This window comes from Vibrio sp. 1CM8B, assembly GCF_023161685.1.
GTDB classification, from domain to species: domain Bacteria; phylum Pseudomonadota; class Gammaproteobacteria; order Enterobacterales; family Vibrionaceae; genus Vibrio; species Vibrio coralliirubri.
In genome coordinates this window covers 115,344-173,014 of sequence record NZ_JALNTU010000008.1, presented here as the reverse complement: position 1 = coordinate 173,014, position 57,671 = coordinate 115,344, and the positions used below count along the sequence as shown (strand labels likewise).

The following is a 57,671-nucleotide window of genomic DNA, read 5'->3' as shown; positions in this document are numbered from 1 at the left end:
ATCCCAACTAACGCTGTTTACGGTGTAGTTAACATGCTGCGCAGCATGATGCGTCAATTTGCTTCTGATCGTATTGCGGTAATTTTTGATGCGAAAGGAAAGACGTTCCGTGATGACATGTACCCAGAGTACAAGGCAAATCGTCCACCTATGCCTGATGATCTTCGTTGCCAGATTGAGCCTTTGCACAATGTGATTCGTGCAATGGGTTTGCCACTTATCTCTATTCCCGGCGTTGAAGCGGATGACGTGATCGGTACGCTTGCTTCTCAAGCTTCTGCTATGGGTATGCCTGTGCTTATTAGTACTGGCGATAAAGATATGGCGCAGCTTGTCGATGACAACGTTACTCTGATCAATACCATGACCAACGTGGTAATGGATCGTGAAGGCGTGATTGAGAAATTTGGCATTCCGCCAGAGCTTATTATCGACTACCTTGCGCTGATGGGCGATAAAGTCGATAACATCCCAGGTGTTCCGGGTGTCGGTGACAAGACAGCGACTGCTCTGCTGCAAGGCATTGGTAGCATCGAAAAGCTGTATCAAAACCTGGATGATATTGCCGCTCTTGGCTTCCGTGGTTCAAAAACCATGGCTAAGAAGCTGATTGATAATAAAGACAACGCTGAGATGTCTTACGAGCTTGCAACGATCAAACTGGACGTCGAGTTAGAAGAGACACCTGAGTCGCTTGTAAAAGCACAACCAAACACGGACGAGCTGATTAAGCTATACGGTCAACTGGTCTTCAAGTCTTGGTTGAACGAGCTACTTGAAGGTGGCAGTGGTGTGGTTGAGGCGGATGAAAAGTCGGGCGCAGTGCGTAGCAATACGGCATCAACCACTTCTACCGTAGAAATGAACACTTCAGCAGTGACGATTGATCGTAGCAAGTACGAAACTATTCTTGATGAAGAGAGTTTCAACGCTTGGCTAGAGAAATTGAAAGCGGCTGAAGTGTTTGCTTTCGATACCGAGACAGACAGCCTAGATTACATGGTGGCGAACCTCGTTGGCCTGTCATTCGCGACTGAAGAAGGCGTTGCCGCTTACGTACCGGTTGCCCATGATTACCTAGATGCACCTCAGCAGCTGGATCGTGATTGGGTACTTGAACAGCTTAAGCCGATTCTTGAAGATGATGCACAAGCGAAAGTAGGTCAGAATCTGAAGTACGATATGAGTGTGCTAGCGCGCTACGGTATCGAGATGAAAGGCATCAAACACGACACCATGTTGGCGTCTTACGTTTTCAATAGCGTAGGTGGCAAGCATGATATGGACAGCCTAGCGCTGCGTTTCCTTCAGCACAGCTGCATCTCATTTGAGCAAATCGCAGGTAAAGGTAAGAAACAGCTTACTTTCAACCAGATTGAGCTGGGTGAAGCGTCTCCATACGCAGCAGAAGATGCTGACGTGACACTACGTCTTCATAACCGTTTGATGGAAAACATTGAACAAGATGAAAAGCTAAAAGCCATCTATGAAGAAATCGAAGTACCACTGATCCCTGTAATGTCTCGCATTGAACGTACCGGCGTATTCATCGATGACATGCTGCTGGGCGCTCAATCGCAAGAGATTGCGGTTCGTCTGGATGAGCTAGAACAGAAAGCCTACGAGATTGCAGAGCAAGAGTTCAACATGAACTCGCCAAAACAGCTGCAAGCGATCCTGTTTGAGAAAATGGGTCTGCCTGTTATCAAGAAAACGCCATCAGGTGCACCTTCAACCAACGAAGAAGTGCTGCAAGAGTTGGCTCTTGATTACCCGCTACCTAAGCTGATCATTGAGTATCGTGGCCTTGCGAAACTAAAGTCGACCTACACAGATAAACTACCGAAGATGATCAACGCTGAAACGGGTCGTGTTCATACGTCTTATCACCAAGCGGTGACAGCAACGGGTCGTTTGTCTTCAACAGATCCAAACCTACAGAACATCCCAATTCGTAATGAAGAAGGCCGTCGTATCCGCCAAGCATTTGTTGCACAACATGGCTGGAAGATTCTAGCGGTCGATTACTCTCAAATTGAATTGCGTATCATGGCGCACCTTTCGGGTGATAAAGCGCTTCTGGAAGCATTCCAACAAGGCAAAGATATCCACGCGGCAACGGCGGCTGAGATCATTGGTGTTGATATTGAGAGTGTGACCACTGAACAACGTCGTCGTGCTAAAGCCGTTAACTTCGGTCTTATCTACGGTATGAGTGCCTTTGGCTTGGCTAAGCAACTGGGTATTCCTCGTGGTGAAGCACAACACTACATGGATACTTACTTCGAGCGTTACCCTGGCGTAATGCAGTATATGGAAGACACGCGCAGTGCAGCTTCAGAGCAAGGCTTCGTTGAAACCATTTACGGTCGTCGTCTGCACCTTCCTGAGATTCAATCTCGTAATGGCATGCGTCGTAAGGCTGCTGAACGCGCGGCGATCAACGCGCCAATGCAAGGCACAGCGGCTGACATCATTAAGAAAGCGATGTTGTTGGTGGATGAGTGGATTCAAGCGGAAGGCGATGGTCGTGTGAAACTGCTTATGCAGGTACACGATGAATTGGTGTTTGAAGTGGAAGAGTCATCTTTAGCCGAAATTGAAAGTAAAGTACAAGAATTGATGGAATCCGCTGCAGAACTAGAAGTGCCGCTTGTCGCGGAAGCTGGCCACGGTGACAACTGGGATCAAGCCCACTAATCAGTTTTTGACCTTAATAAGCAAATTAGTATGAGCCAGTGCACAAACACTGGCTTTTTTTTGTCTCAAATAAAGTTAAGTCGCAATAAGAATTTAGGTGTTTTAATAAAACATTCATGAAAAAAAACTACAAAAGTTGTTTTCATTTCTGAGCAATTGTTGTACATTAAATCTCGTAGGGTACAGAGGTAAGATGTTCTATCTTTCAGACCTTTTGTTTCACGTTATTGGATTAGGCTGATTCAGCCGCCCCAGTCAGTATTTGACTGGGGCGTTTTTTCTTGTGCGAAAGAAAAATATTTCCAACCTACCATTCCCCCGTAAAACCTCTCATTTTTAGCGCCTTTTATTACACTTTCTCAAGCACAGTGATAAACCCCTGATTTGCCTTAGATCTGGAATTCGATCAGCGTTTGGTAATTTAAATCCGTCTCCAAGTCGATTGTTTTATCACTTGAAATAACTTTTATTTTACAAGTTATCGATAAAGGATTGATGGCTCACGCCTTATTTATCAGTGTATTGAGTCGGTGAATGCTCAATGTAATCCATGATTTTCTGTTGTTTCTCGGTGCTGTATTTCAGTGCTTCGGCGGTGATCTGGATGGATTGCGCCATCGAAGAGATATTGTTGGTCGCTTTTACCAAGGTTTGCTGCATGGGTTTCAGGATAAGCAGATAGATAGCGGTCAAAGCGATAATAATCACACCGATAACGGCTGCCAGCGCAATGATGATCTTGGTCTGAATGTCATCCAACAGCACTTGGCTGGTTTGTTTAAAGGCGAGTCGAGATTGGTCTAAGGCTTGTGGCAGTTGATTGAGGGATGTCTTGGTGGAGCTCGCAAGCTTATTGATGCTTTCAACGGTTTGATTGAGGGCTTGTTGCTGGTCGTCGCTTAGATTGGGGTTGTTGACTATCGCCTGCAAAGATTGCGATATCACCTCAAGAGACTCACTCGCATCTTGGGCGTACTTTTCCATGCCATCTAGGTCTAAGGTCATATCGACATTGATCAGTGGGGCTTGTTCTTGTTCTGCTTCAGAGGCAAACCCTGTCAGTGAGACCAACATAAGTGCAATGATGGCCAATGGTGTTTTCCACATGAGTATTCCTTCTCATTGTTCTGATTATTTAGATGTGTCTTTTAGTATGGTTCACTTCTATTGGTTCTAGTGGGTAAATCCGATCTTTAACACTAAAAACTTAGGCTTAACTCACTCATTTTTGGGCAAAAAAATACCCCACCTATATAAGGAGGGGCATTGATAAGGCAAAATCACGTGTTGTCAGTGCTCTAACCTATAGCGATAAGTAGAGGAATTACTCTGAGTCGTTGTGCTCTTCGTCCGCTAACTCATCAATGATTTGATCAGCAAGCGCTGGAGCAAACCACTCATCCATCTTGGCACGCAGTTGGTCAACGCCGATGCCCTTCATTGAAGAGAAGACATCAACCGCAACATCACCACCGAAAGATTTTGCATCGTTACGGATTTTCAGTAGCTGTGCTTTACGCGCACCACTTTTCAGTTTGTCTGCTTTTGTTAACAAAACCTGTACTGGGATGCGGCTATCGATAGCCCAGTAGATCATTTGTTGGTCAAGGTCTTTCATTGGGTGACGGATATCCATCAATACCACTAAACCTTTCAGGCTTTCACGTCGTTGTAGGTATTCACCTAGCGACTTCTGCCATTTTTTCTTCATCTCAAGCGGTACTTGAGCAAAGCCATATCCAGGTAAATCGACGATATGACAACCGTCCGTTACCTTAAATAGGTTAATTAGCTGAGTTCGACCGGGTGTTTTACTGGTTTTCGCCAAGCTTTTTTGGTTAGTAACGCGATTTAACGCGCTAGATTTACCAGCATTGGAGCGTCCTGCAAACGCAATTTCGATCCCTTCGTCTTCTGGTAAATGACGAATATCAGGTGCACTGGTAATGAAATGCGTGTTTTGATAATGAATTTTTACGCTCACTGTTAACTCCATCTCGACTTTGTGTAGTCGATTGATTACTTTTTTGTGAATTTGTGTAAAATAACCGTGCTCGGCATAAGGTCGCCTATTGTACCATGAGTGGCAACATAGAGTGGTACTGGAAGCTTGATAATTATAATGGAATGTCATGAAGAAATTAGCGCTAATTTTGAGTCTTTTAGCCAGCTGCTCAGTATGGGCTCAAGGTAGTATTGAAGCTGGTAAAGCCAAATCACAAACATGTGTTGCCTGCCACGGTGCTGACGGCAACAGTCTGATCACTCAGTACCCTAAGCTGGCCGGTCAACATGAGAAGTATCTAGAGAAGCAGTTAAAAGAGCTTAAGCTAGGTATGACAAGTGGTGGTAAGCAAGGTCGTTACGAACCTGTAATGGGTGCAATGGCGATGCCTTTATCTGAAGAAGATATGGCTGACCTAGCGGCATACTACGCCTCTCTACCTATCTCTAGTAACTCTACTCCTGAAAATGTAGTAGATGAAGGTAAGGTTCTTTACACAGCGGGTAACGCAGAACGCGGCGTAACGGCGTGTGTTGCTTGTCACGGCCCTCGTGGTAATGGTACCGAACTTTCTGGTTTCCCTAAGATTTCAGGTCAGCACGCAGATTACATCAAGGCTCAACTTGAAAAATTCCGCGATGGTGACCGTAATAACGACATGAATGCGATGATGCGTGATGTAGCTAAAAAGTTAACAGACGCTGATATTGATACCTTATCGAAGTACGTTGGTGGTTTACACTAATTTGTCGGTTTCTTGCTCTTAGCCAGAGCAAAGGAATGTACGTTCGAGCGAGATTGAAGAGACGCCCCGATCAGTAATGGTCGGGGCGTTTTCTTTTGTATTGGTTTTATTAATGCTTTTTGTGTTTATGTCTGATTTATCTATGTGTGATCGATTTGTGTACAAAAGTGTGAAGTCGCACTCTTGTAGTCTTTTTGTAACACGGTAAAGTAACCGCCATCAGCTAGGAGCTGACTTAGATATGGATGATCATCTAGTCTAACGGTATAGACAGAAACGGATCAGGCTAGGACAGCCCAGCAACAAGGTGTTAGAAAAGGATAGCCAAAACTCATCAGGACGATGAACAACAAACAAATTTGGCATGGAAAGCACCAATAACAAATGGAGATTTGTGTACCAAGTTGAGTATGCAAATTTTGGCCGATATAGGCAGATTTAGAGAGCGATAGGTTTTCCTATCGCTTTTTTTATTGATTTGATGAAAAAACACCCAATACCTCTCCACTATAAACTCAGTTTCTGGTATGTTTCGCATCCCTGTTTAAGGATGTGCTATGTATACTTGTCCCTTATGCCATCACCAAGGCGTGAATCACTATTTTGAAGACAAACGCAGAGCCTATCTGCAATGTCAGCAATGTGAACTGGTATTTGTTAAACCTGAACAAAGGTTAGAAGCAAAAGAAGAAAAAGCACACTATGATCTCCATGAGAATGATCCTAGTGATGCAGGCTATCGCCGCTTTTTATCTCGCATCGCGGATCCACTAACAGACAAAATTTCATCTAACTCACAAGGGTTGGATTTTGGTTGTGGCCCAGGCCCTACGCTATCTATTATGTTAGAAGAAGCCGGACACACCATGGAGTTGTACGATATCTATTACCACCCAGAACCCTCTGTGTTGGAAAAAACGTATGACTTTATGACTGCCACGGAGGTGATAGAGCATCTTTATCACCCAGACAAAGTGTGGCAGCAATGGTTGAATTTAGTTAAACCCAAGGGCTGGATTGGTCTTATGACTAAACTAGTAATAGACGTAGACGCGTTTGCTGGTTGGCACTACAAGAATGACCCGACACATGTCGTCTTCTTTAGTCGTCAAACATTCCAGTTTTTGGCAGAGCGGGATAAGCTCGAACTAGAATTTTTTGGAAATGATGTAATTTTACTGAGGAAAGTGCAGTAATGGGTCGTAGTAAGAAATCAAGAAAACCGGGAGCACTTGGCGCTCCGGAGCCTATGGTTACTCGTAACCGTAGTGAATCTGATGTTGAAGGTCGTGAGCGTAAGCGTGTTAAAAAGCGTAAAGGCCTTAAGTCTGGCAGCCGTCACTCAGATGGTAGCGAAGCAAAACAGCGTAAAGCTGCACAAGCTCGCGACCCTCGTTTAGGCAGCAAGAAAAAAATCCCGCTGATCGTTGAACCAGCGAAGAAGCCGACTAAACAAGAGCGCAAGCTATCTAACGAACAAGAGTTAGAGATGCTTGAGAATGATGCTCAACTGAACACACTGCTAGATCGTATCGAAAATGGTGAAAACCTAGGTGCTGGTCTACAGAAGTTTGTTGATGAGAAACTTGATCGTATCGAACACCTAATGGGCCGCTTAGGTCTACTAGAGCCAGAAGACGATGAAGAAGAGATCTTCGAAGAAGCACCGGTTGCCTCTAAGAAGAAGGCGAGCTCTGACGAAGACTTGCTATCTCAATTCGAAGATTTCGATTTAGACAGCTTTAAAGGTTAATAGCCAATGAACGTAACCTTATTAGCAATTGCTGGTGGAATTATCATTCTCGGCTTGGGCTCTTACGCAGGTTACCTTCTACTTCAAGTGAAGAAGCAGACGGAGTTGCAAAAGCAGCATCAAGCACTAGCCATTGAAAAACGTAACGCGACGATTTACGAAAACGTAAATACTTTGTGCTTAGCGGGCATTCAAGGGCAATGTGACTTACCTGAGATCAGTATCCGAGTGTGTATCATTATGGATAATGTTCAGGGTGATGAGCGTGTCGATTTTGATTCTGAGTATCCTGCTCTTTCTGAGCTGTACCATATCGTAAAAGATATGGCTCGCGGAGAGGCAAGACAGGAACTGACGAAGAAAGAACGCATGCAGCAGAATCTCACGCGCCATAAGGCAGAGACTCGCTTGAATGATGCGGTCATTGAAGATCTGAAAAGGTTGCAAGAGAAGGTTAAACCTCTCAACAACCAAATCAACATTCAGATGATCTAGTCGCTAAGACTTTTAAAATAGAGGCTTGTTTAATACAGGGTGTTATTGAGACACCTTATCTTTATAGATAGTGTTAAATGAGCCTTCTTACCTTTTGCGTCTCGTTAATCCCGACGCTTTGTTAGTGATCAAGCTAGCAGTTCTGAGTTTTTGTCTAAAAAATTGATTTTGTCTTGGAACGACCTTACAGGTCGTGTGGCAAAATAACCCGTCTATATTTTAATGTATGTAAAATGATTTGAGAGACCTTAGGTTCTCGCGGATCTAAATTGGAAATACCGCTATGTCGAGCAAGCCAGTAACAACGAATCAGCAAATCGTTTGGGATCAAGAGATCTTAAACAAGTACAACTATTCGGGACCTCGTTACACCTCATACCCAACTGCGTTGGAGTTTCATGAAGCGTTTACCGTCGCTGATTACGACATGGCGTGTACTCAATATCCTGAGCGTCCACTCTCTCTTTACGTGCATATCCCGTTCTGCCACAAGCTTTGTTACTACTGTGGTTGTAATAAAGTCATTACTCGTCACTCGCATAAAGCGGATGAGTATCTTGATGTGATTGAACATGAAATCCGCCAACGCGCCTCTCTATTGAATGGCCGTGAAGTGACGCAATTGCACTTCGGTGGTGGTACGCCAACGTTCTTGACCAAGACACAAATCACTCGCTTGATGATGATTCTGCGTGATGAGTTTAACTTCACCGCTGACGCTGAAATCAGTATCGAAGTCGACCCGCGTGAGATTGAGCTAGACGTACTTGACCACCTGCGTAACGAAGGCTTCAACCGCCTGAGTATTGGTGTTCAAGACTTCAATAAAGAAGTACAGAAGCTGGTTAACCGTGAGCAAGATGAAGAGTTCATCATTGCGATGGTTCAGCGTGCGAAAGAGCTAGGCTTCCGTTCAACCAACCTTGATTTGATCTACGGCCTACCAAAGCAGACTCAAGCTTTGTTCGCTGAAACATTGAAGCAAGTGCTAGAGATGAAACCAGGTCGTTTATCGGTATTTAACTACGCACACATGCCTCAGCTGTTTGCTGCGCAGCGTAAGATTAAAGACGAAGACCTACCTGAAGCGAAAGAGAAAATGGCTATCTTGCAAGATACCATCGAGACGCTAACGGGGGCGGGTTACCAGTTCATCGGTATGGACCACTTTGCTCTCCCTGAAGACGAGCTAGCAGTAGCACAACGTGAAGGTATTCTGCATCGTAACTTCCAAGGCTACACCACCCAAGGTGAAGCGGACCTAATTGGTTTCGGTGTTTCTGCTATCTCTATGGTTGGTGACGCTTACGCACAAAACCAGAAAGAGCTGAAGAAGTACTACGCTCAGGTGAATGACCTGCGCCATGCACTTTGGAAAGGCGTGGCACTAGACAGTGACGACCTTCTACGTCGTGAAGTGATCAAGCAGCTTATCTGTAACTTTAAGCTTGATAAAACGATGATCGTATCTGAGTTCTCGGTTAACTTTAATCGCTACTTCAAAGAAGATTTAGAGCTTCTACAAACCTTCATCAACGATGATTTGGTTGAAGTCGATGATAAAGAAATCCGTGTTACTCTGCGTGGCCGCTTGCTGATCCGTAACATCTGTATGTGTTTTGATAAATACTTACGTGCAAAGGCTCGCCAGCAGCAATTCTCTCGCGTTATCTAATCGCTCGATAGAGAACAGAACAATAAAAAATGCCAGCATCATGCTGGCATTTTTGTATCTGACTCATTCGATTTCTGCCTGATTTAGGTGAGGCTCTCTTTGGTATTTTGCTTGACCTTGGCACTTTGATTAGTGTTACTGAGGTCGGTAGGCCATTGGTCAAACGGAACTGGGCGACTGTATAAGAAGCCTTGAGCAAGCGGGCACTGCAGCTGCTTGAGAAGTTCAGCCTGTTGCTGTGTTTCAACGCCCTCTGCCACCAAGCTTACTTTGAAGCCCTTAGTGATGTTAACGATGGCCGCGACGATGGAGCTATCTAGGTTCTCTTTATCAAGTTTGCTGACAAAGCTGCGGTCGATCTTAAGGCAGTCGAATGGCAGTTTGTGTAAGTAAGCCAATGACGAATAGCCGGTACCAAAGTCATCAATCGCAATTGATATCCCTAGTGCTTTTAGAGTCAGCATGTTATCGATGATGGTCGGGTCGTTGTCGACGATGCGTGATTCGGTGATCTCTAGTGTCAGGTTGCTTGCTGGCAGATTTGTGTCTCGCAACGTGCCTTTTACTTGTTCCACAAAGTCACTTTCGCTTAGCTGAACGACCGACAGGTTGACGTGAATAGAGAAGTCTTTGCTCCATTTTCCTGACTCAATCGCGATGGCTGTATCTCGACAGGACTTATGCAGAATTTGTTTTCCGATATCGTAAATGAGCCCGCTCTCTTCCGCGAGAGGAATGAACTCGAGTGGCGAGATCATTCCTTCATCGGTTATCCAGCGAGCTAAAGCTTCTGCTCCTATGGTCGAGCCAGATTCCAGATCAATAATAGGCTGGTAAAACGGTTCGAACTGCTGAAGCTCAATCGCTCGATTCATCCGCGCTAGCATCTTGGTTCGATGTCTTGATGCTTTGCCCATTTCAGGGCTATAAATACTGACACTGGTTTTGTCTTGTTTCGCATTGCTCAATGCAATGCTGCTGCTGCGTAGCAGGAGTGTAATGTCGTGAAGATTCGAGACATTCACTATCCCCATCGATACCTTAATCACCACGCTTTCCGATTCCATTGAAAATGGGGAAGCGAAGGTTTGAAGTAAGCGGTTAGTCAGCAGCTGAACATCATCGCTTTGCGTTACGTTTGGCGCGTAGATGGCAAACTCATCACCACCAGTGCGAGCCAATAGGTATTCGGATGGCAGTGTGCCTCTTAAACGAGCGGCCGCAATGATAAGTAGCTGGTCGCCATTGTAATGACCTAGGCTGTCATTGATGTCTCGGAAGCGATCAATACCAATCAAATACAGTGTGCCTTTTTCGTTGTCGGGGTGTTTCTTGGCAGCGCCAATAAAGCCTTCACGGCTGTATAGCTTGGTTAATGAGTCATAGGTAAGTTGAGACTGTAATGCATGAAACGAAGCCTTTAAGTTGTTGGTCATTTCATTGAATGACTCGACCAACATGCTGGTTTCATATATATGCCCTGTTTTTGGCATGCTCGCGTCCCAATCGCCCTTAGCAAGGCGCTTTGCCGCATCCGCTGTCGAGGTGATGGGTTGGGTTGCGCGATTAAAGGCAATTAATCCTGCAATGACCCCAATGCAGCTCAGTGCTAGCCCAAGCAACCAACTGTTTCTTTGATTTTCTGGTAATTCACCGAGCAGATTGCTTTCAGGAATCGACACTCCAATAAACCACGTGAGGCCGTGTTCATCTTCGTAAGGGGTGATTTGGTTGAAGTAGCGTTCGTTGTCTAGGCTAAAGCTAAAGCGCTGCTCGCCCAAATTCTCGATTAGGTGGAATTGCTCTACGTAGCTAGCACTCTCACGTATGACTGGGTTAGCACTCTCTGTTGCCAGTTTGCGTTGCCCTTTGTTGGTTTGTCCTGTGCCCCATGAAACGACACTGCCTCCGCCTGAGTGCGCGACCAAGCGTTGCTGCTTATCGATGATGTAAACAGAGGCATCCGTTCTATCTTTGAGCTTTCTGAGAAACGCATTGAAGGTATTGATTTTGATGTCGCTGACGACGACGGCTTTGAATTCATTATCATCATAGATAGGCGCTAGAGCAGATAAGGTGATTTCTTGACGTTCGTCAGCATTGGCATAAATTGGTGACCATAACGGTTTTTTCTGTGTCGCAATGGGTGTGTACCAAGGACGGATTCTAGGATCGTAACCTGAAATCACCGATCGAATGTCTTCACTAATCTTGCTGCCACGGTAAATGACCAGCTGATCATTGGTGCGTTCGTCTTGCACCATCAAGGTGTAGCCTTTGTTGGCTTCTTTGCGGAAACCGACGTAGTTACCATCTTCAGAACCAAAGCCGATCGCATCGAGTTGAGGCACAGCTGTGTAATGGTCTGAAAACGTATAAAAAATATAGTCTTGGACCTTACTAAGATTGCCTGCTTGATAAAGATGGTGGTAGCCGATGTTATGGCTGAGCGAGAGGTTGGCGTGAAATGGCTTTTCTAAAAAATTAGACAGGCTTTGATGAACATTGTCAGTCAGTGATGTCAGCTGGCGTGCACTAACATCACCCACCATCTCTTTGTAGCTTAGCTTTTGAGTGAAAACCATTACACCCATAGTGAACAGAAAAATCATCACGAATGGCAGAACCACTGCGGTTCTCAAAGTAATTTGTGTTTTCAAAGACATCTTTAGCTACAACTTTGGTGAATAGTGTACTGTAATTGTACCGACACTATTCAAACCAAGCGACCCTTTTTTGGTTAAAAAGTAGCTGCATCGAGAATTATATAAGGTCTAGTACAGTTCTTTGAGTTTACGAGTTAGGGTGTTTCTTCCCCATCCCAAAACCTTAGCTGCATCCTGTTTATGACCATTAGTATGGTGGAGTGCAGCCTCTAGCAGTATACGTTCAAACTCTGGCAGAGCATAAGTTAGCAGCTCTTTTTCTCCTGAATCAAGCGCACACTTTGCCCAATTAGCGAGCAGCTGTTGCCAGTTATCTCCAGTTCCTGAGGTGGTCACCACTTTTTCTTCTAGCAGCTCTGGTGGCAGGTCTGAAGGAAGAATTTCGCTGCCGCTCGCCATCACGGTGAGCCAACGACAAATGTTCTCCAGCTGACGCACGTTACCCGGCCAATTGAGCTGGTTGAGCTTCAAAATGGTCTCAGGGTGCAGTGTCTTCACTTCAACACCGAGCTCTTCGGCGGCGGATGCTAGGAAGTGATGAGTCAGCTTTTCAATGTCTTGTTTACGTTCACGAAGTGCCGGGATATGGATTCGGATAACGTTGAGTCGGTGGAAAAGGTCTTCACGGAAGTCGCCTTCATGTACCAAGCGCTCAAGATCTTGGTGGGTTGCAGCAACGATACGAACGTCAACCTTAACCGCAGAGTGCCCACCCACACGATAAAATTGGCCATCAGAAAGTACACGTAGTAAGCGAGTCTGAATATCGAGTGGCATGTCGCCGATTTCATCAAGAAACAGGGTGCCACCGTTGGCTTGTTCAAAGCGTCCTTGGCGAACGCTGTTAGCACCGGTAAAGGCACCTTTTTCGTGGCCAAACAGTTCAGACTCGATCAGATCTTTGGGGATTGCTGCCATGTTCAAGGCAATGAAGGGCTTCTTAGCTCTTGGGCTGTGACGATGCAGAGCGTGAGCGACCAATTCTTTACCAGTACCAGATTCACCATTAATAAGAACCGAAATGGATGAACGAGATAAACGGCCAATCGCTCGGAAAACTTCCTGCATTGCCGGTGCTTCACCGATGATTTCTGGTGCATTGGTGTCTTCGGCTACTTCGCTGGCTTGTTCTCGCTTTTGCTCTTGGCTGTGTGCGATGGCTCGCTCTACTAGAGTCAGTGTCTCATCAATATCAAACGGCTTAGGCAGATACTCAAAAGCCCCTTTTTGATAAGCATTCACCGCCGCATCAAGGTCTGAGTGCGCGGTCATAATGATCACGGGCAGGTCGGGAGAGCGCTGGTGAACTTGGTGTAACAGCTCAATCCCATCAATGCCGGGCATGCGAATATCAGACACCAAAACGTCTGGCGTTTCTCGTTCAAGCGCAAGTAACACGCTCTCAGCATCAGCAAATGTTTCGCACTTTATATCCGCAGATGAAAGTGTTTTCTCTACTACCCAGCGGATAGAGCTGTCGTCATCGACGACCCAAACGTATCCCTTACTCATAATTCAATTCCTTTGCAGCCAAATCTATTGTGATAATCATTGTTGTTTTTATGATGTCTTAATCTTTGTGTTACCGAGTTAAGCCTTTCATCTCGCTGTCCAATAGTGAGGTTCTTGTGACCTAAATCGGTAGATAAATCGTGAATGTGGTGTTGCCCGGCCAGCTTTCAACATCAATTTTCCCATTGTGTTGATCGATCAGGTTTTGAGAAATCGATAGCCCCAGCCCTGTTCCACCTTCTCGTCCGCTGACCATTGGGTAAAACAAGGTGTCTTTTAAATCATCGGGGATGCCCGGACCGTTATCGCTAATCTCAATACGAGCCGCGAGTTTGTGTCGCTGCCCGTGAATATTTGCTTGATGCACCGTTCTGGTGCGAATGGTGATTTTTCCAGAATCCTGAGTCTTTAGAATCTGCGCTGCGTTGCTCACGATATTGAGCATCGCTTGTTCAACCTGTGCCGAATCCATCAAGATGTCCGGCAGGCTAGGGTCGTAATCCCTTTCGATGGCGAGCGTTGAGCCCGATTCAAGTTCTACGAGCTGCCTGACTTTCTCAAGTATCTGGTGAAGGTTCTCTTCTGATTTAGTCCCCGGCTTCTGTGGGCCAAGCAGACGGTCGACTAATGCTCTTAAGCGGTCGGCTTGCTCAATAATGATCTGTGTATATTCATTAAGAGACTGATCAGGAAGCATTTTCCCAAGTAACTGCGCCGCACCTCTTAAGCCACCTAGTGGATTTTTGATCTCATGTGCTAACCCGCGTACCAACAGCTTAGCCGCTTGTTGTTGTGCATGTTGGTTGAGCTCTTGGCTAAGGCGTCTTTGCTGGTCTATCTTGCGCATCTCAACCAATAACAGCGTCTCTCGCTGCCAAGATATTGGGCTAACCGTGACTTCAAGCATCAGTGGGCGGTTATCAACAACGAAGGTAACGTCACTGTCGGTAATGCTCTGGCCACTTTGTAGCGGTTGGGTCAGAAGCGCCAAATCAAGTGAAGCGTGTTGGATAAGTTGGCTCAGTGGATGATCAACAATGCGTCGCGCGCTTTGTGAAAAGAGTTGTTCAGCCGCCGGATTGGCGTATCGCACATAGAGTTGCTCATCGAGCATCAATGTCGAAGTCACCATATTGTCGAGAATGGCGCTGGAAAGATGATGTGTATCTATGCTGTCGCTTTTGGCTGATCGATTCACTATTTCGTCCTTGAACTGGTGTTTTTCTCACTGCACCAAATTGGTGCGTAGCTAAGTTCAAGTATGGCGCATATCAACCAGAAGCTAAAGATAATTCATTAGAGTCGCTGAAAGCTGCTTCGATTAGGTGAAAAGTAGAGGTTATTTGGCCTCTTTTAACACATTGGCCTACTTGAGCGTCGCTCGATGTAAATACACGGTGACTGGACTAGTAGATGCAATAAGCTTGCCGCTTCTATGTGCTTGAATTGCAATGGTGTGAGTACCTCGATCGATACCTTTTAATTCCCAAATAGGTTGGGTCTGTGGGGCGCCATATCGACGGCCATCGAGTATCAATTGTAATTGCTCCCCGATACCAAGTTTTCGGTTGAGTTCTATCTGAATCGGGATTAAGCCGCGGTTGTTGCGAATGGTTTGATCATGAACTGGAGTCAGCATGGTGAGGGCTAATTGAGTGGGAACCTCGCGCTCTGTGGTTTCGGTTTCTGCCTGGGTTTTAGTTGGCGTTTTAGTTGTAGAGGAAGTAGCGGCGTCAACCGGAGTCGAGGCCTCAAATTTAGGGGCGGGTGCTGAAGCTTGCACATCTGGCAGGCGAAGAGCCTCGGCATCTTGAGCATTAGGGTTATCACTAAAGTGGAGCACGCCATCTTCATCTACCCAGGTATACACCGTTTGAGCAGAGCACGAGAGCGTGACTGTTAACCCGATCAGGAACAGTATGTTTTTCATATCTTTAGCCTCTTTTCACCGCTAGGTGATTTCACGTTTGGCGTTGGTTTTGTTATTGGTTTTTTTGAATTTAGCGCGACAGCCTCTGAGGGCTTTTGTCTAAGGTATGGTACGAGGAAGCAGGGGGAGGGAGAATATAAAAAAGGCCCGCCTGCGAGGCGAGCCTAATATTTAGTCAGCGATTCTTACAAGGTTGCAGTAAGAAATAGCTTATCTCTACAGGAGATTAAACTGAGTAGTACAGTTCAAACTCAAGTGGGTGTGTAGCCATGTTCACGCGTTGTACGTCGTCAGATTTCAGAGTGATGTAAGAATCGATGAAATCGTCAGAGAATACGCCGCCAGCTGTTAGGAACTCACGGTCTTCGCTAAGCGCTGCTAGAGCTTCTTGTAGAGATTCTGCAACTGTTGGGATTTCAGCTGCTTCTTCTGCAGGAAGGTCGTATAGATCTTTATCCATAGCTTCGCCTGGGTGAATCTTGTTCTTGATGCCGTCAAGGCCAGCCATAAGCATTGCTGAGTAGCATAGGTATGGGTTAGCTGCTGGGTCACCAAAACGTAGCTCGATACGACGTGCTTTAGGGCTTGGTACTACTGGGATACGGATAGAAGCAGAACGGTTACGTGCTGAGTAAGCAAGCATTACAGGTGCTTCGAAACCAGGTACAAGACGCTTGTACGAGTTAGTTGATGGGTTAGCAAACGCGTTGATTGCACGAGCGTGCTTGATTACACCACCGATGTAGTAAAGAGCCATTTCAGATAGGCCGCCGTACTTATCACCAGCAAACAGGTTAACGCCGTCTTTTGCTAGAGATTGGTGAACGTGCATACCAGAACCGTTATCACCAACTAGTGGCTTAGGCATGAATGTCGCTGTTTTACCAAATGCGTGAGCAACGTTGTGTACAACGTACTTGTAGATTTGAGTTTCATCAGCTTTCGCTGTTAGCGTGTTGAAGCGAGTTGCGATTTCGTTTTGACCCGCAGTTGCTACTTCGTGGTGGTGAGCTTCAACAACTAGGCCCATCTCTTCCATTACTAGACACATTGCTGAACGGATGTCTTGAGATGAATCTACTGGAGCTACTGGGAAGTAACCGCCTTTAACGCCAGGACGGTGACCTTTGTTACCGCCTTCGATGTCAGAACCTGTGTTCCAAGCTGCTTCTACGTCATCGATCTTGAAGAAAGAACCAGACATGTCGTTTGAGAACTTAACGTCATCAAATAGGAAGAATTCTGGCTCTGGACCAACTAGAACTGTGTCTGCGATACCTGTAGAACGTAGGTACTCTTCAGAACGTTTAGCGATAGAGCGTGGGTCACGGTCGTAGCCTTGCATTGTTGCAGGCTCAAGGATGTCACAACGGATATTTAGCGTTGCGTCTTCTGTGAATGGGTCCAGTACAGCAGATGCTGCGTCTGGCATCATTACCATGTCAGATTCGTTAATGCCTTTCCAACCAGCTACTGAAGAGCCGTCAAACATTTTGCCTTCTTCGAAGAAGTCTGCATCAACTTGGTGAGAAGGAATAGAGATATGCTGCTCTTTACCTTTTGTATCAGTAAAACGTAAGTCGATAAATTTAACTTCGTTCTCTTGGATCAGGGATAGTACATTTTCTACTGACATCTTGGATAACCTCCAGTGTTATTAATTCGGTATTAGCTCGATTCGGTTGAAACTAGCATTGATTAATGTCTATAAGTGCATTAATCGATGCTGATTTATCCATTGCCAAAAACGTGCCAAAAAAATTATTCCATTAATTTCAATGATTTACTTGTTTTGCGATTTTGCTTAATCTGGTTTTTGCACCAAAATGATCTCTAGTTGCACCTTGTTGGTGCAGTGGTTTGTCTGTGCACCAATATGAGACATAAGCGAGCACCATTCAGCAATGAATAGCCTAAGTTGTCAATCCACTTTTGTTATTTTGCGGGAGATTTGGCTCGCCACTCGCAGGTGATACTTTTTTAGAGTCCTACGAATTTGGCTGCTCAACACTGTACTGAATCAAAGTTAAGCGGATATGAATCGCTAATAAAGAAAAAAGCCTTGGTTCAGATCACATATTTCTGGGTTTTTGTCTAGAATCTGGTATATTATTGACCGTTTTTTAAATCAAGCTAGCGGTTATTATCCAAACTTTTGAGATAAGTGACGGCTACTTTTATGAGTGAATCGAGAATCCATGTCTACTCCACAGATTGATAAGTTAAGAAATATCGCGATCATCGCGCACGTTGACCACGGTAAAACGACTTTGGTTGATAAACTGCTACAACAGTCAGGCACTCTTGAGTCTCGTGGTGAAGCTGAAGAGCGTGTCATGGATTCGAATGACATCGAAAAAGAGCGTGGCATTACCATTCTTGCTAAGAACACAGCAATCAACTGGAATGATTACCGCATCAACATCGTAGATACTCCGGGACACGCGGACTTCGGTGGTGAAGTTGAGCGTATCATGTCTATGGTTGACTCTGTTCTGCTTATCGTTGACGCAGTTGACGGCCCAATGCCTCAAACTCGTTTCGTAACGCAAAAAGCATTCGCACACGGTCTTAAGCCAATCGTTGTAATCAACAAGATTGACCGCCCAGGCGCTCGTCCTGATTGGGTTATGGATCAAGTATTCGACCTTTTCGACAACCTAGGTGCTACTGATGAGCAACTAGACTTCACAGTTGTTTACGCTTCAGCTCTAAACGGTTGGGCAACAATGACTGAAGGCGAAACTGGCGAGAACATGGAACCATTGTTCCAAGCTGTTGTTGATACAGTAGACGCGCCTGCAGTTGACCTTGACGGTCCACTACAAATGCAAATTTCGCAACTTGATTACAGCTCTTACGTAGGTGTTATCGGTGTTGCTCGTGTTACTCGTGGTTCTGTTAAGCCAAACCAACAAGTAACTATCGTAAATGCAGAAGGCAAAAAACGTAACGGTAAAGTAGGTACAGTTCTTGGTTACCTAGGTCTTGACCGTCACGAAGTTGAGCAAGCTAACGCTGGCGACATCATTGCAATCACTGGTCTTGGTGAGCTGAAAATTTCAGACACTATCTGTGACGTAAACAATGTTGAAGCAATGACTCCGCTTTCTGTTGATGAACCAACAGTAACAATGACGTTCCAAGTAAACACTTCTCCGTTCGCGGGTAAAGAAGGTAAGTTCGTTACTTCACGTAACATCCTTGAGCGTCTAGAGAAAGAACTAGTACACAACGTTGCACTACGTGTTGAAGAAACTGATAACCCAGATCGTTTCCGTGTTTCAGGTCGTGGTGAACTTCACCTATCTATCCTGATCGAAAACATGCGTCGTGAAGGTTTCGAGCTAGCTGTATCTCGTCCAGAAGTTATCATCAAGAAAGACGAAGATGGCAACCTAACTGAACCGTTTGAAACTGTGACTATCGACGTGCTTGAAGAGCACCAAGGTGGCATCATGGAAAACATCGGTCTACGTAAAGGTGAACTAACTGATATGTCTCCAGATGGCAAAGGCCGTGTTCGCATGGACTTCATGATGCCTTCTCGTGGTCTTATCGGTTTCCAAACTGAGTTCCTAACGCTAACGTCTGGTTCTGGTCTTCTTTACCACTCATTTGATCACTACGGTCCTCACAAAGGCGGCGTAATCGGTCAACGTAACAACGGTGTTCTAATCTCGAACGCTACTGGTAAAGCTCTGACTTACGCACTATTCAACCTACAAGAACGTGGTCGTCTATTTGCTGAGCACGCGGATGAAGTATACGAAGGTCAAATCATCGGTATTCATAACCGTTCAAACGACCTAACAGTAAACTGTCTGAAAGGTAAGCAGCTAACGAACGTTCGTGCATCAGGTACTGATGAAGCACAGGTTCTTTCGCCACCTATCCGTCACACTCTAGAGCAAGCTCTTGAGTTCATCGACGAAGACGAACTAGTAGAAGTAACGCCAGTAAGCATTCGTATCCGTAAGAAGCTTCTTACTGAAAACGAACGTAAGCGTGCAGCACGTCCAGCTAAGGCTTAATTGCCAGCTGACTAGCTTCTAGCTAACAAGCCATAAAGAAAGCCCCGAGTAGCCTAGCTGCTCGGGGCTTTTGTTTTTTAGTTTGTTTAGATTCGAGTAAACGAGATGCGGGATACGAAGAGCGTATTTAGGCTGGAGATAGTCAGCCACTAAGAGGGTGACTATCTTTGGTCCCCGTTCTCTTTTATCCATTTCCTGTCATCGAATCGTCATTCCAGAATTGAGGAACGAAATGTCTGGAATCTTTCTCTTGCGGTATCCAAGGGGTTCCCATTCATGCACGTACCTCGCTGTAGGGAGTGACGGCAGTTTGTTTAGATGCGGGTAACCGAGATACGAAGAGTGTTTAAGTCTTCGTCATCCTCAAGAGGGAGGAACGACCGAGTTGGGGATCTAGCTTTTGATACCTAAGTAACGCTCAACGAATCGAACCCGTTCTTCGACTGGCATAAACGGCACTTCAACCACCTCATAACCTAGCTCTTCATAGACTCTGATTAGCGCGTGGTGAATCTCTAAGGCTCCTTCAAAGGGATAAGGACGCACTTCATCTTGCACATAGATAGAAGCTTCTGGGCGACAGAACAAGGCTTGTGAGTGATAGCCTTGGCTAGCTTCTCGGTAGATTTCGTCAATCTCAAGGTTCGCCTGAGTTAAATAACCGCAGATATCTGGAATGGCACGATCGAGAAACGCAATCGGGTGCTGCCTCGCTTGCTCTTTCTGCTCGCTCATTACACCTAAACATAGCTCAGCAAAGCCCGGAAGGTCTAACCAAGGTAAGATACCGTTCTCAAGTTGGCTCTGCTGTTCGATTAACTGACGAGAGGACTCTGCGAAGGTGGGATAACCCGCATCACCCAAGGCATTGATCAATGCGGTTTTTCCGGCGCCAGGGCCGCCAGTAATAATGATTGGGTTCATACGAGCTTATCTTATTTGCGTCTACGGGCGTTATTTCTGGTTCAGTTGATCAAGGAATTTATCCGATTCGGCGATCGCAGCATTCATCTGTTCTATCGCGTAGGCGATGTCTTTTTCTAAGCTCATAAACTCGCCCTGCAGTGAACCGACAGCGCTCGCATTGAGGTTGTGCTTCAAGTAAAGCGTGTTGTCGCGAAGGGTATTGAGCACAGGATCCATTTTCTTCTCGGCGCGCTTCATTGCTGACAGCATCGTTTGGTAAGACGATTTAGTTTCACGAAGCTTTTGCTCGCTCGAGCGGCGCAGTGAATCACTGGTGTAGAGATCTAACTCACCCTGCCACTCTTCAAACAGCGCATCCGACACATCTTCAATCGCAGCAATGCGGTCACTGACATTTTGCGCGGCTTTCTCGCTGTCTTGGTATTTATCGTTGATTTGGTTGTACATGTCTTCAAGGTCGCCACCACTGAAATTAGTCAGGCTACTCAAGGCTTCAAGTGCGCTGGTAAACTCTTCCTGAGCATCCTGCTGCGACTCTTTAGCGTCTTCCACTCTATCGACCATAATGTCGCGCTTGTGATAGCCCACTTGCTCCATGGCGGAGTAATAAGCTGATTGGCATCCAGTAAGAGTAAAAATAGAGAGGACTATAACTATTAAATAAGGCATCCTAGTTTCCTATAGTTAAGTAACGGAATATTAATTAGGACTATGAACGAGTTACCAGGGAGTTACAAGTTGAAGATAAAAAAGGTCGCCACACTCAGTATTCAGTTTTCTCGCTATCTTTTGGCGCGCATGACGCATGATAGAGTCAACGTGAATGCGGGGTACTTGGCGTACATTACCTTGCTCTCAATTGTGCCGATGTTGACGGTTTTGCTCTCTATCTTGTCGTCATTCTCAGTCTTTGCTGATGTTGGCGTGGTGATTCAAAATTTCGTCATTACCAACTTTGTTCCAGCATCAGGAGATGCGGTGCACGGTGCTTTGTTAGAGTTCGTTGCCAATACCGGCAAGATGACGGCGGTAGGTAGTGTGTTCTTATTCATTGCAGCGCTGATGCTGATCTCGAATATTGATAAGAACCTAAACTATATCTGGCGAGTAACGGAAAAGCGACGTGCGGTGCTGTCTTTTTCTATGTACTGGATGGTGCTCACGCTTGGACCTATCTTGGTCGGTGCGAGTATTGCTGCAACGTCTTACGTGACATCATTGAGCTTATTGCAAAATGAGGTGGTGTCTGGTGCCTTTAATACCGTGATTCGCAAACTTCCTTTGATTCTCTCTTTCTTTGCGTTCTTCGGTCTGTACCTGCTGGTTCCCAACAAAAAGATACACTTTTCTCATGCAGCAGTGGGCTCTCTGGTTGCGGCTCTGTTGTTCGAACTCAGTAAGAAAGGCTTTGCAGCCTACATTACGCAATTCCCTTCTTACCAGTTGATTTATGGCGCATTAGCGGCAATTCCTATTCTGTTTGTTTGGGTGTATTTGTGCTGGTTGATCGTGCTGGTGGGGGCTGAGGTGACTGCCGCATTGGGTGAGCAGGAACAGTGGAGTGACTCGAAAGAAATGGTACACTCGTCGGATAAAGACAAAATCACAGAGCAAGGAAACAACAGTGATAGCACTGATCCAGAGAGTAAGTGAAGCTGCCGTCCGTGTTGATGGCGAAGTAGTTGGTGAGATTGAGCAAGGCTTATTGGTTCTGTTAGGCGTAGAAAAAGGTGATGACGAAGCCAAAGCCAAACGTTTGATGGAACGAGTGACCACTTATCGTGTCTTTGGAGATGAAGACGATAAAATGAACCTCAACGTGAAGCAGGTAGAAGGTAAGGTATTAGTGGTGTCTCAATTCACTCTGCCGGCCGATACCAAGAAAGGAACACGAGCAGGGTTCTCTCGTGGTGCTCACCCAGAAGATGCTGAGCGTCTTTACAACTATTTCTCTGACCAGTGTGAATCAGTGTTGCCAACGGAACGTGGCCGATTCGCAGCCGACATGAAAGTGTCTTTGGTTAATGATGGCCCAGTGACATTCTGGCTGCAGGTTTAGGCTTAAAGGAATAAGCATGTTTAAACTCATAACACCAACCACCGAAAATCAGCTAAACAAGTATTACCATTTTCGTTGGCAGATGCTCCGTGAACCTTGGCGAATGCCGGTAGGTTCTGAGCGCGATGAATATGACCCAATGAGTCACCATCGCATGATTGTTGATGGTCGTGGTCGCCCGATGGCGATTGGTCGTCTGTATATCACTCCAGATCTGGAAGGTCAGATCCGCTATATGGCGGTGAAGAAATCTCGCCAAAGTAAAGGCATGGGTTCGTTGATTCTAGTCGCACTTGAGTCATTGGCTCGCCAAGAGGGGGCTAAGCGCTTAGTGTGTAATGCACGTGAAGATGCGATCTCATTCTATGAGAAGAATGAATTTGAACGTCGCGGTGAGATTAACGATCAACGTGGCCCTGTGCGTCATCAACAGATGGTTAAGCATCTTGACCCAATGGCAGACGTTCTACGCAAGCCTGAGTGGTGTAATGAGCTTCAGCAGCGCTGGGAACATCAGATCCCGATCAGTGACAAGATGGGCATCAAGATCAACCAATACACGGGTTACCAATTTGAGTGTAGTGCTCAGCTGAATCCCAACTTGAACCCGCATAATACCATGTTTGCAGGCTCTGCCTTTACCTTAGCGACCTTAACTGGTTGGGGGATGACTTGGTTATTGATGAAAGAACGCGGGTTGACCGGTGATATCGTGCTGGCAGATAGTAATATTCGTTACCGTCACCCGGTTGAGCAAAACCCTGTTGCCTCTACTTCATTGGATGGGATCAGTGGCGACTTGGATCGCCTTGCGTCAGGAAGAAAGGCACGTATCATCATTCATGTGACCATTCATAGCGGCGATGTGGAAGCGGTAGAGTTTACGGGAACCTATATGCTGATCCCTGACTACAAAAAGGTACTCTCGACAGATACTAGGGCGTGTTGATTTTTCGAGCTGGCTTTTGCAGCGAGTTGCTGGGTATTTATACAAGGCAGAGGCTTTGATGTGTAGCTAGCCTACATGAGAAACCGATAACGCAGTAGAAATGACCAGCAAACGCTGCCCGGAGGGTTCGGCTAAAAGCGTTTTACTCTTTGTTGAGGGAGATTTGCTTAGAATGACTAGGCTACTTCCCCCTCGCCGCGATTAAAACGCTTTTATCTCGAACAAAATTCAACCACGAAAGGTCAACACGCCCTAATGTGAGCGAATAGCTAACACCGGTAATACTGTCGATATTGACTGAAAGCGCTACTCCTGAGGAGTGGCGCTTTTTTGTTGGCAGTCGTTAATCTCCGAATACTCAGCTTGGGTGAGCTTTCCTGAGATTTGATGACATGGGTCCGATAGGGTAATCGAGAGGGTGTGTTGCTCGGCTTTAAGCAAGTCGAGTTCTCCAGAAGCCTCGCCATTGAGCGTTTGAACCCTTTGTTCGCCTTGCTCTGCTGCTGATGCACCAATAATGTGCATCGGTTCGAGAGTGAAGCGCCCACGGTCAAAATGCGCATTAAGCTCTGGAATTTCAAACACGTTATCAGTCGATGTTTCAGAAAGCTTGTCATTAAAGGTCATCACACCCTGGCGAACGCTGCCAGTGAGTTGCCCTGTGGTTGAGTAACCGAGCATCAGAGAGTCGCCATATAAACCTGCGGCTTGAAGTTCAAACTCGCCATAACCGGTTGCATCGAGTGGTAATTCAAGTCGCTGCAGCATAGGCGCTATCGGTAGCCCATCGGCAGAAATATCTAAGCTCCATGGCTTGCTGATTTGGTTAAAGTCGAGTGTTGCATTGGCTTCAATGTAGCCATTCCTGAGTGGTGCAAACAGACGTGTCAGCGTCCATTTCCCTTGTTCGCTATTCATCTCAACCACAGGCTGTGCGCTGAGAATATTTTGGTAGCTGGCATCATTAGCGCTCGCCATCAGCTTCCCTTGCCACAGGCCCAGTTTTCTATCTTGCAGCAGTTGAACGTGATGCCCCTCGACATGTAATCCAGAGACCTGCCAGTAAGGTTGTTGTGCGAGTTGGATAAGTTGGCTGCGTTCTATGTTAAGTCGGTTAATCTCGACGTTCTGGAGCTGTGTGAGCCAAGGCAATAGGCGAGCCGCCGGTAGAGGGCTATCTTGGTTTTCGGTAATCCACTTGATGCCTTGTAGGTCGAGCTGCGCTAATTCAATGCTGCTAGGGGTGACTTCGCCATTGAGCTGAACAGTGCCCTGCAGCAATTGAGTATAGAAATCCTCAATCAAAATTTGGTTTGGTTCTAGGTTGAGCTTGAGGCTTGGCTCGATGAACATGTCATCATCAATGGTCACTCCTTCTGCTTGCAGAGAAAAAATGGCTTTCTGTTGTTTCCAGATTTCAAAAGGCAGTTGGATATTTTCTAATGAGGCATCAAAGGCTGCGAGGTGGCCATCTTGCCACTCTACGTCACTACGTAGAATATCTAAGCTATTGATGTGATTGATCTGAATACCTGCCACATCCCACTCTTTGCTTAGTAGGCTTTGGGTCTGTTTCTGATTGAGTCGTAAGCCATCGACGGTTACGTTCACCAACGACCAATCTTGTTGATACTGCTCTGCTTGACCGGAAATCTTGGCGCCACGCCAGTCAAAAGAAGCACCATAAAGGGTGCTGTCACTTGGCTTGAGGTCTAGGTCAATCAACAGGTTATCGAATGCTTCACCTTGCCAATACAGTTGTGAGGCAGAAAGTTGGGTTTTTCCATAAGCTAGTAGCGAGTTGTCGTTGTGCCATGTTGGGTCGGAGATCTGCAGGTCGATGCCTCGCGCATTAAACTCTGGCGTCGAAAAGTCGAGATTGTTTATGGCCAGCTGGTGGAGCTTGATGTTTGGTTGGGTAAATAAAGAAGTCAGCGTTTTTAGATCGTCTGCCTCTAACTGCAGGCCACTGATCAAAACAGAGTCAAAGACCAGTTTGGCCTCTGTCATCGAGCAGGGGCTGAACCAAAGATCGATCTTGTCGATATACAGAGATGTCTGCTTTTCTGGTTGGCTTTGGGTAATGCCCATTAAGGTGATGTGATAAGGCGCCTGATACTCAACATCTTCAATGAGTACAGGTTGTTCAATCGTATGCTTGATAAAAAAGTTAGCAACATCCGCACGGTATTGGGTCTGTAGGCTTAATAGCAACGCTGCGATAGTTGCAACGGCGATAGCCAACATAATGCCGAACACCATGAATACCTTTTTCATTCCCTGAAAGCCTTAAATTTCAATAGTCTCAAAACAGAGTGGAACAAAAAGGGGCAAGCAGCAACAAAAAAGCCCCTCAAAAGAGGGGCTTGCTACAAAAATATCACTTTAAATTGGGCGTTCGCTTTTGGCTAAGCCCGAGCAGATGATTGGGTTAGTCCAGTTGAGGGCCAGCCGCAACCAGTGATTTACCTTCAGCGTTGTCTGTGTACTTATCAAAGTTGTTGATGAAGCGCTCTGCTAGATCTTTCGCTTTGCTTTCCCATTGTAGAGGGTCAGTGTACGTATCGCGTGGGTCAAGGATCGCTGGGTCAACATCGTGCAGTGCTAGCGGTACTTCTAGGTTAAACATGGGGATAACCTTAGTTTCAGCGTTGTCGATTGAGCCATCTAGGATAGCGTCGATGATGCCGCGAGTATCTTGGATAGAGATACGTTTACCAGTACCGTTCCAACCTGTGTTCACTAGGTAAGCTTCAGCGCCAGCCGCTTCCATACGCTTCACAAGCACTTCAGCGTACTGAGTTGGGTGAAGAGTTAGGAATGCCGCACCAAATGCCGCAGAGAACGTTGGTGTTGGTTCAGTAATACCACGCTCAGTGCCCGCTAGTTTCGCAGTGAAGCCAGATAGGAAGTGGTACTTCGTTTGCTCTGGAGTCAGTTTAGAAACGGGTGGTAGTACACCGAATGCATCAGCAGTCAGGAAGATAACCTTTTGAGCGTGACCGGCTTTTGATACTGGCTTAACGATGTTGTCGATGTGGTGAATCGGGTAAGAAACACGAGTGTTCTCAGTTTTTGAACCGTCATCAAAATCGATAGAACCATCACCACGAACCGTTACGTTCTCTAGTAGTGCATCACGACGGATTGCATTGTAGATTTCAGGTTCTGCTTCTTTAGATAGACGAATAGTCTTCGCGTAACAACCACCCTCGAAGTTGAAGATGCCATCGTCGTCCCAACCGTGCTCATCATCACCGATTAGCTCACGCTTAGGGTCGGTTGAAAGCGTTGTTTTGCCTGTACCGGATAGGCCGAAGAATACCGCTACATCGCCTTTCTCGCCGACGTTTGCACTACAGTGCATTGAAGCAATGCCTTGTAGAGGAAGTAGGTAGTTCATCATTGCGAACATGCCTTTCTTCATCTCACCGCCGTACCAAGTACCACCGATGATTTGAACGCGCTCTGTTAGGTTGAAAGCAACGAAGTTTTCAGAGTTTAGTCCCTGCTTTTCCCAGTTAGGGTTAGTTGTTTTAGCACCGTTCATTACCACGAAATCAGGTTCGAACGTTGCTAGCTCTTCGTCAGTTGGACGAATGAACATGTTCTTAACGAAGTGCGCTTGCCACGCTACTTCAGTGATAATACGTACACTTAAGCGCGTATCAGGGTTAGCACCACAATAACCGTCGATGACAAACAGGCGCTTGCCAGATAGCTGAGTTGTCACAAGCTCTTTCAGCTCATTCCATACTTCAGTTGTAATCGGTTTGTTGTCATTTTTGCCTTGATCTGACCACCACATGGTATCGCGGGTCGTGTCATCTTTAACAATGTACTTATCTTTTGGTGAGCGGCCAGTAAAGATACCAGTGTCTACCGCAACAGAGCCTAGTTCCGTTACTACGCCTTTTTCGTAGCCTTCCAAACCTGGCAGTGTTTCTTCAACGAATAACTGCTCGTAGCTAGGATTACGAAGAACTTCAGTAACGCCAGTCAGTCCGTGCTTAGTTAGATCAATTTGTGCAGCCTTTGTATGTTCCATAACGGTCATAGGTGCTCCTTGTAGGATATTTTGTAGGGATTTTGTATTAATTTTTTATTGTTATCTGCTCACCATGCTAGCAACGAGACTCGGGGGAAACAGGGATACAGCTCAAAAAATATCCATATTAACCATGGGGTTTTAAGCGTCTCGTCACATATTGGCCCAACTAGTCTATCCTGTACGCAAACCTTTGCGCTAGGGGCGAGAACATTATTAATTGATTAAAATTAAGCGGTGATTTTATTACGAGATGTTACGGAGTTTGCGCTATTTTGATCACAAAAAAGGCCAGCTGAGTGCTGACCTTTTTGGGGTAAATTACGTGTTTTTGGTACGCCGTAAATTAATGAACCGTATTGCTGCCTTTATCTGCTGCTTCTGCGTACAGTGCATCAACATCATTCTTGTCGAACGAGTAGTTTGTGCCACAGTAATCGCAGTGTAGACCAACGCTTCCTTCGGTGCTTAGGATGTCGTAGATCTCTTCTTGAGCAACAGTAATGATTGCTGCTGCACTTCGATCACGTGAACAGCCACAGAAGAACTCAACCGGTTGTGGTGTGAATAGCTGTACTTTCTCTTGGTTGTACAAACGGTAAAGCAGTTCGTTCGCTTCTAGAGTGAATAGCTCTTCGTTTTTCACTGTATCTGTTAGTTGCTCTAGATGCTCGAAGTCGTCTGGAGTACCAGTACCATCAGGCATTACTTGTAGCAACATACCTGCAGCGTGTGCTTTGCCTTCATGCTCACCAGTGCGCAGCCATAGACGAGTCTTAAGCTGTTCAGAGTTAGCGAAGTAGCCTTCAAGCACTTGTGCAAGCGTGTCACCTTCAAGACCAACGATACCTTGGTAACGCTCACCTTTCTTAGGATCAATGGTGATCACTAGGTGACCTTTACCCATTAGGTCGTGTAGACCTGCGTCGTCTGCGATATCGCCTTCAAAGCGAGCAACACCACGGATCTTCTGATCGTGATCGCCATTGATAACTGCTAGAGATACTGGGCCGTCACCTTGCAATTGCATCGTGATAGAACCTTCAAACTTTAGGGTCGCAGTTAATAGCGTTGTTGATACCAATAGCTCACCCAGTAGCTTTTGCACTGGTGCTGGGTATTCCTTGCTAGAAATAATTTGTTGGTACGCTTCATCCATTTGTACCAATTCACCACGTACTGATAGGTCTTCAAATAGGTAGCGATTTAAAACATTGTTGGCCATTTGGCTATTCCTTCTAGCTTATTGATGCTTGAACTTGATGATGTCACGACGTTGCTTCTTATCAGGGCGACGCTCTGGAGCTGGGTTATGAGCATTCAGTTTACGCTGTGTCGCAAACTCTTCTCTTTTTGCCAAGCTCTCGGTGGTTTCTTCATAGAGGGTTTGAGCGATCGGAGCTCCACCACGATGGGCAGAGATTTTCTCGATCGTTACCGTCTTTTCTTCATTACCTTGGCGCAGTGTAATCACAGCCCCAAGTTCGACAATTTTACTTGGTTTGCTGCGCTGACCATTATAGTGGACTTTGCCACCATCGACCATGTTGCGAGCAATAGACCGGGTTTTGTAAAAACGAGCTGCCCACAACCATTTATCGAGTCTGACAGCTTCATTAGCAGTTTTCATATAGGGCTGTGCCTTATTAAGTGAGAAATGAATGCGGTTTAACTGTAATGAACAGTGCGCAACATGTTTTTGATGATGCTTATCACATTAAGTAGAAGCTTAAAGTGGAGGCGGTTGGCATTTTTTTCAAGTCATAATACAAAATAGCCATGTTATGCCGATTTATCGATTTGCTATGATATAGTTCAGGATCTTATTGCTTAAATAAGCTTGGTATCGAACGAATGAATAAAAAAGCTGAAAGTTTAATGATTTGCAGCGTTTGTCGTCATGAAAAGGGACTAGGAAAGTGAACTTTTTAGAGCTCAAAAATCGCGTAGGGAATTCTCCTATGTTGAGCCGCTTATTAGAGAATGGATTTGTACTTCAGCAGAAACTAAGCTTAGCGACCTGTTGTGTATTGATTGCAGCTTCCGCATGGATCTTAGGACAGCTTGCATGGTTTATCGAACCTGCCGAGCAAACCGTCGTGCCTTGGGCAGCAACCGCTTCATCGTCTTCAGCACCTCAATCGACCCTTGATATCTCTTCTTTGCAGCAGAGCAACATGTTTGGTGCTTATAATCCAAGCACGCCCGCTGTGGTTGAACAGCAAGTTATCCAAGATGCGCCTAAGACTCGATTAAACCTCGTTTTAGTGGGCGCAGTAGCGAGCTCGAATCCAAAACTGAGCTTAGCGGTGATCGCCAATCGCGGCACGCAAGCGACCTACGGAATTAATGAAGAGATTGAAGGCACTCGAGCCAAGTTAAAAGCGGTATTAATCGATCGCGTTATCATTGATAACTCAGGACGAGACGAAACCTTGATGCTTGAAGGTATTGAGTACAAGCGTTTGGCTGTATCAGCGCCTGCGCCACCTCGTAGCTCTTCTTCGGTTCGTGGTAATAATCCGGCTTCAGCACAAGAGAAGCTTGATGAAATTAAAGCGAAGATAATGAAAGATCCGCAACAAATCTTCCAATATGTTCGACTGTCTCAGGTGAAGCGCGATGATAGCGTTATTGGTTATCGTGTGAGCCCTGGCAAAGATTCAGAACTTTTTAACTCAGTAGGGCTCCAAAACGGAGATATTGCTACTCAGTTAAATGGTCAAGACCTGACTGACCCCGCCGCTATGGGCAACATATTCCGTTCTATCTCAGAGCTGACAGAGCTAAACCTCGTCGTCGAGAGAGATGGTCAACAACATGAAGTGTTTATTGAATTTTAAAACTTTGCGTCTAACGAAGGACGAAAGTGTAGGAGAAGTACGTGAAGCATTGGTTTAAGAAAAGTGCATGGTTATTGGCAGGAAGCTTAATCTGCACACCCGCAGCCATCGCGAGTGATTTTAGTGCCAGCTTTAAAGGCACTGATATTCAAGAGTTTATTAATATTGTTGGTCGTAACCTAGAGAAGACCATCATCGTTGATCCATCGGTGCGCGGAAAAATCGATGTACGCAGCTACGACGTATTGAATGAAGAGCAATATTACAGCTTCTTCTTAAATGTATTAGAGGTGTATGGCTACGCGGTCGTCGAAATGGACTCGGGTGTTCTTAAGATCATCAAAGCCAAAGATTCGAAAACTTCGGCAATTCCAGTCGTCGGTGACCGTGATTCGATCACTGGCGACAGTGTAGTTACCCGTGTTGTGACGGTACGTAATGTCTCGGTTCGTGAACTTTCTCCTCTGCTTCGTCAACTGAACGACAATGCTGGCGCGGGTAACGTTGTGCACTACGACCCAGCCAATATCATCCTCATTACAGGCCGAGCGGCGGTCGTAAACCGTTTAGCTGAAATCATCAAGCGTGTTGACCAAGCAGGTGATAAAGAGATTGAAGTTGTTGAGCTAAAGAACGCTTCAGCGGCAGAGATGGTGCGCATTGTTGACGCTCTAAGCAAAACCACAGATGCGAAGAATACGCCTGCATTTCTACAGCCTAAATTGGTTGCGGATGAGCGTACCAATGCGATTCTGATTTCAGGTGACCCTAAGGTTCGTAGCCGATTAAGAAAGCTTATCGAGCAGCTTGATGTCGAAATGGCAACTAAGGGTAACAACCAGGTAATCTACCTTAAATACGCAAAAGCAGAAGATCTTGTTGATGTGCTGAAAGGCGTGTCGGACAACCTACAATCAGAGAAGCAGTCATCAACCAAAGGCAGCTCATCGCAACGCAACCAAGTAATGATCTCAGCTCACAGTGATACCAACTCTTTGGTTATTACTGCACAGCCAGACATCATGAATGCCCTGCAAGATGTGATCGCTCAACTCGATATCCGTCGTGCTCAGGTATTGATCGAAGCCTTGATTGTCGAAATGGCAGAAGGTGACGGCGTTAATCTTGGTGTGCAGTGGGGTAACTTAGAAACGGGTGCAATGATCCAGTACAGCAACACTGGTGCGTCGATTGGTGGCGTGATGGTTGGCCTAGAAGAAGCAAAAGATTCTACGACAACCACCGCTGTTTATGACTCTGACGGAAAATTCCTACGAAATGAAACTACCACTGAAGAAGGTGACTATTCAACCTTAGCTTCTGCACTTTCAGGTGTTAATGGTGCAGCCATGAGCGTGGTGATGGGGGACTGGACAGCTTTGATCAGTGCGGTAGCCACCGATTCAAATTCCAACATCCTATCTTCTCCGAGTATCACGGTAATGGACAACGGCGAAGCGTCATTCATTGTGGGTGAAGAGGTTCCCGTTCTGACAGGCTCGACGGCGGGTTCAAGTAACGATAACCCATTCCAAACGGTTGAACGTAAAGAAGTGGGCATCAAACTGAAAGTGGTCCCACAAATCAATGAAGGCGATTCTGTTCAGCTGAATATTGAACAAGAAGTATCGAACGTATTAGGCGCAAACGGTGCGGTTGATGTGCGTTTTGCTAAACGTCAATTGAATACGTCGGTGATTGTTCAAGATGGCCAAATGTTGGTGCTTGGTGGCTTGATTGACGAGCGTGCATTAGAGAGTGAGTCTAAAGTACCATTCTTGGGTGATATCCCAGTGCTAGGGCACTTATTCAAATCTACCAGCACTCAGGTTGAGAAAAAGAACCTAATGGTATTCATTAAGCCAACCATCATTCGTGATGGCATGACGGCGGATGGTATCACTCAGCGTAAATACAACTTCATCCGAGCTGAGCAGTTGTACAAGGCAGAGCAAGGTCTGAAACTGTTGGATGACGATAACATCCCGGTATTGCCTAAATTTGGTGCCGATATGAATCACCCGGCTGAAATCCAAGCCTTCATCGATCAAATGGAAACAGAATAATGGCTGAATTGGTAGGGGCGGCACGTACTTATCAGCGCTTGCCGTTTAGCTTTGCGAATCGCTACAAGATGGTGTTGGAATATCAGCACCCAGAGCGTGCGCCGGTACTTTATTACGTGGAGCCTCTAAAATCGGCGGCGATCATTGAAGTAAGCCGTGTGGTGAAAAATGGCTTCACGCCACAAGCGATCAGCGCAGACGAATTTGATAAAAAATTAACCGATGCGTATCAGCGTGACTCGTCGGAAGCTCGTCAGCTAATGGAAGACATTGGTGCCGACAACGACGATTTCTTCTCATTAGCAGAAGAGTTGCCACAAGATGAAGACTTGCTCGAATCGGAAGACGATGCGCCAATCATCAAGTTAATCAATGCGATGTTGGGTGAGGCGATTAAAGAAGGCGCTTCGGATATTCATATCGAAACCTTCGAGAAGTCACTGTCTATCCGTTTCCGTATTGATGGTGTGTTACGTGATGTGTTAGCGCCAAGTCGTAAATTGGCTCCGCTGTTAGTTTCGCGTGTGAAGGTTATGGCTAAATTGGATATTGCGGAAAAACGCGTGCCACAGGATGGTCGTATTTCTCTGCGTATCGGTGGCCGAGCGGTCGATGTTCGTGTATCAACCATGCCGTCTTCGCACGGTGAGCGTGTGGTAATGCGTCTGTTGGATAAGAACGCTACTCGTCTAGACTTGCACAGTTTAGGCATGACGGCCGAGAACCACGAAAACTTCCGTAAGCTTATTCAGCGCCCACACGGTATTATCTTGGTTACCGGCCCTACAGGTTCTGGTAAATCAACGACTTTGTATGCTGGCCTGCAAGAGCTCAACAGCAACGAGCGAAATATTCTAACCGTTGAAGACCCAATCGAATTCGATATCGATGGTATTGGCCAAACACAAGTGAACCCTAAGGTTGATATGACCTTTGCGCGTGGTTTACGTGCCATTCTTCGTCAAGACCCGGATGTGGTAATGATTGGTGAGATACGTGACTTAGAGACTGCAGAGATCGCTGTTCAAGCCTCTTTGACCGGTCACTTAGTAATGTCGACTCTGCATACCAATACGGCAATCGGTGCGATTACGCGTCTACGTGATATGGGCATCGAACCCTTCTTGATCTCTTCTTCACTGCTGGGTGTTTTGGCTCAGCGCTTGGTTCGCACCCTGTGTAACGACTGTAAAGAACCTTATGAAGCGGACAAAGAGCAGAAAAAACTGTTTGGGTTGAAGAAGAAAGACAGCCTGACGCTTTACCATGCCAAAGGGTGTGAAAGCTGCAGCCACAAAGGCTATCGAGGCCGTACCGGTATTCATGAGCTATTGATGATTGACGATTCGGTACAAGAGCTGATTCACAGTGAAGCTGGTGAACAGGCAATTGAGAAAGCAATTCGTGGCACAACACCAAGTATTCGAGATGATGGCTTGAGCAAAGTTCTGAAAGGGGTAACGTCCCTAGAAGAAGTGATGCGCGTGACCAAGGAAGTCTAGTATGGCGGCATTTGAATACAAAGCACTGGATGCCAAGGGTAAAAGTAAAAAGGGCTCGATTGAAGCGGATAACGCTCGTCAAGCTCGCCAGCGCTTAAAAGAACAAGGCTTGATGCCGGTTGAGATGACCGAAGCTAAAGCTAAAACAGCGAAAGGTGCTCAGCCTTCGACCAGCTTTAAGCGTGGTATCAGCACGCCAGACCTTGCTTTGATTACTCGTCAAATATCGACGCTCGTTCAATCTGGTATGCCGCTAGAAGAGTGCTTGAAAGCCGTTGCCGAACAGTCTGAAAAGCCACGTATTCGAACCATGTTACTGGCGGTTCGTTCGAAGGTAACGGAAGGTTATTCGCTAGCCGATAGCTTGGCTGATTACCCTCACATTTTTGATGAACTTTTTAGAGCCATGGTCGCAGCTGGTGAGAAATCGGGTCACTTAGATGCGGTATTGGAGCGACTGGCCGATTACGCAGAAAACCGTCAGAAGATGCGTTCTAAGTTGCTGCAAGCGATGATCTACCCTGTGGTGCTGGTGGTGTTTGCGGTGACGATTGTTTCGTTCCTGTTGGCAACTGTGGTACCTAAGATCGTTGAGCCGATTATCCAAATGGGCCAAGAGCTTCCTCAATCGACACAATTTTTATTGGCATCGAGTGAATTTATCCAGAATTGGGGCATCCAATTACTGTTGTTGATCATTGGTGTAATTGTGTTGATTAAGACCGCGCTGAAAAAGCCGGGTGTTCGTATGAGTTGGGATCGCAAGCTATTAAGCATTCCACTGATCGGCAAGATCGCGAAAGGGATTAATACCTCTCGTTTTGCACGAACACTCTCTATCTGTACCTCGAGTGCGATTCCTATCCTTGAAGGGATGAAGGTTGCTGTAGATGTGATGTCGAATCACCATGTGAAGCAGCAAGTACTGCAGGCGTCAGACAGTGTTAGAGAGGGGGCAAGCCTGCGTAAAGCGCTCGATCAAACCAAACTCTTCCCTCCGATGATGCTGCATATGATCGCCAGTGGTGAGCAAAGTGGTCAGTTAGAGCAAATGCTGACAAGAGCGGCGGACAACCAAGACCAAAGCTTTGAATCGACGGTGAATATTGCGTTAGGTATCTTTACGCCAGCACTTATCGCTTTGATGGCAGGCTTAGTGCTGTTCATTGTGATGGCGACTCTAATGCCGATGCTTGAAATGAATAATTTGATGAGCGGTTAACCAACAGCTCATAAGACGTTAGTTTTTGGATTAACGAGAAGAAGGACATTATTACCTTCAACTCGCTGTCTGTAATTTGGAGAAAATAATGAAAAATAAAATGAAGAAACAATCAGGCTTTACTCTACTCGAGGTGATGGTTGTTGTGGTTATCCTTGGCGTATTGGCGAGCTTTGTTGTACCTAACCTATTGGGTAATAAAGAGAAGGCAGACCAACAAAAAGCCATCACTGATATCGTGGCGTTAGAGAACGCGCTAGATATGTACAAACTGGATAACAGCGTTTACCCAACAACGGATCAAGGTCTTGATGCATTGGTTTCTAAGCCAAGCAGCCCAGAGCCTCGCAACTACCGCGACGGTGGCTACATCAAGCGTCTGCCAAACGACCCATGGGGTAACGAGTACCAATACCTAAGCCCTGGTGATAACGGCACTATCGATATTTTCACTCTTGGTGCTGATGGCCAAGAAGGTGGTGAAGGTATTGCTGCGGATATCGGCAACTGGAACATGCAGGATTTCCAATAAGCTTCAGCTTATTGTTTGATTCGCTATTGTTGCTTGATAGGTTATTGATGGTAGGACGTAAACGGATGGAGTCTAAAGGTGAAAACTAAGCAAACACAGCCAGGTTTCACCTTGATTGAAATTCTCTTGGTGTTGGTACTACTGTCAGTAACGGCGGTCGCGGTGATCGCGACCATTCCTACCAATAGCAAAGATGTTGCTAAAAAATACGCTCAAAGCTTTTATCAGCGAGTTCAATTACTCAATGAAGAGGCTATTTTGAGTGGTTTGGATTTTGGCGTTCGTGTTGATGAAAAGAAATCGACCTATGTACTGATGGCGCTTAAGTCTGAAGGCTGGCAAGAAGTCGACTTTGAAAAAATTCCCTCTTTAACTGAATTACCGGAAGAACTCGCATTGTCACTGACCCTAGGTGGTGGCGCATGGGAAGACGATGATCGGTTGTTCAATCCAGGAAGCTTGTTTGATGAAGATATGTTTGCTGATCTTGAAGAGGAAAAGAAGCCGAAACCACCACAGATCTACATCTTGTCGAGTGCTGAAATGACGCCATTTGTATTGTCGTTTTATCCAAATACCGGAGACACCGTGCAAGATGGTTGGCGTATTCGAGTATTGGACAATGGTGTGATTCGATTGCTAGAGCCAGGAGAAGAAGATGAAGAGGAATAACCGTTCTCCTTATCGTTCTCGTGGTATGCCCCTTGGTTCTCGAGGAATGACGCTGCTTGAGGTATTGGTTGCGCTCGCTATCTTTGCGACTGCGGCGATCAGTGTGATTCGTGCTGTCACTCAGCACATCAATACCCTCAGTTATCTCGAAGAAAAAACCTTCGCTGCTATGGTCGTTGATAATCAAATGGCTTTGGTGATGCTGCATCCAGAGAAGCTAAAAAAAGCGCAGGGCACACAAGAGCTGGCCGAGAGAGAGTGGTTTTGGAAGGTCACGCCAATCGATACTAGCGATGATTTATTAAAGGCGTTTGATGTGAGTGTGGCAACCAGTAAACAAGCTTCTCCAGTGGTCACGGTGCGCAGTTATGTGGTCAATTAAAAGCGTGTCGTTAGCTAAGAGCAAGTCGCTAAGTAAGAGCATGTCCGCCAATAAGCGTGTGCCTCGTAAACAAGGTCTATCTTCGAAAGGCAGAGGCTTTACCTTAATTGAGGTTTTAGTCTCGATCGCTATCTTTGCCACGTTAAGTATGGCGGCTTATCAGGTAGTGAATCAGGTTCAGCGCAGCAACGAGCTTTCAATCGAACGCAGTGCTCGTTTAAATCAACTGCAGCGTAGCTTGGTCATTTTAGATAATGATTTTCGCCAGATGGCGGTGCGAAAATTTCGTACCAACGGTGAAGAAGCATCATCTAAGCTGATCTTAATTAAAGAGTATTTACTGGATTCCGACAGCGTTGGCATCATGTTTACTCGCCTTGGCTGGCATAACCCACAGCAGCAGTTTCCTCGCGGAGAAGTCACCAAAGTGGGTTACCGCATTAAAGAAGAAACGCTTGAGCGTGTGTGGTGGCGTTACCCCGATACCCCTGTAGGTCAAGAAGGTGTGATTACGCCTTTGCTTGATGATGTTGAAAGCTTGGAATTCGAGTTTTATGACGGAAGCCGCTGGGGGAAAGAGTGGCAAACCGACAAATCACTACCGAAAGCGGTAAGGTTAAAGCTAACCTTGAAAGATTATGGTGAGATAGAGCGTATTTATCTCACCCCTGGTGGCACGCTAGATCAGGCCGATGATTCTTCAAACAGTGACTCTTCAAGTAGTAATGAGGGGAATAATGACTCATCGAACTAATAAGCTTGCACTGACAAGATCTGCCATGGGGCGCAAGCAGCGTGGTGTCGCGCTGATCATTATTCTGATGCTACTGGCGATCATGGCAACCATCGCTGGCAGTATGTCGGAACGCCTGTTTACTCAATTTAAGCGCGTTGGCAATCAATTGAATTACCAACAGGCTTACTGGTACAGCATTGGTGTAGAAGCGTTGGTGCAAGACGGCATTAGGCAAAGCTACAAAGACAGTGATACCGTCAACTTGAGTCAACCATGGGCGTTAGAAGAACAGGTATACCCGTTGGATTATGGTCAAGTTAAAGGCCGTATTGTTGATGCTCAGGCATGTTTTAATCTCAATGCGTTGGCTGGTGTGACGACGACTTCAAGTAACCAAACACCTTATTTAATTACGGTTTGGCAAACCTTGTTAGAAAACCAAGATGTTGAGCCTTATCAGGCCGAGGTTATCGCACATTCAAGCTGGGAATTTGTTGATAACGATACCCGAACCACCTCTTCAGCAGGTGTAGAAGACAGTACTTATGAGGCGATGAAACCATCCTATTTGGCGGCGAATGGCTTAATGGCGGATGAGTCCGAGCTACGAGCGGTTTATCAAGTCACTGGAGAGGTGATGAATAAGGTTCGCCCCTTTGTTTGTGCTCTGCCGAGCGACGATTTCCGTTTGAATGTGAATACTCTTACGGAAAAGCAGGCGCCGTTATTGGAAGCGATGTTTGCCCCCGGCTTAAGTGAATCGGATGCCAAACAGCTGATAGACAAACGCCCATTCGATGGTTGGGATACGGTGGATGCGTTTATGGCTGAACCGGCCATTGTGGGTGTGAGTGCCGAAGTCAGCAAAAAAGCGAAAGCATATTTAACTGTAGATAGTGCCTATTTTGAGCTAGATGCAGAGGTATTAGTTGAGCAGTCACGTGTACGTATACGGACGCTTTTCTATAGTAGTAATCGAGAAACAGTGACGGTAGTACGCCGTCGTTTTGGAGGAATCAGTGAGCGAGTTTCTGACCGTTCGACTGAGTAGCGAACCACAAAGCCCAGTGCAGTGGTTAGTTTGGTCGACAAGCCAACAAGAAGTGATAGCAAGTGGCGAACTGTCTAGCTGGGAGCAGCTTGATGAGTTAACACCTTACGCTGAAAAGCGCAGCTGTATCGCTTTATTGCCGGGAAATGAATGCTTAATTAAGCGTGTTGAGATCCCGAAAGGTGCTGCTCGCCAGTTCGACTCTATGCTGCCGTTTTTATTAGAAGACGAAGTCGCACAAGATATCGAAGACTTACACCTGACTATTTTAGATAAAGACGCAACGCACGCGACAGTGTGTGGTGTCGATCGTGAATGGTTAAAGCAAGCGTTAGAGCTGTTTCGCGAAGCCAATATTATCTTCCGTAAGGTGTTGCCAGATACACTGGCCGTGCCTTTTGAAGAGCAAGGTATCAGTGCATTGCAGATCGACCAGCATTGGCTATTACGTCAAGGTAACTATCAAGCCGTATCGATCAGCGAAGCATGGTTACCGATGTTTTTGCAAAGTGATTGGGTTGTTGCTGATGACGAAGAGCAAGCGACGACTATCTTCAGCTACACCGCGATGCCGAGCGATGACGTTCAACAGCAAAGCGGCGCGAATTGGCAAGCAAAGCCTGCTGAATTGGTAATGTCTTTGCTGAGCCAACAAGCAATCACAAGCGGCGTAAATTTACTGACTGGCACCTTTAAAACCAAATCTTCATTCAGTAAATATTGGCGTGTATGGCAGAAAGTGGCGATTGCTGCTTGTTTGCTAGTGGCTGTGATTGTGACTCAACAAGTGTTGAAGGTTCAGCAATATGAAGCGCAAGCACAAGCCTACCGCATGGAGAGTGAGCGTATCTTTAGAGCGGTGCTGCCTGGTAAACAGCGTATTCCGACGGTCAGCTACCTTAAGCGCCAGATGAACGATGAAGCCAAAAAATATGGCGGCTCGGGCGATGGTGACTCTTTGTTGGGGTGGTTAGCATTGCTGCCGGAAACCTTAGGTCAGGTGAAGTCAATTGAAGTCGAAAGCATTCGCTACGATGGTAATCGTTCTGAGATTCGACTTCAGGCGAAAAGTTCTGACTTCCAACATTTTGAGACCGCGAGAGTGAAGCTAGAAGAGAAGTTTACCGTCGAACAAGGTCCATTAAACCGTAATGGCGATGCCGTATTTGGCAGCTTTACTCTTAAACCCCATCAATAACCTGCGTAAGGAGATCAGTGATGAGAAATATGATTGAGCCACTCCAAGCGTGGTGGACTTCAATAAGTCAAAGAGAGCAACGATTAGTTATTGGTTGCTCAATTCTATTGGTGGTCGGTGTCGTTTATTGGGGGTTAATCCAGCCACTCAGTCAGCGAGCTGAACTCGCGCAGAGCCGTATTCAAAGCGAGAAGCAACTACTGGCTTGGGTAACCAATAAAGCCAATGAAGTGGTTGAGCTAAGAGGCAGCGGTGGCATCAGTGCCATTCAACCTCTGAATCAATCTGTGCCTGCTTCTATGCGTCGCTTTAATATCGAGCTTATACGTGTACAACCACGTGGCGAGATGTTGCAAGTGTGGGTAAAACCTGTGCCTTTTAATAAGTTCGTTGACTGGCTTACATACCTGAAAGAAAAACAGGGTGTTGAGGTTGAGTTTATGGATATTGATCGCTCTGATAACTCTGGGGTTATTGACGTCAACCGACTACAGTTTAAACGAGGTTAATGTGAAACGCGGTTTATCTTTTAAGTATGGCCTGCTCTTCAGTGGCATCTTTATCGTCTTTTTTTCGGTCAGCTTGTTGCTGCACTTGCCGGCTTCTTTTGCTCTCAAGCAGGCTCCTGCTGTGCGAGGTTTGAGTATCGAAGGCGTTGAGGGCACCGTTTGGCAAGGCAGCGCTAACAACATCGTGTGGCAGCGCGTTAATTACGGTTCAGTGCAGTGGAATTTCCAGTTTTCTAAGCTATTTCAAGCCAAAGCAGAACTGGCGGTTCGTTTTGGTCGTAACAGCGACATGAACTTATCAGGTAAAGGGCGTGTCGGGTACAGCATGAGCGGCGCGTATGCAGAAAACTTAGTGGCCTCAATGCCTGCTATGAACGTGATGAAATACGCCCCAGCCATTCCAGTACCGGTTTCAATTGGTGGACAAGTTGAACTGACGATTAAGCATGCGGTTCACGCTCAGCCTTGGTGTCAATCCGGCGAAGGTACACTGGCTTGGTCTGGTGCTGCAGTCGACTCACCTGTTGGCTCGCTAGACCTTGGTCCTGTGATTGCGGACATAACCTGTGAAGACAGCACCATTGCAGCGAAAGGCACTCAGAAGAGCGATCAGGTAGACAGTGAGTTCTCAGCGAGCGTAACACCTAACCAACGCTACACGTCGGCGGCATGGTTTAAGCCGGGTGCGGAATTCCCGCCAGCAATGCAGAGTCAGCTTAAGTGGCTGGGCAACCCTGATAGCCAAGGTAAGTACCAGTTTACTTATCAAGGCCGTTTTTAGCTAAACAGCTAAGGGCTACTAAATTACGAGATATAAAAAACGGGCGCCTCATTGAGGTGCCCGTTTTGTTTGAATAATGATAGCTACAGGGAGCAAACTCGCCTAGTCTTTGCCTTGTAAGATCTCTGCCCACGGTAAGTCTGCATCACCGAGTACAATGAAGTTCGGATTCTCAAGCGTTTCTCTTTCATTGTAAGATAGTGGTTCTAATTGAGTACTTAAGATACGTCCGCCAGCTTCTTCAACAATGCACTGCGTTGCGGCGGTATCCCATTCTCCGGTTGGTCCAAGGCGCAGATAACAATCCACAGCCCCTTCTGCTACTAAACATGCCTTAAGCGCTGCTGAGCCTAGAGGAACCAAATCATAATTCCATGCTGAGCTCATACGGCTAGTGATGCGATTGATGTCTTGGCGACGGCTGATCGCCATTGCGATTGACTGGTTTGGCAGCTCGTGACGATGCGTTTTGATTTTCACGCTGTCATTAAGGTCTGGGATCTTCCAAGCGCCTTTGCCACTGTAAGCGTAATAGCTCACACCTGAAACGGGAGCGTATACCACGCCCATTACTGGCTTGTTATGTTCGATTAGGGCGATAATTGTCGCGAAATCACCACTTCGTGCGATGAACTCCTGGGTACCGTCCAGTGGGTCAACCAACCAGTAGCGATCCCACTGAGAACGTTGCTCTAGGCTGATGTCCGCGGCTTCTTCAGACAACACTGGAATGTCAGGCGTGAGCTCACTGAGTTTTTTCGAAATCAGCTTATGCGCCGCAAGGTCGGCACTGGTGACAGGTGTGTCATCACTCTTGGTGAACTCTTCGTAATCTTTTTTCTCGTAGATCTCTAAGATGAGTTGGCCAGCAGAGCGAGCAATCTCAATGACAGAGGGTAGGAGGTGAGACAAATCTTTTGTTATTGGCATAAATGTTCTCTTACTCTTAGAGCGAGCCTGAATGTTCTAGTTATTGTTTAATACACGAAGGCTTAAAAGCAGGGCTGTAATACTACGAGCCTCACAGAAATCTAGATGTGTTAACAGTTCTTCGGCTTGAGCAAGTGGCCAGCGCACAATGTCGAGTGGCTCTGGCTCATCACCTTCTAGCTTTTCTGGGTAGAGGTCTTCTGCGATAAACAGCGTCATTTTGCTAGAGAAGTAAGAGGGCGCAAGGATCACTTCCTTTAGCGGAGTAAGTTTGTTGGCACCGAAGCCAATCTCTTCTTTAAGTTCGCGAACGGCGGCTTCGTTTGGCTGCTCACCTGGATCGATAAGCCCTTTGGGAAAGCCCAGCTCATAGCGTTCTGTACCCGCTGCGTATTCACGCACCAACAGAATATCGCCTTGTTCAGTAATCGGAACCATCATTACTGCGTTGCGGCCGCTAGGCTTCATGCGTTCGTAAGTGCGCTGTTCGCCGTTTGAAAAGCGTAAATCGAGAGACTCGATAGAGAATAGTTTTGATTGAGCGACAGTTTGCTGAGCCAAAATCTCTGGCTTGGTCCTTTTTGTCATTGCGCTCGCTCCTTAGCTCATTGGAATTCTTTCTTATAAAGTCATTCTAATATAGGGGAAATGACGTTGAGTTCCTAGATCCGAGTTTTCATATCCTAGAATTATTAGAGCAGGAACCGATTGCGATCACTTGAATACCTTACTCAAGATGGTAACCAACCGAGAATTCTGGTTATTTCGTTCAGGAATACAAGAGCATAGTGAGATCGTGTTCGAACGTATCTGTTTAGCCCCAAAACAAAAAAGGTTGATGCTTGCGCATCAACCTTTTTAATCAGTGATTCATACTAACTGAGTAATTAGTAGTAAGAGTGCTCACCACGATCGTGCTCAGTTGCATCACGAACAGCAGTCAGTTCACCTTCGAATTGTTGAAGAAGTTCTTTCTCGATGCCTTCTTTTAGCGTTACATCAACCATAGAACAACCGTTACAGCCGCCACCGAATGCAACGATAGCAGCGCCGTCTTCAGTGATTTCAACCAAGCTAACGTGACCACCGTGACCAGCAAGCTGTGGGTTAACCTGCGTTTGGATTGCGTATTCAACGCGCTCTAGAAGTGGTGCATCGTCTGATACTTTACGCATTTTAGCGTTTGGTGCTTTGAGCGTTAGTTGAGAGCCCATTTTGTCAGTCACGAAGTCAATCTCAGCTTCGTCTAGGAATGGTAGGCTTAGCTCATCTACGTATGCAGAGAATGCTTCGAAAGAAAGCTTTGTATCAGACGCTTCGATAGCATCTGTTGGGCAGTAAGAAACACCACACTCAGCGTTTTGTGTGCCTGGATTTACCACGAACACACGAATGTTTGTACCTTCAGGCTGCTGTGACAGCAGATTGGCAAAGTGAGTTTGAGCTGTTTCTGTAATAGTAATATTTGACACGACGAATACCTGAGTAAATTTGTAGGTTATTAGCGCCATTCTACTCCTGTCAGATTTGTAATTCAGCCCTTTTTTGTTGGATTGCTGTACAAGTAGTGATTCACAGCTTTTATCCAGAGGGCTCAGGAGTGCGGCAGATGCAGTAAATATCAATCCTTTTAACGCCCACTTCAAGTAGTAATTGGCATAATTGATACACAGTACTGCCGGTGGTTACAACATCATCAATTATCGCGACGTGAGAGGGGATAGTTCCTTGAACGTCTTGTTTTCGCAGCGCAAAAGCACTCTTTAGATTGTGTAATCGTGCGGATTTAGTCAGCCCCTGCTGCGAAGCAGTTGAGCGAATTCGACGAAATAGCACATCACTTTTAACGCCAAGCTCTTGAGCCGTGTAATTGGCTAGCAGCTGACTTTGATTAAAGCCGCGATGAGTGTATCGACGCCAATGCAGAGGAACGCTGGTGATCAGCGGAGCAGGATGTTCGATACGTGATGCCAATAGCTTAGATAAATCACGTGCAAACCAAAACTTATCAGCGTACTTCATTTTCTGAATATAACCTGCTGTTGGAAAGGTGTAGTCCCCAACGCAATAGAGGCGATGCCACGGCGGTGGTTTTGATAAGCACTCGCCACATTGTTCGACAGTGGTGACTGTTTTTAAACCACATCGCTGACAGCGTGGCACTGGCTCAAAGAGTTTGAGACAAGAATTGCACCATCGAGGGTGTTTATCACTGGGCAGTTTATCGAGTTTGCACAGGTGGCATTGAGGTGTGACCAGACGTGGTGTGTGTTTTTGTAGCCAATCGGATAACATAGCTCGCGATGCTTTTGGGTTATGGTGTTCCTTTTGCTAACCATACTGAAAAGCGCGGATTATCGCTGATGGAAAAAGTAGGGAATATTGAGAATGAGTGACGCGTTATATTGGCATGTTTCTGGGCAAGGGCCTGATTTAGTACTGGTTCACGGCTGGGGAATGAACGGTGCGGTATGGCAACAAACCGTTAATGCATTACAAGCTGATTTTCGAGTGCATGTTGTCGATTTACCAGGGTATGGACACAGCGCGCACTGCCACGCTCAAGATCTTGAAGAGATTGCTCAGCAACTGTTGGCCGAAGCACCAAAGCAAGCGATTTGGGTGGGTTGGTCACTTGGAGGTTTGGTCGCAACGCACATGGCTCTCCATCACTCAGATTACGTAAGCAAGCTGGTGACTGTCGCCAGTTCTCCTAAATTCGCGGCCGCAAAAGAGCCCGTATTATGGCGAGGCATTCAGCCCAACGTATTAAGCGCATTCACCGAACAACTGGTTGAAGATTTCCAAACCACCATCGAACGCTTTATGGCATTGCAAGCCATGGGCAGCCCTTCAGCAAGGCAAGATGTAAAACAACTTAAGCAAGCAGTGCTGTCTCGCCCGTTGCCGAACCCTGAATCATTATTGGCAGGATTAAAGATGCTGTCGGATGTCGATCTGCGTGAACAACTGCCTGAGATTTCAGTGCCAATGCTGCGCTTGTATGGTCGATTAGATGGATTGGTGCCAATCAAGGTTGCCAAAGACTTGGGGAATGCTCTGCCTCATACCGAGCAATATATCTTTACTCAGTCTTCACATGCGCCGTTTATGACCGAAGCCGATGCCTTTTGCAGTGAACTGGTCAGTTTCGCCCAAAAATAATCGCTAAATTTATCGCCGGCTTGGTCGATATATAATCTAACCAACGTGTTGCTTGATACTCAGACCTAACTCTCTCCTGAGCTGATTGCAGTAAGTTGGGCTATGCCTGTTGTGCTGACTCACAGTACAACAGTGTTATAGCAATAACGATGGGCGATTCTTGAGGAGTTCGCGATGATTGTGTCACCTGCAACTGCAGTGAGTGTGCCACTTATCGCCCCGTCCGTTAATGTGCAAACAGAGCAAGTTGCGCGTGATAATAGAGTTCGAGAGCCTGTTGCTCCCGCAGTAGCGTTGGCGAAAACCAATGCAGAGCGAAAGGTAAAGTCGGACGATAAGCGAAGGCAGCAGTCGGCTTGGGATCCTTCAGACCATCCTGGTTATGAAATGGATAACGAGTCAGAGGCCAATTCGATTAGCCAAGAAGAGCCACAAGATCCTTTTGATAGGTTGTTCAGCTTGTTGGCACTGAGAACATACAGTGCTGACCAAGGAAAGGGCTATACCATGCGTTTTCGCCTGCCAAAGCATGTTTTAGATGCGGCGATTCAGGAGGGACAGATGGAGAAACGACGTAAGGTCATAAAATATCATTATGGTCATGCTGTTGCGCCTCATGCTCCATCAGAGATGCTGGTCGTGTTGTAAATCGAAAACTTATGACCCAACCAAGCTTCGATGTCTTTTTTGAACACATAATAAAAACCTGCATACCCTAAGGGATGCAGGTTTTTTGTTTTAAGCACATCAGCTTTTTAGATGAGCTAATGGATTATTTTTTCGCTTTAGCAAAGGCTGCGGCAAAAGCACCGCCCATCGCCGCGTTTTGTTGCGGCTCCTCACGACGGCGTTGTCCACCTTGTGAATTTTGGTTCGGGCGGTTTTGCGTGCGAGGTGCACTTGAACGTTGAGCACGGTTATCTTGTCCCGGCTCGTCCTTCATACGCATGCTCAGTGCAATACGTTTACGCTGAACATCGACTTCCATCACCTTCACTTTGACGATGTCACCCGCTTTAACCACTTCACGGGGGTCAGAGACAAAGCGATCGGTGAGCGCTGAAATATGCACTAAGCCATCTTGGTGAACACCGATATCAACGAAGGCACCAAAGTTGGCCACGTTAGACACCACACCTTCTAGAATCATGCCCGGTTCTAAGTCTGAAACGCTGTTTACGCCATCAGCGAAGGTGGCGGTCTTGAACTCAGGGCGAGGGTCGCGTCCCGGTTTATCCAGCTCCTTGATGATGTCGCTTACCGTTGGTACACCAAAGTTTTCATTGGTGTAATCAATCGCATGCAAGCCACGCAGGAAGTCTGTGTTACCCACCAGAGATTTGATGTCTTTGTGGTTTTTCTCAGCGATGCTTTTCACCACAGGGTAAGCTTCTGGGTGAACCGATGATGCATCGAGAGGGTTCTTGCCGTCCATAATTCGTAGGAAACCAGCACACTGTTCAAAGGCTTTTGGCCCCAAGCGAGCGACTTTCTTCAGCGTAGTACGTGCTTCGAAGCGACCATTCTCATCACGGAAATCCACGATGTTTTGAGCGATGGTGCTAGAAAGGCCCGCTACGCGAGTTAGCAGTGCGGCAGACGCAGTATTCACATCAACGCCTACGGCGTTTACACAGTCTTCGACAATCGCATCGAGGCGCTTAGCGAGCATAGTTTGGCTCACGTCGTGTTGGTATTGACCCACACCGATCGATTTAGGGTCAATCTTCACCAGCTCTGCCAATGGATCTTGCAGACGACGCGCGATAGACACCGCACCACGGATCGATACGTCCATGTTCGGGAATTCTTTTGCCGCTAACTCAGATGCTGAGTACACCGATGCACCTGCTTCGCTAACTATAATTTTTTGCGCTTTTAGGTTGCCACGCTTAATCACATCAGCCACGAAGCTGTCGGTTTCGCGTGAAGCCGTGCCGTTACCAATCGCAATCAGGTCGACATTGAACTGACGAACCATCTGCTCAACAACGTGTGCTGACTTGTCGTATTGCTTTTGCGGTGGGTGAGGGTAAATAGTCTCTGTCGCTAGAACTTTACCTGTTGAGTCCACAACAGCGATTTTCGAACCGGTACGTAAACCTGGATCCAAGCCCAATGTTGCTCGAGGGCCAGCAGGCGCAGCCATTAGCAGGTCTTTAAGGTTGGTTGCGAATACTTCAATTGCTTCGATCTCTGCTCGTTCTTTCATCGCGCCCATCAATTCGGTTTCCATGTGCATAGAAACCTTGATGCGCCATGCCCAGCTAATCACTTGCTTACGCCAAGCATCTGCAGGAGCGCTGCTTAGGGTAATGCCGTAGTGATCAGAGATGATGTTCTCGCAGTATGAACCACGTACACCTTCTTCTTGCTCTGGGTCTGCGTTCATTGCCAGTGTTAGGAAGCCTTCATTTCGGCCACGCAGCATTGCAAGGGCACGGTGAGACGGTACTTTGCTAAGCGCTTCGTTGTGCTCGAAGTAGTCTTTGAACTTCTCACCTTCGTTCTCTTTGCCAGCCACAACACGAGCACCAAGCTCTGCATTGCGGTTTAGGTGTTGGCGAATCTTTTCAAGCAGGTTTGCGTCTTCCGCAATGCGCTCCATGATGATCGCGCGTGCGCCATCCAGTGCAGCTTTGGTATCGGCAATGCCTTTGTCGTTGCTAATAAAGTTGGCAGCTTCGGTTTCTGGATCGTGTTGTGGTTCAGTCCATAACGTATCGGCAAGTGGCTCTAAGCCTGCTTCAATCGCGATCTGACCTTTGGTACGGCGCTTTGGTTTGTATGGAAGGTATAAATCTTCTAGACGAGTCTTGCTGTCTGCTTGAGTGATATCACGCTCGAGTTCTGGCGTGAGTTTTCCTTGGTCTTGAATCGACTTAAGAATCGTTTGGCGGCGATCGTCTAGCTCGCGAAGATAAGAAAGGCGGCTATCAAGGTTACGTAGTTGGGTATCGTCTAAGCCACCCGTAACTTCTTTACGGTAGCGGGCAATAAAGGGAACGGTGTTACCGTCGTCAATTAGGTTTACTGCGGCAGTGACTTGCTCAGAACGGACATTCAGTTCTTCAGCGATCAGTCGACAGATAGCTTGGCTCATCCGATGAATCTCTTATTTAATATCATGACAAATACATGGGGGTGAGCGTACGCTTTTTCTAGCTTTGGCTGTGTAATTATCCTGTCAGAAGTCGAATTTCCGTTTGTGATACCTGCTTTGTGCGAGATCTCTTACAAGTGATGTGAGACTAAGTCTCTTTAAATCGATGAAACTGTCTTGAAATTAAGCTAAGTCACTGATTTTATTTGATTGTGTATTTTCGGGTGTATTTCCCACCTGAAATGTTTTTTGGGACTATCTAGGAAACTCGCTCAATTATCGTAATATTTAACTTGTCGACAGGGAGTTGGCAGGAACAGGAAAAAGCCTAATGGACTAGGTATCTTCAGGATGAAGATTTGATTACTTAGGATGAGTGGTCAGCAAGGAAGTGATAATCTCTGGATGAGATTCGCCAGTCAGGATGACAGGCTAGAATGGACACCGCTAGGATGGCGATGAACAAAAAGGAAATTGGTTAAAGGATTTAGCCACTATCAAGGAAAGATGCAGGGAGCACCTTATCTCGAAGAGATAAACAGTAGCCGGATTGCTGCGATAGAGACTTAACCCCGCTAGGCGAAAGCCTTGCGGGGTTTTCTTTTATCCGGAGTTTGAGTTTTCTGAACACTCAGCTCATCGCTAAGTGTCTATTAAGTTTGGTTATTCGTTGTCTGCGTAGCTGATCGAGTTAATGAACCACTCTTTGTCGCCTTCCGGTGTTTTTACCGTAAACTCATCATCCACTTCTTTCTTAAGCAGAGCTCTAGCCATTGGTGAGTCGATAGAGATATAGCCTTTGGCATCGCCGTAGATCTCTTCTGGGCCGACAATTCGAAACTTCTTAATTTCCCCATCATCATTCTCAATTTCGACCCAAGCACCGAAAAATACCTTACCTTCTTGTTGTGGCGAGTAATCCACGATCGTGACATCAGGTAGGAACTTTCTTAAGAAACGCACTCGGCGATCAATCTGACGAAGCAGACGCTTATTGAAGGTGTAATCTGCGTTTTCTGAGCGATCTCCAAGGCTTGCAGCCCAAGTGACTATTTTGGTGATCTCTGGACGCTTCTCGTGCCATAAGTGGTCATGTTCGGCTTTGAGTTTGTTATAACCTTCTCGGGTGATAAGTTTGGTTTTCATAAATCTTACTTAATGAAATGATGATCTAAGATAGAATATATAGAAAGGCAACATACGTTAACAATTATTTAGGCGACTTTTTCTCCAATAATGTTACATTTTTAATGTCTTATACCAATATACAATTTACCAAGAATGCTTAACCTTAGGTTTAAGCTTTAATAGGTGGAACCATTACATGCAAGAAAACTACAAAATTTTAGTGGTCGATGACGATGCTCGTTTACGTGCACTGTTAGAGCGCTATCTGTCAGAGCAGGGCTTTCAAGTGCGTAGCGTGGCAAACAGTGAGCAGATGGACCGCCTGTTAACCCGTGAAAATTTTCACTTGATGGTATTGGATTTAATGTTGCCGGGCGAAGATGGTCTATCGATCTGTCGTCGTCTACGAAACGCAAACAACTCGCTACCAATCCTGATGCTTACTGCAAAGGGTGATGAAGTGGATCGCATTGTGGGCTTGGAAGTGGGTGCTGATGATTACCTGCCAAAACCATTTAACCCACGTGAACTGCTTGCTCGTATTAAAGCGGTACTGCGTCGCCAAGTCATTGAAGCGCCGGGCGCACCAAGCACAGAAGAGTCTGTGGTTGAATTTGGTGAGTTCCGTTTGAACCTAGGTACTCGCGAAATGTTCCGCGGTGAAGAGCCAATGCCTCTTACTTCTGGTGAATTTGCGGTACTTAAGTCATTGGTAACGAATGCTCGTGAGCCAATGTCTCGCGATAAGCTGATGAACATGGCTCGTGGCCGTGAGTATTCAGCAATGGAGCGTTCTATCGATGTTCAGATTTCACGTCTGCGTCGTCTAGTGGAAGAAGATCCAAGCAAACCTCGCTACATCCAAACGGTGTGGGGCTTAGGTTATGTATTCGTTCCAGATGGCAAAGCTGTGTAATCCAGCTTAATAAGCTCTACAGCAGCTTTATCGATTCTGTGAATCTTACGGGTCATCTCATTAATATGCGATGGCCCGTTTTCTATTCAGCACAATGGTTTAGAGTTATAGTCATATAACACTTTCTTTATCTTTCTACATCTCGGGTACCCCATGCGTATACGTAGCTCCTTTACTCAGTCGATAGTGCTTTTCTTAACGCTATTGGTCGCTAGCCAAATTTTTTCTTATTACGCGGTGTTTAACTATGCGTTGATGCCGAGCTTGCAGCAGTTTAATAAGATTTTGGCTCACGAGCTAAACCTAGTATTGGACCAAGGCAGTGATATCGAGATTGATGCGCCATTGCGTCAGCGTGTGCTTGAACAGCTTGGGGTAACCGTTCACGCCAAGGACAGCGAAGCGGCGGGTGAGTATTACCATGCGGTCGCAATCGACTTAATGAGTGAGGAGATGACCAAAGAGCTGGGCTCTGAAACTGAAGTGCGGCTGATCTTGGGCAATGAAAGCTATGTGTTGTGGATGGACATTGAGCAGCTGCCTAACTCTTTGATTCGTATTCCGCTGTCTGAGCTGCAAGAAGAAGATTTTGCCCCGCTATTCCGTAACAGCCTGATCATGGCGTTGTTGATTGTTGCAGGTGGTTGGTTGTTTATTCGCTTGCAAAACCGGCCGTTGATAGCGCTAGAGAAAGCCGCGCAAGGTGTCGGGCGAGGTGATATTCCACCGCCATTGCCAGTTCAAGGCGCACAAGAGATTCGCTCGGTAACTCGAGCCTTTAACCAGATGTCGAAAGGCATCCAAGAACTAGAAGAAGACCGCGCCTTGTTGATGGCGGGTATTAGCCATGATTTGCGTACTCCGTTAACGCGTATTCGTTTAGCGACTGAGATGATGTCACCAGAGGATGCCTACTTAGCTGAGGGGATCATCAGTGATACCGAAGAGTGTAATGAGATCATCAGTCAGTTCATGGATTACCTAAAGCCTGTCGACCGAGATTCATTCCAAGCGGTGTTTGTCGATGATATTGCTCGTGAGGTATCAAGCTCTGAGGGTGGCTACGAGGTTCAGATTGAAACCGATATTCCAGAGTCAATGAAGCCAGCGTTAGGTAACCCGATCGCGATGAAGCGTGCGGTGAGTAACTTGGTGGTGAATGCGCTGCGTTACGGCAATGGTTGGGTCAAGGTGTCGACCGGCATGACGGCGGATAACAAGCTTGCTTGGGTGACGGTAGAAGATAATGGCCCGGGCATCCCGCAAGATCAGATTGGTAAGCTGTTTGAACCTTTCACGCGCGGTGACACGGCTCGTGGCAGCGAAGGTACGGGCTTAGGCTTGGCAATTGTTAAGCGTATTGTCAGCCAGCACCAAGGTGCCGTTGTGGTCAATAACCGCAGTGAAGGTGGCTTGAAGGCGCAGATCAGTTTCCCGGTTAAGCCTTAAATACTATTGGAAGTTGGGGAGCTGTATAGAGATCCCCGACTCGGTCATTCTTCCCTCTCGGGGATGACGAATTGCTAACTATGGACCTTGATGACGGAAGTTTATTTTGATCGTCATTCCCTATCGTGAGGAACGAACGAGTAGGGAATCTCGCTCTTGATTGATGAAAGTAATACGCATGAAAAAGGCTTCCAGATGGAAGCCTTTTTGCGTTTTAAGCCGGAATATAAGGGCTAACTAAGCCTTCGAATAAACATCGCGTTCACCCAGCCAGCGGTTGATGATCGCCTTGGCGTTGTCTGGGTAGCTATCATGAATATGACGCGCAATACGCTGAACTTCTGGGATTAAACGTTGGTCTCGTACCAAGTCGGCAATCTTGAAGTCGGCCAAGCCTGTCTGTTTGGTGCCAAGCAGTTCGCCGGGGCCACGAATCTCTAAGTCACGCTGTGCAATAACAAAGCCATCGTTACTTTCACGTAGTACACCTAAGCGCTTCTGAGCGGTTTTAGACAGCGGTGAGTGATACAGCAATACACAATGACTTGCGACTGAACCACGGCCAACACGGCCACGCAGTTGGTGAAGTTGCGCTAAGCCAAGACGTTCTGGGTTCTCGATGATCATTAAGCTCGAATTCGGCACATCCACGCCCACTTCAATCACCGTAGTCGCGACCAACAGATGAAGCTTGTTCTCCTTGAACTCTCGCATTACTGCCTGTTTCTCAGCAGGCTTCATTCGGCCGTGCACCAAGCCAATTTTTACATCAGGTAGTTTGCGTTGCAGCTCTTCTGCAGTGTCAGCCGCGGCTTGAGCTTCTAATACTTCTGATTCATCAATCAGTGTACACACCCAATATGCTTGCTTGCCTTCATTGATACACGCATTACGCACTCGCTCGACAATGTCATCACGTTTGGTATCAGGGATCGCTACGGTTTGAATCGGTGTTCGTCCCGGTGGTAGCTCATCAATGATTGAGGTTTCGAGGTCGGCATAGGCGGTCATGGCCAGCGTTCGCGGAATCGGTGTTGCGGTCATCACCAACTGATGTGGGTAATAGCCTTGTTTGGCGCCTTTCTCTCGCAACTCTAATCGCTGGTGAACACCAAATCGGTGTTGCTCATCAATGATGACTAAACCAAGGTTTTTGAACTCGACATGCTCTTGGAATAGAGCATGAGTACCGACCACCATTTGTGCTTCGCCACTGGCAATATGCGCCAGTTCGGTTTCACGAGCTTTGCCTTTGAGTTTACCTGCGAGCCAACCGACTTGGATACCCATTGCTTCAAACCAGTTAGCAAAGTTGATTGCGTGCTGCTCGGCTAATAGTTCAGTTGGTGCCATCAGTGCCACTTGCTGACCATGTTCGAGTGCGCGAACCGCCGCGAGTGCAGCGACTAAGGTTTTACCTGAGCCCACATCACCCTGCACTAAACGCATCATAGGGTGCGGCTTCTCAAGGTCAGCTTCGATCTCTTTAGTCACTCGTGCTTGAGCATTAGTTGGAGAAAACGGCAGCTGAGCCAATAACTTATCTTTCAGAGTATTCACAGGAGGAAAAGGCATCGCCTTGTCTTGCTGTCCTTTGCTTCGAACAGACAGCATCGACAGGTTTTGAGCTAGCAGTTCCTCCATAATCAGGCGCAGCTGCGCAGGGTGTTTACCTTCATCAAACAGCTCTAGGTCGATGCCCGGAGGTGGTCTGTGAATGGTATGCAGTGCTTGTGCAAGGGTGATTTGGTGGTCGTATAAACCTGATGGGAGAAGCTCGTTAACCGCCGCTTTGTCTATTAGGTCGAGCGCTTGGTCAGTGAGGTTGCGCAGCGTGACTTGTCTTAGCCCTTCGGTGGTTGGGTACACCGGAGTTAGGTTGGCTTCCACATCTGGTTGCTGCCTTGGTGCAAAGAACTTGTAGTCAGGGTGAACAATCTCAAGCCCCATATTGCCGCGCTTGATCTCACCGTAGGCATGTACTTGCTTGCCTTCGGCAAAGTTATTCTTCATTCCTGCCGTAAAGTTGAAAAAGCGCAGCGTAATAGTGCCGTTACCATCGCTGATCTTTACTGCGAGCATCTTACGTTTACCGAAAATGGTATCGACGTGCATCACCTTGCCTTGCACTGCAGCCCATAGGCCTGCGTGCAGTTTTACGATCGGATAGATGCGTGTTCTATCTTCGTAGCGTAAAGGAAGGTGAAACAGTAAGTCTTGTACGTTGTTAAGCCCAACCTTCTCCAGTTTCTCTGCGACTTTTGCGCCGACTCCAGATAAAGAGTTGAGAGGGATTGCAGATAAAAGCTGTGACATAACAAGGCTCATAAACGTAAGAGAGATAATCTATTCAAGCATTTTACTGGATTTTTGTACAGGATAAAGCTTAGAAGCAGATACGGGATGCGAGTAAACGGGATACGAAAAGACTAAGAGCGAGTACGAGATGTATGTAAATGGGATATGAGAGGAATAGGGCAGTACAAAAAATTAAAGCAGACTCGAAATACGATAGGTTGAGTGGTGAAAAGCTTTTGCTCTTCGCATCTCGAGACTCGTATCTCTCATCTGCTTTATCTATCTGCTTTTAGATCTAGTTCTTACGACGTCTTACTTTCAGCGCGTGTGGCATCACACGTAGCTTCTTCATAATACTTGCAAGGTGAACACGATCTTTGGTGGTCAGCAAGATTGTCACTGTGTACAGGCGCCCGTCACGTTCTTCGGTAGAAATACCGTGAATGTTAGAGCCTGTTTTCGAGATAACGTTAGTTAGCTCAGCCAGTGCACCTTGGTGGTTCTGCAGATCAACCTGAAGTTCAGCTGTAAACTCTTGGTCGTAATCGTCAGACCATTCAACCGCCATGTATTTGTCTGGTTCTTTCTGGTAACCACGAACGTTTGGACACGTTTCACGGTGAACCACAAGGCCACGACCTGGAGATACATGGGCAATGATGTGATCATCTGGAATTGGGTGACAACAGTTGGCGAACGTCAGTAGCAGACCTTCAGCACCACGGATTGGAAGTTTCTTCCTCGGTGTGTCGCTGTTGTTTTCTACTTCAGTCAGTTCGTCAGCATCACCAAGCAGACGACGAGCAATTACGATACTCATCAGCTCACCAAGACCAATCGACGCCAGCAAGTCTTCAACGCTTTCTAGACGTAAGTCAGACAATACGTGCTCTAGATTTTCTTGGCCGATATCGGCAATAGAGTGTTCGCCAAGTGCATGATTCAGTAAACGACGGCCTAGCGTGATCGACTCTTCACGACGCATGGTTTTCAGAACCTGACGGATCTTAGTACGTGCACGTGATGTCACCACGTAGTTGAGCCATGCTGCATTCGGACGTGCGCCCGGAGCACTGATGATCTCAATCGTTTGACCGTTCTTCAGTGATTTGCTGAGTGGGTAAGGGTTCATGTCTACACGAGCACCTACACACATGTTGCCGACATCAGTATGCACCGCGTAAGCAAAATCGACCGCTGTTGCGCCTGCAGGAAGTTCGACAATGCGACCCTTCGGCGTGAACACGAAGATCTCATCTGGGAACAGATCAGACTTAACGTTTTCAATGAATTCGAATGAGTTACCCGCGCTTTGTTGCAGCTCAAGTAAGCTCTGCATCCAACGTTGTGCTTTAACCTGTGCGGTTGTGCCATTACTGCTGCGTGAGCCATTGCCTTTGTAAGACCAGTGCGCCGCGACACCTTTGTCTGCCATTTGATCCATATCTTCAGTACGGATCTGAACCTCAACTGGCACCCCATGAGGGCCGATCATTGACGTGTGCAGAGATTGGTAGCCGTTGGCTTTTGGTACCGCAATGTAATCTTTCATGCGGCCAGGGCGAGGCTTGTACAGGCTGTGAGCCTGACCAAGTACGCGATAACAAGTATCTGGGGTATCAACCACGACGCGGAAAGCGTAGATGTCCATAATGGTGTGGAAGCGCTGCTCTTTAGTTTTCATCTTGTTGTAGATGGAGAACAGGTTCTTTTCACGACCAAGTACGCGAGCAGGCAAACCGACCTCTTCAAGGCGGCCTTCAATTTCGCTATGGATACGTTGGATCATTTCCTTACGGTTACCACGCGCAGCTTTCACTACGTTTTTAAGTACGCGATAACGGTTAGGATAGAGGGCTTCAAAGCCTAACTCTTCTAGTTCGGTCTTGATGTTATGAATACCAAGACGGTGAGCTAGTGGAGAATAAATCTCTAGGGTTTCACGAGCAATACGACGCTTTTTGTCAGGACGAAGTGCCCCAAGCGTGCGCATGTTGTGAGTACGGTCAGCTAATTTGATCAAGATAACGCGGATGTCTTGCACCATGGCGAGAACCATCTTGCGGAAGTTCTCTGCTTGCGCTTCTTTGCGATCACGAAATTTAAGCTTATCCAGCTTAGATACACCATCAACCAATTCAGCAACGGTATTGCCAAATTTTTCCTCTAGATCTTCTTTAGTGACATCACAGTCTTCGATGACATCATGAAGCAGAGCAGCTTGCAGGGTTTCGATATCCAGACGCATTTCTGCCAGGATTCTTGAAACAGCTACAGGGTGGATAATGTATGGTTCACCGCTTGAGCGGGTTTGCCCTTCATGGGCGTCTCTCGCTACCACATAAGATTGACGCAGAGCCTCAATTTGAGGCTCTGTTAGGTATTCTTGGGCAACGTCTTTGAGGCTATCGAATAGATACAAATTAAAGGCCCGGAAGGTTAATTAGTTCGAATGACGTTCTTAACGAGTGTGAGCGATGCTGCTTACTGCTGCAAGTTCAGCCGCTTCTTGCTCTTGTTGCTCTTGACGTTCACGAGCATCTAGTACGTCTTTAGTGATAAGACCTTCTTCGATTTCGCGAAGAGCGATAACCGTTGGCTTATCGTTTTCTTCAGGCACTAGTGAATCTTTGCCGCCAGTTTGCATTTGACGTGCGCGGCGAGCCGCAATAAGAACTAGGTCGAAACGGTTGCCAACTTTTTCAACAGCGTCTTGAACAGTTACGCGTGCCATGAGGACTCCAAATAGTAATTAACTAATAAATTTTTGATGACGAGAAAGTATACAAGTTTAACTAGAGACTTTCTAGATCACCGTATACTTATCTCAATGGAAAATCCAGTTCTAGATTATTCCGCCAGTAGTGCTGTAAGCATGCCGCTGTATTTAGCTGCTTGCTTATCTTCTTTTAAGCGCTCCGCACGAATGATAGCTCTGAAGTCCATTAGGGCTGCATCAAAGTCGTCATTCACGATCACATAATCATATTCTGCATAGTGAGAAATCTCTGATTTTGCTTCGCTCATGCGTTTCGCAATAACTTCGTCGCTGTCTTGACCGCGAACATTCAAACGACGCTCTAGTTCACCATTTGATGGTGGAAGAATGAAGACACTCTTCGCTTGAGGCATTTGTTCACGGATCTGACGAGCACCTTGCCAGTCGATATCTAGGAATACATCGATACCGCGGTTTAGGTTTTCTTCAATCCAAACGCGTGAAGTACCGTAGTAGTTGCCGAACACTTCAGCGTACTCTAGGAATTCACCTTTAGTAATAAGGTCTTCAAAATGATGCTTCTCTACGAAGTGGTAGTGAACACCATTTTCTTCACCAGGGCGCATACCGCGAGTGGTGTGTGAAACAGATACCTTCATTGCGTAGGTTGGATTGGTTTCTAGCATTGCTGAGATCAAGCTCGACTTACCTGCGCCACTAGGTGCAGATACGATGTAAAGAGTACCTTTGCCCATCTGTATATTTCCACTGTTGGTTGGATTGAGTGAAGGTGATAAACCTACACTATAAAAGATAGCACTGACTCTAATTGTTGTTCCGTTGGTTACGTCTATAAAGAGATAACGAGTAAAACTAATAGAAGCAACTGGTGAAAATTAGGTCAGAAAAATGGAGGCGAAGAGTAGCATATTTAGATGATTGAGAACAACTGGCTTGATCGTTATTTATTA

At 46.4% G+C, this 57,671-nt stretch carries 49 protein-coding genes (1 of these 49 only partly in view); 26 read left to right on the top strand and 23 right to left on the bottom strand.

The genetic code is table 11. The features are described 5' to 3' along the window. On the top strand, positions 1-2,700 hold the 3' portion of the coding sequence (gene polA, locus MSG36_RS16620; RefSeq protein WP_248368860.1) for a DNA polymerase I. Its footprint begins 99 nt before the window's first position; 2,700 of the gene's 2,799 nt are visible here — the last part of the coding sequence; its start codon lies off the left edge, out of view; it ends in the stop codon at positions 2,698-2,700. Positions 2,701-3,207: 507 nt separating this feature from the next. On the opposite strand, the gene MSG36_RS16615 is transcribed toward polA, so the two are convergent. Continuing rightward, on the bottom strand, positions 3,208-3,807 hold the full coding sequence (locus MSG36_RS16615) for a GTP-binding protein (protein ID WP_248368857.1): 600 nt from the start codon (positions 3,805-3,807) through the stop codon (positions 3,208-3,210). 217 nt (positions 3,808-4,024) lie between these two features. Beyond that, positions 4,025-4,684: a ribosome biogenesis GTP-binding protein YihA/YsxC gene (gene yihA, locus MSG36_RS16610; protein WP_017060162.1), complete on the bottom strand. Its 660-nt coding sequence runs from the start codon at positions 4,682-4,684 to the stop codon at positions 4,025-4,027. Between the two features lie 148 nt (positions 4,685-4,832). Between yihA and MSG36_RS16605 the strand changes: the two genes are divergently transcribed. From MSG36_RS16605 to hemN, 5 genes are all read left to right on the top strand, one after another. Beyond that, entirely contained in the window at positions 4,833-5,450 is a 618-nt protein-coding gene (locus tag MSG36_RS16605; RefSeq protein ID WP_248368855.1) for a c-type cytochrome, read from the top strand. 557 nt (positions 5,451-6,007) lie between these two features. Beyond that, positions 6,008-6,646 carry a class I SAM-dependent methyltransferase gene (locus MSG36_RS16600; RefSeq protein ID WP_019826511.1) on the top strand — a complete coding sequence of 213 codons (639 nt, stop codon included), beginning with the start codon at positions 6,008-6,010 and terminating at the stop codon, positions 6,644-6,646. Then, entirely contained in the window at positions 6,646-7,203 is a 558-nt protein-coding gene (yihI, locus tag MSG36_RS16595) for a Der GTPase-activating protein YihI (protein WP_017060163.1), read from the top strand. The genes MSG36_RS16600 and yihI overlap by 1 nt, the downstream gene beginning before the upstream one ends. A 6-nt stretch (positions 7,204-7,209) precedes the next feature. Next, on the top strand, positions 7,210-7,698 hold the full coding sequence (locus MSG36_RS16590; protein WP_017060164.1) for a DUF2489 domain-containing protein: 489 nt from the start codon (positions 7,210-7,212) through the stop codon (positions 7,696-7,698). Between the two features lie 283 nt (positions 7,699-7,981). Next, entirely contained in the window at positions 7,982-9,373 is a 1,392-nt protein-coding gene (gene hemN, locus MSG36_RS16585; RefSeq protein WP_248368854.1) for an oxygen-independent coproporphyrinogen III oxidase, read from the top strand. 83 nt (positions 9,374-9,456) lie between these two features. On the opposite strand, the gene MSG36_RS16580 is transcribed toward hemN, so the two are convergent. From MSG36_RS16580 to glnA, 5 genes are all read right to left on the bottom strand, one after another. Then, on the bottom strand, positions 9,457-12,039 hold the full coding sequence (locus tag MSG36_RS16580; RefSeq protein ID WP_248368853.1) for a GGDEF and EAL domain-containing protein: 2,583 nt from the start codon (positions 12,037-12,039) through the stop codon (positions 9,457-9,459). Between the two features lie 108 nt (positions 12,040-12,147). Next, positions 12,148-13,551, bottom strand: coding sequence for a nitrogen regulation protein NR(I) (gene glnG / locus MSG36_RS16575; protein WP_017059224.1), 1,404 nt, complete (start codon positions 13,549-13,551; stop codon positions 12,148-12,150). Positions 13,552-13,672: 121 nt separating this feature from the next. Then, positions 13,673-14,749 carry a nitrogen regulation protein NR(II) gene (gene glnL, locus MSG36_RS16570; protein WP_019826501.1) on the bottom strand — a complete coding sequence of 359 codons (1,077 nt, stop codon included), beginning with the start codon at positions 14,747-14,749 and terminating at the stop codon, positions 13,673-13,675. A 168-nt stretch (positions 14,750-14,917) separates the two neighbouring features. Beyond that, positions 14,918-15,481, bottom strand: a complete 564-nt coding sequence (locus MSG36_RS16565) for a DUF4124 domain-containing protein (protein ID WP_248368852.1) — start codon at positions 15,479-15,481, stop codon at positions 14,918-14,920. Between the two features lie 226 nt (positions 15,482-15,707). Next, positions 15,708-17,117 (bottom strand): glutamate--ammonia ligase, encoded by a 1,410-nt coding sequence (glnA, locus tag MSG36_RS16560; protein WP_019826498.1) that lies wholly within the window; start codon positions 17,115-17,117, stop codon positions 15,708-15,710. A 562-nt stretch (positions 17,118-17,679) separates the two neighbouring features. On the opposite strand from glnA, the gene typA reads away from it, so the two are divergent. Further along, positions 17,680-19,515 carry a translational GTPase TypA gene (gene typA, locus MSG36_RS16555; protein WP_017059220.1) on the top strand — a complete coding sequence of 612 codons (1,836 nt, stop codon included), beginning with the start codon at positions 17,680-17,682 and terminating at the stop codon, positions 19,513-19,515. Positions 19,516-19,908: 393 nt separating this feature from the next. Here the strand turns inward: typA and MSG36_RS16550 are convergent, their stop codons facing one another. Beyond that, complete coding sequence (locus tag MSG36_RS16550) at positions 19,909-20,439, bottom strand: AAA family ATPase (protein ID WP_050652019.1); 531 nt, start codon at positions 20,437-20,439, stop codon at positions 19,909-19,911. 30 nt (positions 20,440-20,469) lie between these two features. After that, positions 20,470-21,111: a DUF2959 domain-containing protein gene (locus tag MSG36_RS16545; RefSeq protein ID WP_050652020.1), complete on the bottom strand. Its 642-nt coding sequence runs from the start codon at positions 21,109-21,111 to the stop codon at positions 20,470-20,472. Between the two features lie 42 nt (positions 21,112-21,153). Here MSG36_RS16545 and MSG36_RS16540 point away from each other — a divergent pair, with 42 nt between their 5' ends. Genes MSG36_RS16540 through MSG36_RS16530 form a run of 3 tightly spaced genes read left to right on the top strand, consistent with a single transcriptional unit; the run spans position 21,154 to position 23,450 of the window. Further along, positions 21,154-22,095 carry a virulence factor BrkB family protein gene (locus MSG36_RS16540; RefSeq protein WP_248368851.1) on the top strand — a complete coding sequence of 314 codons (942 nt, stop codon included), beginning with the start codon at positions 21,154-21,156 and terminating at the stop codon, positions 22,093-22,095. Further along, positions 22,067-22,501: a D-aminoacyl-tRNA deacylase gene (dtd, locus tag MSG36_RS16535; RefSeq protein WP_004735590.1), complete on the top strand. Its 435-nt coding sequence runs from the start codon at positions 22,067-22,069 to the stop codon at positions 22,499-22,501. Before MSG36_RS16540 ends, dtd begins: the two co-directional genes overlap by 29 nt. Positions 22,502-22,517: 16 nt before the next feature. Then, complete coding sequence (locus tag MSG36_RS16530; protein WP_048617771.1) at positions 22,518-23,450, top strand: bifunctional GNAT family N-acetyltransferase/hotdog fold thioesterase; 933 nt, start codon at positions 22,518-22,520, stop codon at positions 23,448-23,450. A gap of 306 nt (positions 23,451-23,756) precedes the next feature. Here MSG36_RS16530 and MSG36_RS16525 read toward each other — a convergent pair whose 3' ends face one another. The 4 genes from MSG36_RS16525 to hslR all read right to left on the bottom strand — a co-directional run bounded on the left by MSG36_RS16525 (position 23,757) and on the right by hslR (position 29,128). After that, positions 23,757-25,727, bottom strand: a complete 1,971-nt coding sequence (locus tag MSG36_RS16525) for an AsmA family protein (protein WP_248368849.1) — start codon at positions 25,725-25,727, stop codon at positions 23,757-23,759. A 154-nt stretch (positions 25,728-25,881) separates the two neighbouring features. Then, positions 25,882-27,507, bottom strand: a complete 1,626-nt coding sequence (pckA, locus tag MSG36_RS16520) for a phosphoenolpyruvate carboxykinase (ATP) (RefSeq protein ID WP_050652111.1) — start codon at positions 27,505-27,507, stop codon at positions 25,882-25,884. A 337-nt stretch (positions 27,508-27,844) separates the two neighbouring features. Continuing rightward, on the bottom strand, positions 27,845-28,723 hold the full coding sequence (gene hslO, locus MSG36_RS16515) for an Hsp33 family molecular chaperone HslO (RefSeq protein ID WP_050619713.1): 879 nt from the start codon (positions 28,721-28,723) through the stop codon (positions 27,845-27,847). An 18-nt stretch (positions 28,724-28,741) separates the two neighbouring features. After that, a complete protein-coding gene (hslR, locus tag MSG36_RS16510) occupies positions 28,742-29,128 on the bottom strand; it encodes a ribosome-associated heat shock protein Hsp15 (protein ID WP_048607611.1) in 387 nt (128 codons plus the stop codon). A 331-nt stretch (positions 29,129-29,459) separates the two neighbouring features. On the opposite strand from hslR, the gene gspC reads away from it, so the two are divergent. The 12 genes from gspC to MSG36_RS16450 all read left to right on the top strand — a co-directional run bounded on the left by gspC (position 29,460) and on the right by MSG36_RS16450 (position 40,992). After that, entirely contained in the window at positions 29,460-30,341 is an 882-nt protein-coding gene (gspC, locus tag MSG36_RS16505; protein ID WP_248368847.1) for a type II secretion system protein GspC, read from the top strand. Between the two features lie 41 nt (positions 30,342-30,382). After that, entirely contained in the window at positions 30,383-32,407 is a 2,025-nt protein-coding gene (gspD, locus tag MSG36_RS16500) for a type II secretion system secretin GspD (RefSeq protein WP_048607616.1), read from the top strand. Further along, a complete protein-coding gene (gspE, locus tag MSG36_RS16495; protein WP_248368845.1) occupies positions 32,407-33,909 on the top strand; it encodes a type II secretion system ATPase GspE in 1,503 nt (500 codons plus the stop codon). The genes gspD and gspE overlap by 1 nt, the downstream gene beginning before the upstream one ends. 1 nt (position 33,910) lies before the next feature. Further along, positions 33,911-35,131 carry a type II secretion system inner membrane protein GspF gene (gspF, locus tag MSG36_RS16490; protein ID WP_048661299.1) on the top strand — a complete coding sequence of 407 codons (1,221 nt, stop codon included), beginning with the start codon at positions 33,911-33,913 and terminating at the stop codon, positions 35,129-35,131. Positions 35,132-35,219: 88 nt separating this feature from the next. Next, positions 35,220-35,663 carry a type II secretion system major pseudopilin GspG gene (gene gspG, locus MSG36_RS16485; protein WP_004741459.1) on the top strand — a complete coding sequence of 148 codons (444 nt, stop codon included), beginning with the start codon at positions 35,220-35,222 and terminating at the stop codon, positions 35,661-35,663. A gap of 78 nt (positions 35,664-35,741) precedes the next feature. Continuing rightward, positions 35,742-36,335, top strand: a complete 594-nt coding sequence (gspH, locus tag MSG36_RS16480; RefSeq protein ID WP_172380511.1) for a type II secretion system minor pseudopilin GspH — start codon at positions 35,742-35,744, stop codon at positions 36,333-36,335. Then, entirely contained in the window at positions 36,322-36,717 is a 396-nt protein-coding gene (gene gspI / locus MSG36_RS16475) for a type II secretion system minor pseudopilin GspI (protein ID WP_048607624.1), read from the top strand. The genes gspH and gspI overlap by 14 nt, the downstream gene beginning before the upstream one ends. Then, positions 36,704-37,471 (top strand): type II secretion system minor pseudopilin GspJ, encoded by a 768-nt coding sequence (gspJ, locus tag MSG36_RS16470; protein WP_248368843.1) that lies wholly within the window; start codon positions 36,704-36,706, stop codon positions 37,469-37,471. The genes gspI and gspJ overlap by 14 nt, the downstream gene beginning before the upstream one ends. Next, positions 37,455-38,504: a type II secretion system minor pseudopilin GspK gene (gspK, locus tag MSG36_RS16465; protein ID WP_050652106.1), complete on the top strand. Its 1,050-nt coding sequence runs from the start codon at positions 37,455-37,457 to the stop codon at positions 38,502-38,504. The genes gspJ and gspK overlap by 17 nt, the downstream gene beginning before the upstream one ends. After that, positions 38,473-39,702: a type II secretion system protein GspL gene (gene gspL / locus MSG36_RS16460; protein ID WP_248368841.1), complete on the top strand. Its 1,230-nt coding sequence runs from the start codon at positions 38,473-38,475 to the stop codon at positions 39,700-39,702. Before gspK ends, gspL begins: the two co-directional genes overlap by 32 nt. 20 nt (positions 39,703-39,722) lie before the next feature. After that, the gene (locus MSG36_RS16455; protein ID WP_248368840.1) at positions 39,723-40,211 is read left to right on the top strand and encodes a type II secretion system protein M; all 489 of its coding nucleotides are present in this window, start codon (positions 39,723-39,725) and stop codon (positions 40,209-40,211) included. 1 nt (position 40,212) lies between these two features. After that, positions 40,213-40,992, top strand: a complete 780-nt coding sequence (locus MSG36_RS16450) for a type II secretion system protein N (protein ID WP_050711667.1) — start codon at positions 40,213-40,215, stop codon at positions 40,990-40,992. Between the two features lie 102 nt (positions 40,993-41,094). Here the strand turns inward: MSG36_RS16450 and cysQ are convergent, their stop codons facing one another. The 4 genes from cysQ to MSG36_RS23915 all read right to left on the bottom strand — a co-directional run bounded on the left by cysQ (position 41,095) and on the right by MSG36_RS23915 (position 44,217). Then, complete coding sequence (gene cysQ, locus MSG36_RS16445) at positions 41,095-41,922, bottom strand: 3'(2'),5'-bisphosphate nucleotidase CysQ (RefSeq protein WP_048612454.1); 828 nt, start codon at positions 41,920-41,922, stop codon at positions 41,095-41,097. A gap of 36 nt (positions 41,923-41,958) precedes the next feature. Next, positions 41,959-42,510 carry an ADP compounds hydrolase NudE gene (nudE, locus tag MSG36_RS16440; protein WP_019826462.1) on the bottom strand — a complete coding sequence of 184 codons (552 nt, stop codon included), beginning with the start codon at positions 42,508-42,510 and terminating at the stop codon, positions 41,959-41,961. A gap of 299 nt (positions 42,511-42,809) precedes the next feature. Beyond that, positions 42,810-43,394 carry a Fe-S biogenesis protein NfuA gene (gene nfuA, locus MSG36_RS16435; RefSeq protein WP_048661415.1) on the bottom strand — a complete coding sequence of 195 codons (585 nt, stop codon included), beginning with the start codon at positions 43,392-43,394 and terminating at the stop codon, positions 42,810-42,812. 109 nt (positions 43,395-43,503) lie between these two features. Then, positions 43,504-44,217: a ComF family protein gene (locus tag MSG36_RS23915; protein WP_348983457.1), complete on the bottom strand. Its 714-nt coding sequence runs from the start codon at positions 44,215-44,217 to the stop codon at positions 43,504-43,506. A 93-nt stretch (positions 44,218-44,310) separates the two neighbouring features. Here MSG36_RS23915 and bioH point away from each other — a divergent pair, with 93 nt between their 5' ends. Both bioH and MSG36_RS16420 read left to right on the top strand, forming a co-directional pair. Continuing rightward, positions 44,311-45,087 (top strand): pimeloyl-ACP methyl ester esterase BioH, encoded by a 777-nt coding sequence (gene bioH / locus MSG36_RS16425; protein WP_048663065.1) that lies wholly within the window; start codon positions 44,311-44,313, stop codon positions 45,085-45,087. A 174-nt stretch (positions 45,088-45,261) separates the two neighbouring features. Further along, positions 45,262-45,735, top strand: a complete 474-nt coding sequence (locus MSG36_RS16420) for an ATP-dependent Lon protease (RefSeq protein WP_248368838.1) — start codon at positions 45,262-45,264, stop codon at positions 45,733-45,735. Between the two features lie 124 nt (positions 45,736-45,859). Here MSG36_RS16420 and MSG36_RS16415 read toward each other — a convergent pair whose 3' ends face one another. Together MSG36_RS16415 and greB are read right to left on the bottom strand one after the other, a co-directional pair. Next, positions 45,860-48,190: a Tex family protein gene (locus MSG36_RS16415; RefSeq protein WP_248368836.1), complete on the bottom strand. Its 2,331-nt coding sequence runs from the start codon at positions 48,188-48,190 to the stop codon at positions 45,860-45,862. A gap of 663 nt (positions 48,191-48,853) precedes the next feature. Next, the gene (gene greB, locus MSG36_RS16410; RefSeq protein WP_048607646.1) at positions 48,854-49,336 is read right to left on the bottom strand and encodes a transcription elongation factor GreB; all 483 of its coding nucleotides are present in this window, start codon (positions 49,334-49,336) and stop codon (positions 48,854-48,856) included. Between the two features lie 178 nt (positions 49,337-49,514). Here greB and ompR point away from each other — a divergent pair, with 178 nt between their 5' ends. Then, positions 49,515-50,234, top strand: coding sequence for a two-component system response regulator OmpR (gene ompR / locus MSG36_RS16405; RefSeq protein ID WP_008218409.1), 720 nt, complete (start codon positions 49,515-49,517; stop codon positions 50,232-50,234). A 153-nt stretch (positions 50,235-50,387) separates the two neighbouring features. After that, a complete protein-coding gene (gene envZ / locus MSG36_RS16400) occupies positions 50,388-51,683 on the top strand; it encodes a two-component system sensor histidine kinase EnvZ (protein ID WP_248368835.1) in 1,296 nt (431 codons plus the stop codon). 237 nt (positions 51,684-51,920) lie between these two features. On the opposite strand, the gene recG is transcribed toward envZ, so the two are convergent. From recG to gmk, 4 genes are all read right to left on the bottom strand, one after another. Further along, complete coding sequence (recG, locus tag MSG36_RS16395) at positions 51,921-53,999, bottom strand: ATP-dependent DNA helicase RecG (RefSeq protein WP_248368834.1); 2,079 nt, start codon at positions 53,997-53,999, stop codon at positions 51,921-51,923. Positions 54,000-54,276: 277 nt separating this feature from the next. Then, positions 54,277-56,403 (bottom strand): bifunctional GTP diphosphokinase/guanosine-3',5'-bis pyrophosphate 3'-pyrophosphohydrolase, encoded by a 2,127-nt coding sequence (gene spoT, locus MSG36_RS16390; RefSeq protein WP_048612458.1) that lies wholly within the window; start codon positions 56,401-56,403, stop codon positions 54,277-54,279. 39 nt (positions 56,404-56,442) lie between these two features. Beyond that, positions 56,443-56,715, bottom strand: coding sequence for a DNA-directed RNA polymerase subunit omega (gene rpoZ / locus MSG36_RS16385; protein WP_009848003.1), 273 nt, complete (start codon positions 56,713-56,715; stop codon positions 56,443-56,445). Positions 56,716-56,831: 116 nt separating this feature from the next. Next, on the bottom strand, positions 56,832-57,455 hold the full coding sequence (gene gmk / locus MSG36_RS16380) for a guanylate kinase (RefSeq protein ID WP_017062466.1): 624 nt from the start codon (positions 57,453-57,455) through the stop codon (positions 56,832-56,834). Positions 57,456-57,671: the final 216 nt, after the last annotated feature.

What these genes read in the sequence shown, in the direction of transcription:
- MSG36_RS16615 (WP_248368857.1), bottom strand. Translation starts at nt 3,807, where the DNA reads ATGTGGAAAACACCATTGGCCATCATTGCACTTATGTTGGTCTCACTG.
- MSG36_RS16605 (WP_248368855.1), top strand. Translation starts at nt 4,833, where the DNA reads ATGAAGAAATTAGCGCTAATTTTGAGTCTTTTAGCCAGCTGCTCAGTA.
- MSG36_RS16600 (WP_019826511.1), top strand. Translation starts at nt 6,008, where the DNA reads ATGTATACTTGTCCCTTATGCCATCACCAAGGCGTGAATCACTATTTT.
- yihI (WP_017060163.1), top strand. Translation starts at nt 6,646, where the DNA reads ATGGGTCGTAGTAAGAAATCAAGAAAACCGGGAGCACTTGGCGCTCCG.
- MSG36_RS16590 (WP_017060164.1), top strand. Translation starts at nt 7,210, where the DNA reads ATGAACGTAACCTTATTAGCAATTGCTGGTGGAATTATCATTCTCGGC.
- hemN (WP_248368854.1), top strand. Translation starts at nt 7,982, where the DNA reads ATGTCGAGCAAGCCAGTAACAACGAATCAGCAAATCGTTTGGGATCAA.
- MSG36_RS16580 (WP_248368853.1), bottom strand. Translation starts at nt 12,039, where the DNA reads ATGTCTTTGAAAACACAAATTACTTTGAGAACCGCAGTGGTTCTGCCA.
- glnG (WP_017059224.1), bottom strand. Translation starts at nt 13,551, where the DNA reads ATGAGTAAGGGATACGTTTGGGTCGTCGATGACGACAGCTCTATCCGC.
- MSG36_RS16565 (WP_248368852.1), bottom strand. Translation starts at nt 15,481, where the DNA reads ATGAAAAACATACTGTTCCTGATCGGGTTAACAGTCACGCTCTCGTGC.
- glnA (WP_019826498.1), bottom strand. Translation starts at nt 17,117, where the DNA reads ATGTCAGTAGAAAATGTACTATCCCTGATCCAAGAGAACGAAGTTAAA.
- typA (WP_017059220.1), top strand. Translation starts at nt 17,680, where the DNA reads ATGTCTACTCCACAGATTGATAAGTTAAGAAATATCGCGATCATCGCG.
- MSG36_RS16550 (WP_050652019.1), bottom strand. Translation starts at nt 20,439, where the DNA reads ATGAACCCAATCATTATTACTGGCGGCCCTGGCGCCGGAAAAACCGCA.
- MSG36_RS16545 (WP_050652020.1), bottom strand. Translation starts at nt 21,111, where the DNA reads ATGCCTTATTTAATAGTTATAGTCCTCTCTATTTTTACTCTTACTGGA.
- MSG36_RS16540 (WP_248368851.1), top strand. Translation starts at nt 21,154, where the DNA reads ATGAACGAGTTACCAGGGAGTTACAAGTTGAAGATAAAAAAGGTCGCC.
- MSG36_RS16530 (WP_048617771.1), top strand. Translation starts at nt 22,518, where the DNA reads ATGTTTAAACTCATAACACCAACCACCGAAAATCAGCTAAACAAGTAT.
- MSG36_RS16525 (WP_248368849.1), bottom strand. Translation starts at nt 25,727, where the DNA reads ATGAAAAAGGTATTCATGGTGTTCGGCATTATGTTGGCTATCGCCGTT.
- pckA (WP_050652111.1), bottom strand. Translation starts at nt 27,507, where the DNA reads ATGACCGTTATGGAACATACAAAGGCTGCACAAATTGATCTAACTAAG.
- hslO (WP_050619713.1), bottom strand. Translation starts at nt 28,723, where the DNA reads ATGGCCAACAATGTTTTAAATCGCTACCTATTTGAAGACCTATCAGTA.
- hslR (WP_048607611.1), bottom strand. Translation starts at nt 29,128, where the DNA reads ATGAAAACTGCTAATGAAGCTGTCAGACTCGATAAATGGTTGTGGGCA.
- gspC (WP_248368847.1), top strand. Translation starts at nt 29,460, where the DNA reads ATGTTGAGCCGCTTATTAGAGAATGGATTTGTACTTCAGCAGAAACTA.
- gspE (WP_248368845.1), top strand. Translation starts at nt 32,407, where the DNA reads ATGGCTGAATTGGTAGGGGCGGCACGTACTTATCAGCGCTTGCCGTTT.
- gspF (WP_048661299.1), top strand. Translation starts at nt 33,911, where the DNA reads ATGGCGGCATTTGAATACAAAGCACTGGATGCCAAGGGTAAAAGTAAA.
- gspG (WP_004741459.1), top strand. Translation starts at nt 35,220, where the DNA reads ATGAAAAATAAAATGAAGAAACAATCAGGCTTTACTCTACTCGAGGTG.
- gspI (WP_048607624.1), top strand. Translation starts at nt 36,322, where the DNA reads ATGAAGAGGAATAACCGTTCTCCTTATCGTTCTCGTGGTATGCCCCTT.
- gspJ (WP_248368843.1), top strand. Translation starts at nt 36,704, where the DNA reads ATGTGGTCAATTAAAAGCGTGTCGTTAGCTAAGAGCAAGTCGCTAAGT.
- gspK (WP_050652106.1), top strand. Translation starts at nt 37,455, where the DNA reads ATGACTCATCGAACTAATAAGCTTGCACTGACAAGATCTGCCATGGGG.
- MSG36_RS16455 (WP_248368840.1), top strand. Translation starts at nt 39,723, where the DNA reads ATGAGAAATATGATTGAGCCACTCCAAGCGTGGTGGACTTCAATAAGT.
- cysQ (WP_048612454.1), bottom strand. Translation starts at nt 41,922, where the DNA reads ATGCCAATAACAAAAGATTTGTCTCACCTCCTACCCTCTGTCATTGAG.
- nudE (WP_019826462.1), bottom strand. Translation starts at nt 42,510, where the DNA reads ATGACAAAAAGGACCAAGCCAGAGATTTTGGCTCAGCAAACTGTCGCT.
- MSG36_RS23915 (WP_348983457.1), bottom strand. Translation starts at nt 44,217, where the DNA reads ATGTTATCCGATTGGCTACAAAAACACACACCACGTCTGGTCACACCT.
- bioH (WP_048663065.1), top strand. Translation starts at nt 44,311, where the DNA reads ATGAGTGACGCGTTATATTGGCATGTTTCTGGGCAAGGGCCTGATTTA.
- MSG36_RS16420 (WP_248368838.1), top strand. Translation starts at nt 45,262, where the DNA reads ATGATTGTGTCACCTGCAACTGCAGTGAGTGTGCCACTTATCGCCCCG.
- MSG36_RS16415 (WP_248368836.1), bottom strand. Translation starts at nt 48,190, where the DNA reads ATGAGCCAAGCTATCTGTCGACTGATCGCTGAAGAACTGAATGTCCGT.
- greB (WP_048607646.1), bottom strand. Translation starts at nt 49,336, where the DNA reads ATGAAAACCAAACTTATCACCCGAGAAGGTTATAACAAACTCAAAGCC.
- ompR (WP_008218409.1), top strand. Translation starts at nt 49,515, where the DNA reads ATGCAAGAAAACTACAAAATTTTAGTGGTCGATGACGATGCTCGTTTA.
- envZ (WP_248368835.1), top strand. Translation starts at nt 50,388, where the DNA reads ATGCGTATACGTAGCTCCTTTACTCAGTCGATAGTGCTTTTCTTAACG.
- recG (WP_248368834.1), bottom strand. Translation starts at nt 53,999, where the DNA reads ATGTCACAGCTTTTATCTGCAATCCCTCTCAACTCTTTATCTGGAGTC.
- rpoZ (WP_009848003.1), bottom strand. Translation starts at nt 56,715, where the DNA reads ATGGCACGCGTAACTGTTCAAGACGCTGTTGAAAAAGTTGGCAACCGT.
- gmk (WP_017062466.1), bottom strand. Translation starts at nt 57,455, where the DNA reads ATGGGCAAAGGTACTCTTTACATCGTATCTGCACCTAGTGGCGCAGGT.